The 55409-nt window shown below is 70.6% G+C and carries 55 protein-coding genes (2 of these 55 only partly in view); 25 read left to right on the forward strand and 30 right to left on the reverse strand.

Going from position 1 to position 55409, the window contains the following annotated elements:
• Both H4696_RS03185 and H4696_RS03190 read right to left on the reverse strand, forming a co-directional pair.
• Positions 1-719, reverse strand: partial view of a DmpA family aminopeptidase gene (locus H4696_RS03185; RefSeq protein WP_086863897.1) — the 5' portion only. It extends 349 nt beyond the left edge of the window; 719 of the gene's 1068 nt are visible here — the first part of the coding sequence; the start codon lies at positions 717-719; its stop codon lies off the left edge, out of view.
• On the reverse strand, positions 716-1318 hold the full coding sequence (locus tag H4696_RS03190; RefSeq protein WP_086863896.1) for a TetR/AcrR family transcriptional regulator: 603 nt from the start codon (positions 1316-1318) through the stop codon (positions 716-718). Before H4696_RS03190 ends, H4696_RS03185 begins: the two co-directional genes overlap by 4 nt.
• Positions 1319-1438: 120 nt before the next feature.
• On the opposite strand from H4696_RS03190, the gene H4696_RS03195 reads away from it, so the two are divergent.
• Both H4696_RS03195 and H4696_RS03200 read left to right on the forward strand, forming a co-directional pair.
• A complete protein-coding gene (locus H4696_RS03195; RefSeq protein WP_192782033.1) occupies positions 1439-2821 on the forward strand; it encodes an amino acid permease in 1383 nt (460 codons plus the stop codon).
• Between the two features lie 100 nt (positions 2822-2921).
• Positions 2922-4604, forward strand: coding sequence for an SIR2 family protein (locus H4696_RS03200; RefSeq protein ID WP_086865317.1), 1683 nt, complete (start codon positions 2922-2924; stop codon positions 4602-4604).
• Between the two features lie 6 nt (positions 4605-4610).
• Here the strand turns inward: H4696_RS03200 and H4696_RS03205 are convergent, their stop codons facing one another.
• Positions 4611-4769: a hypothetical protein gene (locus H4696_RS03205; protein ID WP_158104448.1), complete on the reverse strand. Its 159-nt coding sequence runs from the start codon at positions 4767-4769 to the stop codon at positions 4611-4613.
• Between the two features lie 286 nt (positions 4770-5055).
• Entirely contained in the window at positions 5056-5676 is a 621-nt protein-coding gene (mftR, locus tag H4696_RS03210) for a mycofactocin system transcriptional regulator (RefSeq protein ID WP_086865318.1), read from the reverse strand.
• 109 nt (positions 5677-5785) lie between these two features.
• Here mftR and mftA point away from each other — a divergent pair, with 109 nt between their 5' ends.
• From mftA to mftD, 7 genes are read left to right on the forward strand one after another with little or no spacing between them, the layout of a single operon-like run.
• Positions 5786-5887, forward strand: a complete 102-nt coding sequence (gene mftA / locus H4696_RS03215) for a mycofactocin precursor MftA (protein WP_125307730.1) — start codon at positions 5786-5788, stop codon at positions 5885-5887.
• Positions 5877-6158 carry a mycofactocin biosynthesis chaperone MftB gene (gene mftB / locus H4696_RS03220; protein ID WP_086865320.1) on the forward strand — a complete coding sequence of 94 codons (282 nt, stop codon included), beginning with the start codon at positions 5877-5879 and terminating at the stop codon, positions 6156-6158. The genes mftA and mftB overlap by 11 nt, the downstream gene beginning before the upstream one ends.
• The gene (gene mftC / locus H4696_RS03225) at positions 6158-7300 is read left to right on the forward strand and encodes a mycofactocin radical SAM maturase (protein WP_086865321.1); all 1143 of its coding nucleotides are present in this window, start codon (positions 6158-6160) and stop codon (positions 7298-7300) included. The genes mftB and mftC overlap by 1 nt, the downstream gene beginning before the upstream one ends.
• Positions 7300-7983: a mycofactocin biosynthesis peptidyl-dipeptidase MftE gene (gene mftE, locus H4696_RS03230; protein WP_225955578.1), complete on the forward strand. Its 684-nt coding sequence runs from the start codon at positions 7300-7302 to the stop codon at positions 7981-7983. Before mftC ends, mftE begins: the two co-directional genes overlap by 1 nt.
• Positions 7980-8762 carry a mycofactocin-coupled SDR family oxidoreductase gene (locus H4696_RS03235; RefSeq protein ID WP_192782034.1) on the forward strand — a complete coding sequence of 261 codons (783 nt, stop codon included), beginning with the start codon at positions 7980-7982 and terminating at the stop codon, positions 8760-8762. Before mftE ends, H4696_RS03235 begins: the two co-directional genes overlap by 4 nt.
• Positions 8759-10168, forward strand: a complete 1410-nt coding sequence (mftF, locus tag H4696_RS03240; protein ID WP_086865247.1) for a mycofactocin biosynthesis glycosyltransferase MftF — start codon at positions 8759-8761, stop codon at positions 10166-10168. Before H4696_RS03235 ends, mftF begins: the two co-directional genes overlap by 4 nt.
• Complete coding sequence (gene mftD / locus H4696_RS03245; RefSeq protein ID WP_086865246.1) at positions 10165-11358, forward strand: pre-mycofactocin synthase MftD; 1194 nt, start codon at positions 10165-10167, stop codon at positions 11356-11358. Before mftF ends, mftD begins: the two co-directional genes overlap by 4 nt.
• Before the next feature lie 22 nt (positions 11359-11380).
• Here the strand turns inward: mftD and H4696_RS03250 are convergent, their stop codons facing one another.
• From H4696_RS03250 to H4696_RS03265, 4 genes are all read right to left on the reverse strand, one after another.
• Positions 11381-11935 (reverse strand): snapalysin family zinc-dependent metalloprotease, encoded by a 555-nt coding sequence (locus H4696_RS03250; protein ID WP_086865245.1) that lies wholly within the window; start codon positions 11933-11935, stop codon positions 11381-11383.
• Between the two features lie 149 nt (positions 11936-12084).
• Positions 12085-12642: a TetR/AcrR family transcriptional regulator gene (locus H4696_RS03255; protein ID WP_086865244.1), complete on the reverse strand. Its 558-nt coding sequence runs from the start codon at positions 12640-12642 to the stop codon at positions 12085-12087.
• 2 nt (positions 12643-12644) lie between these two features.
• Entirely contained in the window at positions 12645-14132 is a 1488-nt protein-coding gene (locus H4696_RS03260) for an MFS transporter (protein ID WP_192782035.1), read from the reverse strand.
• 53 nt (positions 14133-14185) lie between these two features.
• Complete coding sequence (locus H4696_RS03265; RefSeq protein ID WP_086857234.1) at positions 14186-15010, reverse strand: class I SAM-dependent methyltransferase; 825 nt, start codon at positions 15008-15010, stop codon at positions 14186-14188.
• A gap of 147 nt (positions 15011-15157) precedes the next feature.
• Here H4696_RS03265 and H4696_RS03270 point away from each other — a divergent pair, with 147 nt between their 5' ends.
• Positions 15158-15388 (forward strand): hypothetical protein, encoded by a 231-nt coding sequence (locus H4696_RS03270; protein WP_086857233.1) that lies wholly within the window; start codon positions 15158-15160, stop codon positions 15386-15388.
• 161 nt (positions 15389-15549) lie between these two features.
• Here H4696_RS03270 and H4696_RS03275 read toward each other — a convergent pair whose 3' ends face one another.
• Positions 15550-16722, reverse strand: coding sequence for an ROK family transcriptional regulator (locus H4696_RS03275; RefSeq protein ID WP_169734857.1), 1173 nt, complete (start codon positions 16720-16722; stop codon positions 15550-15552).
• 138 nt (positions 16723-16860) lie between these two features.
• Between H4696_RS03275 and H4696_RS03280 the strand changes: the two genes are divergently transcribed.
• From H4696_RS03280 to H4696_RS03295, 4 genes are all read left to right on the forward strand, one after another.
• Positions 16861-18288, forward strand: a complete 1428-nt coding sequence (locus H4696_RS03280) for an APC family permease (RefSeq protein ID WP_086857231.1) — start codon at positions 16861-16863, stop codon at positions 18286-18288.
• Positions 18285-21089, forward strand: coding sequence for a glycosyl hydrolase 2 galactose-binding domain-containing protein (locus H4696_RS03285; protein ID WP_086857230.1), 2805 nt, complete (start codon positions 18285-18287; stop codon positions 21087-21089). The genes H4696_RS03280 and H4696_RS03285 overlap by 4 nt, the downstream gene beginning before the upstream one ends.
• Positions 21086-21976, forward strand: coding sequence for an ROK family protein (locus tag H4696_RS03290; RefSeq protein WP_086857229.1), 891 nt, complete (start codon positions 21086-21088; stop codon positions 21974-21976). Before H4696_RS03285 ends, H4696_RS03290 begins: the two co-directional genes overlap by 4 nt.
• A 107-nt stretch (positions 21977-22083) precedes the next feature.
• Positions 22084-22821, forward strand: coding sequence for a hypothetical protein (locus H4696_RS03295; RefSeq protein WP_086865005.1), 738 nt, complete (start codon positions 22084-22086; stop codon positions 22819-22821).
• Here H4696_RS03295 and H4696_RS03300 read toward each other — a convergent pair.
• The 4 genes from H4696_RS03300 to H4696_RS03315 all read right to left on the reverse strand — a co-directional run bounded on the left by H4696_RS03300 (position 22818) and on the right by H4696_RS03315 (position 27452).
• Complete coding sequence (locus H4696_RS03300) at positions 22818-24026, reverse strand: MFS transporter (RefSeq protein WP_086865009.1); 1209 nt, start codon at positions 24024-24026, stop codon at positions 22818-22820. The two genes, H4696_RS03295 and H4696_RS03300, sit on opposite strands and share 4 nt — an antisense overlap.
• Before the next feature lie 41 nt (positions 24027-24067).
• On the reverse strand, positions 24068-25327 hold the full coding sequence (locus H4696_RS03305) for a cation:proton antiporter domain-containing protein (RefSeq protein ID WP_086865004.1): 1260 nt from the start codon (positions 25325-25327) through the stop codon (positions 24068-24070).
• A gap of 71 nt (positions 25328-25398) precedes the next feature.
• Entirely contained in the window at positions 25399-25872 is a 474-nt protein-coding gene (locus H4696_RS03310) for a universal stress protein (RefSeq protein ID WP_086865003.1), read from the reverse strand.
• Positions 25873-25883: 11 nt separating this feature from the next.
• Positions 25884-27452, reverse strand: a complete 1569-nt coding sequence (locus H4696_RS03315; protein WP_192782036.1) for an MDR family MFS transporter — start codon at positions 27450-27452, stop codon at positions 25884-25886.
• A gap of 87 nt (positions 27453-27539) precedes the next feature.
• Here H4696_RS03315 and H4696_RS03320 point away from each other — a divergent pair, with 87 nt between their 5' ends.
• Positions 27540-28121, forward strand: a complete 582-nt coding sequence (locus H4696_RS03320) for a TetR/AcrR family transcriptional regulator (protein WP_086865002.1) — start codon at positions 27540-27542, stop codon at positions 28119-28121.
• A 904-nt stretch (positions 28122-29025) separates the two neighbouring features.
• Here H4696_RS03320 and H4696_RS03325 read toward each other — a convergent pair.
• The 6 genes from H4696_RS03325 to H4696_RS03350 all read right to left on the reverse strand — a co-directional run bounded on the left by H4696_RS03325 (position 29026) and on the right by H4696_RS03350 (position 36770).
• The gene (locus H4696_RS03325) at positions 29026-30507 is read right to left on the reverse strand and encodes an ATP-grasp domain-containing protein (protein ID WP_143265439.1); all 1482 of its coding nucleotides are present in this window, start codon (positions 30505-30507) and stop codon (positions 29026-29028) included.
• A gap of 62 nt (positions 30508-30569) precedes the next feature.
• Positions 30570-31319: an aspartate/glutamate racemase family protein gene (locus H4696_RS03330; protein WP_338078649.1), complete on the reverse strand. Its 750-nt coding sequence runs from the start codon at positions 31317-31319 to the stop codon at positions 30570-30572.
• The gene (locus H4696_RS03335; RefSeq protein ID WP_086865000.1) at positions 31282-32460 is read right to left on the reverse strand and encodes an aminotransferase class I/II-fold pyridoxal phosphate-dependent enzyme; all 1179 of its coding nucleotides are present in this window, start codon (positions 32458-32460) and stop codon (positions 31282-31284) included. The genes H4696_RS03330 and H4696_RS03335 overlap by 38 nt, the downstream gene beginning before the upstream one ends.
• Positions 32457-33176, reverse strand: a complete 720-nt coding sequence (locus tag H4696_RS03340) for a serine O-acetyltransferase (RefSeq protein ID WP_086864999.1) — start codon at positions 33174-33176, stop codon at positions 32457-32459. Before H4696_RS03340 ends, H4696_RS03335 begins: the two co-directional genes overlap by 4 nt.
• On the reverse strand, positions 33169-34083 hold the full coding sequence (locus H4696_RS03345) for a PLP-dependent cysteine synthase family protein (protein ID WP_086864998.1): 915 nt from the start codon (positions 34081-34083) through the stop codon (positions 33169-33171). The genes H4696_RS03340 and H4696_RS03345 overlap by 8 nt, the downstream gene beginning before the upstream one ends.
• Positions 34083-36770: a tetratricopeptide repeat protein gene (locus H4696_RS03350; RefSeq protein WP_158104435.1), complete on the reverse strand. Its 2688-nt coding sequence runs from the start codon at positions 36768-36770 to the stop codon at positions 34083-34085. The genes H4696_RS03345 and H4696_RS03350 overlap by 1 nt, the downstream gene beginning before the upstream one ends.
• Positions 36771-37301: 531 nt before the next feature.
• Here H4696_RS03350 and H4696_RS03355 point away from each other — a divergent pair.
• Both H4696_RS03355 and H4696_RS03360 read left to right on the forward strand, forming a co-directional pair.
• Positions 37302-38366: a serine hydrolase domain-containing protein gene (locus tag H4696_RS03355; protein ID WP_086864996.1), complete on the forward strand. Its 1065-nt coding sequence runs from the start codon at positions 37302-37304 to the stop codon at positions 38364-38366.
• Between the two features lie 206 nt (positions 38367-38572).
• Entirely contained in the window at positions 38573-38818 is a 246-nt protein-coding gene (locus H4696_RS03360; RefSeq protein WP_086864995.1) for an ATP synthase subunit c family protein, read from the forward strand.
• An 18-nt stretch (positions 38819-38836) separates the two neighbouring features.
• On the opposite strand, the gene H4696_RS03365 is transcribed toward H4696_RS03360, so the two are convergent.
• The 3 genes from H4696_RS03365 to H4696_RS03375 are packed head-to-tail and all read right to left on the reverse strand — an operon-like array spanning position 38837 to position 41188.
• Positions 38837-39256 (reverse strand): SRPBCC family protein, encoded by a 420-nt coding sequence (locus H4696_RS03365; protein WP_086864994.1) that lies wholly within the window; start codon positions 39254-39256, stop codon positions 38837-38839.
• A gap of 59 nt (positions 39257-39315) precedes the next feature.
• The gene (locus tag H4696_RS03370) at positions 39316-40182 is read right to left on the reverse strand and encodes an AraC family transcriptional regulator (protein WP_086864993.1); all 867 of its coding nucleotides are present in this window, start codon (positions 40180-40182) and stop codon (positions 39316-39318) included.
• 10 nt (positions 40183-40192) lie between these two features.
• Positions 40193-41188: a LacI family DNA-binding transcriptional regulator gene (locus tag H4696_RS03375; protein WP_086864992.1), complete on the reverse strand. Its 996-nt coding sequence runs from the start codon at positions 41186-41188 to the stop codon at positions 40193-40195.
• Positions 41189-41319: 131 nt separating this feature from the next.
• Here H4696_RS03375 and H4696_RS03380 point away from each other — a divergent pair, with 131 nt between their 5' ends.
• Both H4696_RS03380 and H4696_RS03385 read left to right on the forward strand, forming a co-directional pair.
• A complete protein-coding gene (locus H4696_RS03380) occupies positions 41320-42981 on the forward strand; it encodes a peptide-N4-asparagine amidase (RefSeq protein WP_086864991.1) in 1662 nt (553 codons plus the stop codon).
• A gap of 53 nt (positions 42982-43034) precedes the next feature.
• Positions 43035-44312 carry a cytochrome P450 gene (locus H4696_RS03385; protein ID WP_169735199.1) on the forward strand — a complete coding sequence of 426 codons (1278 nt, stop codon included), beginning with the start codon at positions 43035-43037 and terminating at the stop codon, positions 44310-44312.
• Between the two features lie 3 nt (positions 44313-44315).
• Here the strand turns inward: H4696_RS03385 and H4696_RS03390 are convergent, their stop codons facing one another.
• The 3 genes from H4696_RS03390 to H4696_RS03400 form a co-directional block, all read right to left on the reverse strand.
• Positions 44316-45272 carry a DUF1152 domain-containing protein gene (locus H4696_RS03390; protein ID WP_086865006.1) on the reverse strand — a complete coding sequence of 319 codons (957 nt, stop codon included), beginning with the start codon at positions 45270-45272 and terminating at the stop codon, positions 44316-44318.
• 55 nt (positions 45273-45327) lie between these two features.
• Positions 45328-45945 (reverse strand): alpha-ketoglutarate-dependent dioxygenase AlkB, encoded by a 618-nt coding sequence (locus tag H4696_RS03395; protein WP_086864990.1) that lies wholly within the window; start codon positions 45943-45945, stop codon positions 45328-45330.
• Between the two features lie 273 nt (positions 45946-46218).
• Entirely contained in the window at positions 46219-46794 is a 576-nt protein-coding gene (locus H4696_RS03400) for a dihydrofolate reductase family protein (protein ID WP_086864989.1), read from the reverse strand.
• A 158-nt stretch (positions 46795-46952) separates the two neighbouring features.
• Here H4696_RS03400 and H4696_RS03405 point away from each other — a divergent pair, with 158 nt between their 5' ends.
• Positions 46953-47546, forward strand: coding sequence for a hypothetical protein (locus tag H4696_RS03405; protein ID WP_192782990.1), 594 nt, complete (start codon positions 46953-46955; stop codon positions 47544-47546).
• A 21-nt stretch (positions 47547-47567) separates the two neighbouring features.
• On the opposite strand, the gene H4696_RS03410 is transcribed toward H4696_RS03405, so the two are convergent.
• A complete protein-coding gene (locus H4696_RS03410) occupies positions 47568-48506 on the reverse strand; it encodes an RluA family pseudouridine synthase (protein ID WP_086864987.1) in 939 nt (312 codons plus the stop codon).
• A 16-nt stretch (positions 48507-48522) separates the two neighbouring features.
• Positions 48523-48900 (reverse strand): DUF5313 domain-containing protein, encoded by a 378-nt coding sequence (locus tag H4696_RS03415; RefSeq protein ID WP_086864986.1) that lies wholly within the window; start codon positions 48898-48900, stop codon positions 48523-48525.
• Between the two features lie 86 nt (positions 48901-48986).
• Between H4696_RS03415 and H4696_RS03420 the strand changes: the two genes are divergently transcribed.
• The 4 genes from H4696_RS03420 to H4696_RS03435 are packed head-to-tail and all read left to right on the forward strand — an operon-like array spanning position 48987 to position 51282.
• The gene (locus H4696_RS03420; RefSeq protein ID WP_086864985.1) at positions 48987-49424 is read left to right on the forward strand and encodes a MarR family winged helix-turn-helix transcriptional regulator; all 438 of its coding nucleotides are present in this window, start codon (positions 48987-48989) and stop codon (positions 49422-49424) included.
• Between the two features lie 54 nt (positions 49425-49478).
• Complete coding sequence (locus tag H4696_RS03425) at positions 49479-50360, forward strand: TIGR03854 family LLM class F420-dependent oxidoreductase (protein WP_086864984.1); 882 nt, start codon at positions 49479-49481, stop codon at positions 50358-50360.
• 30 nt (positions 50361-50390) lie between these two features.
• On the forward strand, positions 50391-50930 hold the full coding sequence (locus H4696_RS03430) for a TetR/AcrR family transcriptional regulator (RefSeq protein ID WP_086864983.1): 540 nt from the start codon (positions 50391-50393) through the stop codon (positions 50928-50930).
• Between the two features lie 10 nt (positions 50931-50940).
• Positions 50941-51282 carry a cupin domain-containing protein gene (locus H4696_RS03435; protein WP_211299830.1) on the forward strand — a complete coding sequence of 114 codons (342 nt, stop codon included), beginning with the start codon at positions 50941-50943 and terminating at the stop codon, positions 51280-51282.
• Here H4696_RS03435 and H4696_RS03440 read toward each other — a convergent pair.
• Positions 51279-52793, reverse strand: coding sequence for an MDR family MFS transporter (locus tag H4696_RS03440; protein ID WP_086864982.1), 1515 nt, complete (start codon positions 52791-52793; stop codon positions 51279-51281). The genes H4696_RS03435 and H4696_RS03440 overlap by 4 nt on opposite strands.
• A 125-nt stretch (positions 52794-52918) precedes the next feature.
• On the opposite strand from H4696_RS03440, the gene H4696_RS03445 reads away from it, so the two are divergent.
• The gene (locus H4696_RS03445; protein WP_086864981.1) at positions 52919-54079 is read left to right on the forward strand and encodes a DUF1015 family protein; all 1161 of its coding nucleotides are present in this window, start codon (positions 52919-52921) and stop codon (positions 54077-54079) included.
• Positions 54080-54110: 31 nt separating this feature from the next.
• On the opposite strand, the gene H4696_RS03450 is transcribed toward H4696_RS03445, so the two are convergent.
• Positions 54111-54947 (reverse strand): squalene cyclase, encoded by an 837-nt coding sequence (locus H4696_RS03450; protein ID WP_249027254.1) that lies wholly within the window; start codon positions 54945-54947, stop codon positions 54111-54113.
• Positions 54947-55409, reverse strand: the 3' portion of a protein-coding gene (locus tag H4696_RS03455) for a DinB family protein (RefSeq protein WP_086864980.1). The gene runs 44 nt beyond the window's last position; only the last 463 of its 507 coding nucleotides appear in the window; the start codon falls outside the window, past its right edge; its stop codon occupies positions 54947-54949. The genes H4696_RS03450 and H4696_RS03455 overlap by 1 nt, the downstream gene beginning before the upstream one ends.

Raw genomic sequence — 55409 nt, forward strand, 5'->3', positions numbered from 1 at the left:
ACGACGACGATCACCGAGCCCGCGCCGGGCGGTGCCGGGGCCCAGTCCGCCATCGGGTCGTCCGCCGCCAGCAGCGGGCCCACGGCTTCCCCGGCGACGGTGAGCTCGCGGCGGCTGCCGAAGTTCGCTTGCACCAGCACGCCCACGGTGTACTCGTCGGAGCCGTACTCGACGAGCCGGGACGCCGTGCCAGTGCCGCCCTTGAAGCCATAGCAGGTCATCCCCGTGCCGCCGCCGACGGAACCCTCTTCCAGCGCGCCGCCGCGCGCCGCGTCGAGCGCCGCGCCCGCGTGTCCACTGTGGATCGTCGGGGCGTTGATGTCGTTGAGGTAGCCGTCCCAGGTCTCGGCGACCACCGGCAGGAGCCACTCGGCCGCGACGTCGGGCCGCTCGCGGACCACCCAGTCGATCACGCCCCGGTGGCACGGCCCGACGGCGTGGGTATTGGTGATCAGCACCGGCAAGGCCAGTGAACCGGTCTCGGCGAGCCAGGCGGTGCCGGTCATCTCGCCGTTGCCGTTCAAGGAGAACGTCCCGGCCGCGCACGGCACGGCGAAGTCCGCGCGGCCGCGGGGGAGGATCGCGGTGACGCCGGTGCGCACCGACTCGCCCTCGACCAGCGTCGTATAGCCGACTTCGACGCCCGGGACGTCGGTGAGCGCGTTGCGCGTGCCGGGCCGGCCGGGCAGCCTGATGCCGAGGTCGCGCGCCCGGGTCATGCCAGCTCCGCCAGGCCGCAGGCGGTGCGGGCGAAGGAAAGCAGCATCGCTTCGGCGGTGGCCCGGTCCACCGTGGGCACAGCCTGGGTGAGGTGCAGGCCGTAGCCGTCCTCGAGGGCGACGAGGTTCCGCGCGATCGCGACCGGCTCGGCGGTGAGCGAGAATTCGCCGGTCGCCGCCCCGGCTTCGAGGATGCCGGTGTAGATCCGCACCTGCCGCTCGAACAGCGCGACGTGCCGGGCGGCGTACGCGGGGTCGCGGCGGGCGATCGTGCCGAGTTCGTAGAGCAGCACGCACAGCTCGTCGGACGGCCCGGTGGGCAGGCCGCCGCGGATCGTGGCGAGCAGCCGGTCCCGCGGGGTTCCGCCGCGGGCGGCGTCCTCCCGCTGGGCGCAGAACCGCTCGACGGCTTCCTGCTGCACCTCCCGCAGCAGGTCGGTCAGGGTGGGGAAGTAGTAGAGCACCGAGCCCGAGGACAGGCCGGCGCCGTCGGCGATGTCCCGCAGCCGCAGGTTGAGGACCCCGCGCTCGACGACGGCGCGGCGCGCCACCGCGATCAGCTCGGCCCGCCGCTCGGGGGCCCTGCTCGGTCGTGCCATGCGCCCCATTGTTCGAACGAGCTTCGAAAAAAGCAAGTACTTGACTATCCGGCTTCGCAGGTTTTTGATGCGTGCTCACTCGGTTTTTCGAAGGAGCTTCAGAGAACTGGAGGCCCGCTCGTGACCACCCCCGCCCTGCGCCGCGGCCTGCGCACCCTCGGCACCCTGCTCATCACGCTCTCGGCGATCAGCCCCGCGTCCTCGGTGTTCATCATCGCGCCGGGCGTGCTCACCGGCGCCGGGACCGGCGCGTTCTTCAGCTTCGCGGCCGCGGCGGTGGTCGGCGTGTTCATGGCGTTCGTCTACGCCGAACTCGCGTCGGCGTTCCCGGTGGCCGGCGGCGAATACGCGATCGTGGCCCGCACGCTGGGCCGGCTGCCCGGGTTCGCCGTGCTGGGGCTGATGATCGTCACGCAGGTGCTGATCGTCGCGGTGATCGCGCTCGGCGTCGGGACCTACCTGGGCGTGCTGTTCCCCGGCCTGCCCGGGCCGGCGGTCGCGGCCGCGACGTGCCTGCTGGCGGCCGTCGTCGGGATCTTCGACATCAAGCTGAACGCGTGGGTGACCGGCGTCTTCCTGGCCATCGAGATCCTGGCGCTGGTCGTGGTCAGCGCACTCGGGCTGCTCCACCCGGCCCGCCCGCTCACCGACCTGCTCGCCCACCCGGTCGCGGCCGGCGGCGGCCCGGCGACGATCGGCGCCATCGCGATCGCGACGTCGGTGGCGATGTTCGCCTACAACGGCTACGGCTCGGCGGTGTACTTCGGCGAGGAGACCCAGGACGCGTCCCGCGGCATCGCCCGCGCGATCCTCCTGGCACTGGCGATCACCGTGGTCGCCGAGCTGGTCCCGGTCACGGCGGTCCTGCTGGGCGCGCCGGACCTGACCGCGCTGTTCGGCTCGGAGAACATGCTGTCGGCGTTCATCACCGCCCGCGGCGGCGGCACGCTCGACACGGCGCTCAGCCTGGCGGTCGCGCTCGCGATCGTGAACGCGGTGCTCGCGATCGTGCTGATCAGCTCCCGCCTGGTCTTCAGCAGCGGCCGCGACCGCGCCTGGCCGGGTGCGGTCAACTGCGCCCTCGCGGCGGTCCACCCCCGCTTCGGCACCCCGTGGGTGGCGACGGCCGGCACCGGGATCGTGGCCGCGGCGCTGTGTTTCGTGGACCCCCAGCTGCTGCTCGTCGTGACGAGCACGTCGATCGTGGTGGTGTACGCGGCTCTGTGCCTGGGCGCGATCATCGGCCGCCGCACCGGCTCGACAGCGCACGCGCAGTACCGCATGCCGTGGTTCCCGGTGGCCCCGGTGCTCGCGCTGGCGGTGCTGGTTTTCGTGGCGTACCAGAACATCCTGGACCCGGCGGTCGGCCGGCCGAGCCTGCTCGTGACGGCGGGGATCGTGGTGCTGGCGACGGGGTACTACGCGCTGGTGCTGCGCCGCCGTGGCGGGTGGGAGCTGGCCGATCCGGTGGCGGAAACTCCCCGTTCCCGGACAAATAGGTGACAAATCGCGGGTAACGGGATCCTGTAACAGGCCCAGTGCGTTGCACGACTAGCGGAGGCGATATCCGGGAAACGAAACGCACGACGCACCGAGGTTGCGCATGGACGAAGGTTCCCCGTCGAGAATGCTCGACCCCGACCTGTTCGACCGGGGCGACATCTTCTGCTTCGACACGCAACCGTACCTGGGAGAACTGTTCGAAACCGTCCGGGCGCGCAAGAAGCCGCTGACCGTCGTCGTCGGTGCCGGGGTGTCGATGAACTCCAGCCTGCCGTCCTGGCGGGAACTCATCGACCGGATGACGAACGAGATCGAGAACTCGAGCACGAAGATGATCGCGTTGCGCGACAGTTCCGATCTGATGCGGAAAGCCGAGATCGTCCTGCAGATCCTAAAAGACAGCGGTGACGATCTCGAAGACCACGAGTTCATCCGGCGGGCGCTCTATTCCGATTCGCACGTCACGCCGGGAGTGCTGGCGGAGTCGATCGCGCGGCTGGTCTGCGCGAACCGGAAGTACGCCCGCAAGCGGGCCCGGCTGCTGACGACGAACTTCGACGAGATCCTCGAAGCGGCGTTGAGCGCGTACTTCGCCGAAGACGAGGTGAAGTCGTTCTCGCTCGAACTGGGCGGCAGTTCCGCGTGGACGGACTGGGATCGATTCCTCCGCCGGATCGGCGTGATGCACTTGCACGGCCTGGTCCGCCAGCAGGGCGACCCCGGCGAGCCGATCGTCCTCACCGAGTCCCAGTTCCTGAAGTACGGTGCGCAGGTACGGGAAGTCATCTCGAACGCGCTCGAGGGTGCCTGCACGATCTTCATCGGGCTGGGCATGTCGGACCCGAACCTCGTCGGCCCGCTCTACGCGACCGCGGAGGCGAGGCCGCCGCGCTTCTCCCTGGTGGTGCCGCCCGGCGTCGACGGGGTCACCACGACCGAGGCCGCTCGCTACGCCATCAACTCGGCTCGCTACCTCGAGGACAAGCTGGGCCTCAGGCCGATCTTCCTGAAGTCCTACTCGCAGCTGAACCAGGTCATCTCGGATCTCGCGCTCGCCGTCGTGGAACCGCGGCGGTACCGGCTCGAGGTGAAGAGCGACGCCTCACTCGTCTACCGCCGGCGGCTCACCCGGGCGCTGGACGACTGCTACGCGGGGGTCGGCTGCGAGAAATCCGTCGAGATCCCCACCGGGCAAGCCGCCGAAGAACTCACGACCCGGTTGCACCGGGCGCTGGAAATCGAGGACGGCCCGCTTCCCGTCTTGCGGGAACTCGCGCTGCGGTACGACCATCCGCTCGGCGGCGCGGGCGAGAACTTCGGCCTGTTCCTGTGGCTGCGCAGCCGGGAGCTCGAAGACCGGCGGCACCGCTACATCCTCAACCTCGTGGGGACGTCGGTGTACGCGCACCGCGAAGACTGGTCGCTGCGCCACCACGTGAAAATCAGCCGGGAAACGGAGTTCGCGGCCGCGCAAGCGGTTTTCACCGGCATCGTGCAGGCGACGAACCTCACGCCGACCCCGATCGCCCAGATCTGGCGGGGGATTTTCGCGATGCCCATCCTCATGTCCGGGATCGGCAGCGACCGGATGATCGGGGCCGGCCCAGCCGACGTCCTGACGGTGGGTGCCATCACGCTCAACTCGACGTTCGTCATCACGACCAACGGCGAGCCGGTGCCGCCCGGGGATCTGTCGTTGATCAGCAAGCTGGACTCGGCGGACAAGAACCTGCTGCTCGAGAGCCTGGACAAGGCCGCGCAGTACGCGATCCACCCGAGCTGACGCGGGTCAGTCCTTTTTGGCGCGCTTGGCCTTGATGACCGGCACCCGGCCGGGCACGGACACGTAGACCGAGTTGCCGACTTTCCGCTTGGGGGATTGGCCGATGACCGGCTCGCCGCGTTCGGCGGGGGTTTCCCGCTCACGCGCCGCCGCGTCTGTGCTCATGGCGTCACCCCTTCGCATCGGACGACCTCTGCGCGGAGGATGCCACAGGGGTCTGGAGAAGTGGTCGAAAGACACTCTCCGCTACCAACATTACGCCGACCGGGGGTTGATGTCGCTGCTGTTCGTGTCGAAGCATTCATGCGATCACCTTCCGCATCCAGTCGTGGCAGATCGCGGTTAATATGTTACGGGCAGTAGTGTCGGTGGGCAATCAATCATTCCCGAAGTCGCCCGTGCCGGCCGAACCGTTACCGGTGGCGGAGGGCTGATTTTTCACCGGCCCCGGTCAGTCCCCGGGCTCGATGACCGCCGGCTCGGCGAACCCGCACGCCAGCGCCCGCAGCGCCGCGTCGAGGTACACCGTGAGATCCGCGTCCGCCCGGGCCGACCAGCGCTCGTACGCCGCGCGGCAGGTCGCCAGCACCGCGCGGCCCACCGCCAGCGGGTACAGCGCGTCCGGGGGCTGGCCGGTGCGGGCGCCGACGTACGCGCTGACCGCTCGCTCCCACGCGTCGTAGTGGCGGGTCGCGCTGGCCGCCAGTTCCGGGACCGAGCTGAGCAGGTGCATCCGCATCCGGAGCTCCGGGACGTCCGCGGCGCGGTAGTGGTTGGCGGCGATGACCGCCTCGCGGACCGCGTCCAGGACCGGCAGGCCGGCGTCGGCGGCGGCGAGGTGCTCGGTGATCGTGCCGACCTCCGCGTCGAACTCGTTCCACAGGACGTCGGACTTGGCGTCGTAGTAGCGGAAGAACGTGCGCCGGCTGACGCCCGCGGCCGCGGCGATCTCGTCGACCGTCGTCTCGTGGAAGCCGCGCTCGGTGAACAGGCGCAGCGCGATGACCTCCAGTTCGCGGGCGCTCGTGCCGGGTGGCCTGCCGCGGCGGGCCGCGGGGGTGCGTTGGGTCATCCGGGTGCCGTTCCCTTTCCGGGGGTTGTTTCCGACACTGCGTGACATTACTCTGCTCGATATTCGTCACTGCGTGTCGAAAATAAGTCCCCGTGCCGAAGGAGTCACGATGACCGAGAAGATCGCCGAAGAGCCCGTCGAGGAGACCCCGGTCGCCGAAGACCTGCTGGTCGAGGAGGTCTCGATCGACGGGATGTGCGGTGTCTACTGAACCGTTCGACCTGGACGCGGCCTGGCGGCTCGACAGCCGGGTCGCGATCCGGCCGGAACGGTTCGGGGCGCTGCTGTACCACTTCGGCACGCGTCGCCTGTCCTTCCTGAAGAGCCCGGCCCTGCTGGCCGTCGTCCGGTCCCTGGACGCGCAGCCGAGCGCCCGCGCCGCCTGCGCCGGTGCCGGGGTGGGGGCGCCCGAGCTGCCGCGCTACCGCGCCGCGCTGGCCGCACTGGCCGAGTCGCGGATGATCCAGCCGAGGAGTCTCTGATGTCCCTTGTGGACGAATTCCAGTACGGGCTCGACGCGCCCATCTGCCTCACCTGGGAACTGACCTACGCCTGCAACCTTTCCTGCGTGCACTGCCTTTCCTCCTCCGGACGGCGGGACCCGCGCGAACTGTCCACAGCGGAGTGCAAGGCGCTGATCGACGAGTTCGAGCGCATGCAGGTCTTCTACGTCAACATCGGCGGCGGCGAGCCGACGGTGCGCCCGGACTTCTGGGAGCTCGTCGACTACGCCACCGAGCACCACGTCGGCGTCAAGTTCTCCACCAACGGCGTCAAGATCACCCCGGAGGTGGCGCGCCGGCTGGCCGCGAGCGACTACGTCGACGTCCAGATCTCCCTGGACGGCGCCACCGCCGAGGTCAACGACCACGTCCGCGGCCCCGGCTCCTACGCCACCGCGATCCGCGCCATGCGGAACCTGGCGGACGCCGGTTTCGAGAACTTCAAGATCTCCGTGGTGATGACGCGCCACAACGTGAGCCAGCTCGACGCGTTCAAGGCGATCGCCGACCGCTACGGCGCCCAGCTGCGGATCACGCGGCTGCGCCCGTCCGGCCGCGGCGCCGACACCTGGGACGAGCTGCACCCGACCGCCGCCCAGCAGCGGGAACTCTACGACTGGCTGGTGGCGAAGGGCGAGAACGTCCTCACCGGCGACTCGTTCTTCCACCTGGCCGGCTACGGCGGGGGCGGGCTGCCGGGCCTGAACCTGTGCGGCGCCGGGCGGGTGGTGTGCCTGGTCGACCCGGTCGGCGACGTCTACGCGTGCCCGTTCGCCATCCACGACACCTTCCTGGCCGGCAACACCCGGTCCGAGGGCGGCTTCGCGCGCGTCTGGCGCGAGTCCGAGCTGTTCACTTCTCTGCGCAGCCCGCAAAGCGCGGGCGCGTGCACGTCGTGCTCGGCGTTCGACGCCTGCCGCGGCGGCTGCATGGCCGCCAAGTTCTTCACCGGGCTGCCGCTGGACGGCCCGGACCCGGAATGCGTCCGCGGCCACGGCGAACTCGCGCTGGCGGGCGTCACCAGCGTCCCGAAGCCGTCGCTGGACCACTCCCACCGGCGCCGCCCGGTCCCGGTCACCATCGGGATGCGCCGCCCCTGCGACGAAAACCCGCTGGCCTGATGGTGCGCCTCGCGGACCTGTCCTGGCCGGACGTCGCCGATCGCGCGGCCTCGGGAGCGATCCTGGCGGTCCCGGTCGGCGCGACCGAGCAGCACGGCCCGCACCTCCCGCTGACGACCGACACCGACATCGCCCTCGAGCTGTGCGACCGGCTGGCCGGGGCCCGCCCGCAAGTCGTGGTGGCCCCGGCGGTGCCGTACGGCTCGAGCGGCGAGCACGCGGGGTTCGCGGGGACGCTTTCGATCGGCCAGGAGGCGACGGAGTTCTTGCTGCTGGAACTGGGCCGCTCGGCGGCGGAGACGTTCGGGCGCGTGCTGTTCGTCTCCGCCCACGGCGGCAATACGGGCCCGGTGACCCGCGCGGCGGCCCGGCTGCGGGCGGAGTCGCGGGACGTTTCGGTGTTCTCGCCGAGCTGGCCGGGGGAGCCGCACGCGGGCCGGGCGGAAACGGCGCTGCAGCTGGCGATGCGGCCGGAAGGTGTCCGGATGGAGCGGGCGGTGGCGGGGGACCGGAGGCCGATCGGGGAACTGTTGCCGCTGTTGCGGGAGGGCGGGGTGCGCGCGGTCACGACGACCGGCGTGCTCGGCGACCCGAGATCGGCGACCGCCGCCGAGGGCGCGGAGTTGCTGGGCGAGCTGACGGCGGCGCTGGTGTCGCATGTGGACGGATGGGGACGGGGATGACACGGACAGCGCTCGTCACCGGTGCCGCGCGGGGGATCGGGGCCGCCACCGTCCTTCGCCTGGCGCAGCAAGGGTACGCCGTCCTCGCCGTCGACCTGGCCGCCGATGATCCCGCCCTGCCCTACCCCCTGGGCACCGAAGCCGAACTCGCCGCCGTTGTCGAAAAGGCGGGCGAGCAAACCGCCCCCTTCATCGCCGACGTCCGGGACCTCGCAGCAATGCAAGCCGCCGTCGCACAAGCCGAACAGCGCTGGGGCGGCCTCGACGTCGCCATCGCCGCGGCAGGGGTCGTCGCCGGGGGCGTGCCGCTCTGGGAGGTGCCGGAAGACCAAGAACGGGCGGTCCTGGAGGTCGACCTCCACGGCGTCGTCCACCTCGCCCGCGCCGCCATACCCGCGCTGCTGCGAAGGCCGCAACCCCGGTCAGGCCGGTTCCTCGCCGTCGCTTCGGCCGCCGCCACGCGGGGGTTGCCGATGCTCGCCGCCTACTGCGCCGCGAAAGCCGGGGTGGCCGGGCTCGTCCGGGCGCTCGGGGCCGAGCTGGGGGAGACCGGCGTGACCGCCAACGCCGTCAGCCCGGGCTCGACCGACACCCCCATCCTCGCCGAAAGCGCCCGGCTCTACGCCCTGCCCGACGCCGCCGCCTTCGCCGCGCAGCAGCCGGTCCACCGGCTGCTCGACCCCGATGAAGTCGCCGCCGTGCTGGCGTTCCTCGCCGGACCGGACAGCGGGGCCGTGACCGGCGCCGTCGTGCCCGTGGACGGAGGGCTGGCCCTGTGACGCCCCTGCCACCCGGGTTCCGCGTCGAACTCGACCGCGACACCAAGCAGCTGACCGCCGACCTCCTCTTCGGCGGCTCCCCGGCCCGCGTCCTGCGGCTGACCGCCGCCGGGCAGGCCGCGTTGCGGGACCTCGCCGACGCACCCGTCACGTCCGCGGCCACCGGCGCGCTCGCCCGGCACCTCACCGACGCCGGGCTCGCCCACCCCGTGCCGCCCGCACCGGACCGGCCCGCGGACCTCACCGTCGTCGTCCCGGTGCTCGGCCGGCCGGGGCCGCTGGCCCGCTGCCTCGCCGGGCTCGGCGACCGGCACCCGGTCCTCGTCGTCGACGACGGCTCCGCAGACCCCGCCGCCATCGCCGGGGTGGCCGCCGCGCACGGCGCGAAACTCGTGCGCCGGGACGTCAACGGCGGCCCCGGCGTGGCCCGAAACACCGCGCTGGAACACGTTTCCACCGGGCTGGTGGCCTTTGTGGACAGTGACTGCGTTCCCACGCCCGGCTGGGCGGACGCGCTGGCCGCCCACTTCGCCGACCCGCTCGTCGCCGCGGTCGCGCCCCGCGTGCGCGCGCTCGCCCCGGACACCGCCGCCGGCCGGTACACCCGGGCCGCCTCCAGCCTCGACCTCGGGGACCGGCCCGCGCGGGTCGCGCCCGGCACGCGGACGTCGTACGTGCCGACCGCCGCGCTCGTCGTCCGCCGGAGCGCACTCACCGAGGTCGGCGCCTTCGATCCCGCGCTGCGCGTCGGCGAGGACGTCGACCTGGTCTGGCGGCTGCACACGGCCGGGCACCGGATCCGGTACGCCCCGGACGTCACCGTCGCCCACCACGAACCGGAAAGCTGGCGCGCGCTGCTCGGCAGGCGCGCCCGCTACGGCACGTCCGCCGCGCCGCTGGCGAAGCGGCACCCGGGCGCGCTGGCGCCGCTGGCACTGCACCCGTGGCCCACCCTCACCGTCGGCGCGCTGCTGGCCGGCCGTCCGCTGCTCGCCGCGGGCGGGTTCGCCGGCGCGGTGGGCGGCATGGTCCGCACCCTGCGTGCCCACGACGTCCCGGCCGACGGCGTCGTGCGGGCGATGGCCACCGCCGTCCACCAGACGTGGCTCGGCTGCGGCCGCTACGGCACCCAGTTCGCCGCGCCGCTGCTCGCCGCCCTGCTGGTCCCGCGGGGGTGGCGCCGCCGCGCCGCCGTCGCGTCCCTGCTGCTCGGCCCGCCGCTGACCGCGTGGGCCAAGCACAGACCCGGACTCGATCCGGTCCGCTACACCGCGGCCGCGATCGCCGACGACGTCGCGTACGGCGGCGGCGTCTGGGCCGGCTGCCTGGCCCACCGCACCCTCGAGCCGGTCCGCCCGGCTCTCGTCCGCCGCCCCTTGCGCTTCACCACGAAGGGAACCCGATGAGCACCTGGTTCGAATCCATCGCCGAAGCCCAGCGCCGCGCCAAGAAACGGCTGCCCGCGTCGGTCTACTCCGCCCTGATCGCCGGTTCGGAGAAGGGCCTCACGCTGGCCGACAACCTCGGCGCGTTCGACGAGCTGCGGTTCGCGCCGCGCACGGCGGGCCACCACGCGCAGCGGGAGCTGGGCACGCACGTCCTCGGCCGCGACGTCGCCCTCCCGGTGCTGATCTCCCCGACCGGCGTGCAGGCCGTGCACCCCGACGGCGAAGTCGCGGTGGCCAGGGCGGCCGCCGCGCGCGGGACGTCGATCGGGCTGTCCTCCTTCGGCAGCAAGCCGATCGAGGACGTGGTCGCCGCGAACCCGAACACGTACTTCCAGGTCTACTGGACCGGTACGCGCGACGACATCCGCCGCCGTCTCGACCGCGCCCGCGCCGCCGGAGCCGTCGGCATCATCCTCACGCTCGACTGGTCGTTCTCGCACAGCCGCGACTGGGGCAGCCCGCACATCCCCGAGCGGCTGACCCCGCGCGAACTGCTGCGCTTCGCCCCGGAAGGGCTGACCCGCCCGCGCTGGCTCCTGGACTACGTCAAGACGCGGCGGCTGCCCGACTTGAGCGTGCCGAACATGGCGTCACCGGGCGAAGAAGCACCGACGTTCTTCGGCGCGTACGGCCAGTGGATGCAAACGCCGCCGCCGTCGTGGGAAGACGTGGCCTGGCTGCGCGCGCAGTGGGACGGGCCGTTCCTGCTCAAGGGCGTGATCCGGGTCGACGAGGCCCGCCGCGCGGTCGACGCCGGCGTCAGCGCGCTCTCGGTGTCCAACCACGGCGGCAACAACCTCGACGGCACTCCGGCCACGATCCGGGCCCTGCCCGCGATCGCGGACGCGGTCGGCTCGGAGGTCGAAGTCCTGCTGGACGGCGGCATCCGCCGCGGCAGCGACGTGGTGAAAGCACTGGCACTCGGGGCCAAGGCGGTCCTGATCGGCCGCGCGTACCTGTGGGGCCTGGCGGCCGGCGGGCAGGCCGGGGTGGAGAACGTCCTCGACGTGCTGCGCAACGGGATCGACTCGACGCTGCTGGCGCTGGGCAAGAAGAGCGTCCACGAACTCACCCGGGAGGACGTGCTGGCGCCGGACGGCTTCGCGGCCGAACTCGGCGCCGCGCACGAGCGTGGCCCGGGCTCGTGAGCCCGGGCCACGCTCGGCGGGATCAGTAGCCGTAAACGGTTTCGTAGACCCGCTCCTGCGCGTTCGTCGCGACCAGGCCGTTGGCCCACAGCTGGTTCACGCGGCTGCGCTCGGTCGAGTTCGGGAACGCGTTCGTGCAGGACGGGCCGGGGCCGCCACCCGACATCAGCTCCGAGCACGGGCCCGAGTAGTGGTCGGGCAGCCCGAGGGCGTGGCCGGTCTCGTGGGCCGCGATGCGGGTCGGGTTGTACTGGCGGGCCTGGGTGTAGTCGATGAAGATGGTGCCGCTGCCGTGCCCGTTGGTCGAGGCGTAGGACCCGCGGGGGTCGTTGCCCTCGGTGTAGCGCAGGCTCGCGCCGGAGTTGCGCTCGACCAGTCTGACGTTGGTGACGCTGTTGTTCCAGTTGGCGGCACCGGCGTTGATCACCGAGCGGAACGTCGGTGCGCTGGCGGTGCTGTAGTACACCGTGGTGACCGCGGCTTCCTGCTCGGTGGCGGCCGACGCGGTCCCCGCGGCGAGCGGGGTCAGGGTCAGGGCGAGTGCGGCTGCGCCGACCAGGGCGAACTTCCTCGACATCGGAGAACTCCTCGTGGGGACGGGGATTTGCCGGATTTGCGCGCGCTGTCGAGAATTTACCGGGAAGACACCTTGGTCCGGAGCCGACTAACGTAGGGGCCGGGAAGTGGTGATTTACCACCACCTTCGACGGGTTGACACCGCCGCGGTCAGCTCTCCCGGGTCAGGTCCAGCAACTGCTGCTCCAGCTGCCGTGCCGCGGCGACGTCGATGCCGACGCCCCACAGCGGCGCGGTGCTCGCCCCGTCGGCCGCGGCCACCACGAGGGTGACGACGGACGCGGGCAGCCCGTCGTCGTGGAGCTCGCGGTCCCAGCGCTCGGCGTCCGCGCGCGCCATCGCGCCGATCTCCGGGATCGAGATCAGCTGGGCGATCAGCGCGATGTTCTCCCGGACGGCGACCTCGTCCTGGGACGTGTCCAGCGACGCCCGGACGTAGGCGCGGGTGAGCCGCCCCGGCGCGGTGTCGGTGGGGTCGAGCGCCGCGTGCACCTCGGCGCGGAAGGTGTCGAGGATGTCCTGGGCGAGCGTGCGCACCAGCGCGTCCTTGGCCGGGAAGTGGTACAGCAGCCCGCCTTTCGACACGCCGGCTTCCCGCGCGATGTCGTCGAGCGACGCCGAGATCCCGCGCGTGCGGATGGCGGTCGCGGCCGCGTCGAGCAGCGCCCGGCGGGTTTCTCCCGGGCCGCGCCCGGCTTTGCGAGGCATGCTCAGTCCTTTCCGGACGGAATGGTACGCCAGGCGATCAGCGCGGCGACGGCGGTGACGGCGGCCGCCGCCAGCGACGTGACCTGCATGGCGCCGGTGAAGGCGTCCCGCGCCGCCTGCGCGAGGTCCGACGCCGGGTCGAGCGCGGCCGTGGCCGAAGCGAGGGACTCCCGGACCTCGCCGGGCGCGCCGGCGGGCAGGAAAGCGCGGTACACCACGGTGACCAGCGAGCCGAGGAGCGCGATGCCCAGTGCCGCACCGAGTTCGTAGGCCGTCTCGGAGATCGCCGACGCCGAGCCCGCCTTGTCCCGCGGGACGGCCGAGAGCACCGAGTCGACGGTGAGCGTCAGCGCCAGCCCGACGCCGAGGCCGACCGGCACCAGGGTCAGGCCCAGCCACCAGTACTGCGGCGCCTCTTCGGCGACGGCGACGAGCGCCAGCCCGAGCGCGGCGACGGCCAGGCCCGCGGCGACGGCCCGGCCCTGCCCGAGCCGCCGCACGACCACGCCGACCGCGGCCACGACGACGATCGAGGCCAGCGTCGCCGGCATCTCCGCGAGCCCCGCCCGCAGCGGCGAGAAACCACGCACCAGCTGCAGGTACTGCGAGAAGAAGAACAATAGTCCCATCAGCGCGAAGACCGCGATGAAGTTCGCGAGCACCGCGCCGCTGAACGCGCCGTTGCGGAACAGGTCGACGTCGATCAGCGGGCCGGCCGTCCGCCGCTGACGGCGGATGAACAGCACCCCGGCGGCGATACCGAGCGCGGCGGCCACGGCCACCCGCGCGTCGACGCCTTCGCTGACGGCGTGCTTGACCGCGTAGACGAGCGGGACGATCGCCACCATCGACAGCGCCGCCGAGAGCAGGTCGAACCGGCCCGGGTTCGGGTCGCGCGACTCGGGGAGCAGGACCGCGCCCGCGATCAGGAAGGCGATGACGACCGGCACGTTGATCAGGAACACCGAGCCCCACCAGTAGTGCTCCAGCAGGGTGCCGCCGAGGAGCGGGCCGAGCGCGATGCCGCCGCCGGACCCGGCCGACCAGATCGCGATGGCGCGGGTGCGCTCGCGCGGGTCGGCGAACAGGGTGCGGATGAGCGAGAGCGTCGACGGCATGATCGTCGCACCCGCGACGCCGAGCAGCAGCCGGGCGACGACGAGCACGCCGGCGGTCGGGGCGAAGGCGGCCAGGACGGAGGCGGCGCCGAACGCGGCCGTGCCGAGGAGCAGCACCTTCTTGCGGCCGAAGCGGTCGGCGAGGTTCCCCGCCGTGACGAGCAGACCGGCCAGCGCCAGGGAGTAGACGTCGCCGATCCACAGGATTTCGGTGGCGCTCGGCGCGAGTTCGCGGGTCAGCGACGGCACGGCGAGGTACAGCACGGTGCCGTCGATCGCGAGCAGGAGCACCGCGCCGACGAGCACGCCCAGCGCGGCCCACCGGCGACGGGGGCTGAGGGACGGGTGGAGCGGTGCCCGGGTCGTGGTCATACCCGTTACTATACCGTCTGGACGGTACAGTAACGGGTGACGTCAGCCACCGCTCAGGGCTTCGCCAGGAAGAAGTAGGCGTAGTTCTTGTCGAGGTCGTTGCGCGGCACCAGCTGGACGGCCGCGGGCGTCAGGCCGCACCGCGTGGCCAGCTCCCAGAAGTCCGCGATCGGGTAGGTCGTCATCTCCGCGAGCCCGGACCGGTAGCCGCGGCGGCGCGGCCGGGTCCACCAGCTGCCGGTGTCGTACTTGATCTGGATGAGGGCCAGGCCGCCGGGTGCCAGCAGCCGCGACGCGATGCGCAGCAGGCGTTCGCCGTACTCCGGCGTCGGGATCAGCTCGAAGACGTAGAAGCTGAGGAACACGTCGCAGGGCTCACCGATCTTCGCCAGTGCCGCTTCGGGCTCCTCGACGTCGATGGAGACCGGCGTGAACGGCGTGTCGCACACGGCGGCGACCTCGCGCCCGCACTCGGCCAGCGTGTCGGCGGAGATGTCGACGCCGAAGTACTCCAGGGCGCGCGGGGCGAAGCTGACCGCGTTGGCGCCCCCGCCGCAGCCCCAGTCGACGATCCGGTGCCACGGCCGCGTGAACCCGGCCATCCCGGCACCCCGCTCGAACAGCTCGAGGTGCTCGCGGCCGATGCGCGACCAGAGGTCGTTGTCCTGGAACACCGACGCGTCCCGCCAGTGCGAATTCGCCCGCCACCGGTCGCCGGCCGGGTCGCGCCAGTACGCCTGCGCGTCGGTCGAGATCCGGCCTTCGGACTGCCGGGCTCCCACGCCGGTCAGCGTCCGCTGGACCAGGTCTTCCGCCCGCCGGGCGATCCGTTTCGCGTGCCGGGTCGCGGTCGACGTGCTGGGCGCCAAGCTGAACATGTGTCACCATCCGCGGTAGGGGTTGTGCCACCGGGAATGTCGACGGAGCGACGGCGGTTGTTTGGGGGCGAAGGTCCTCGCCGGTCCCGTGCGGAAAAGGACCGGATCGGGCCGGACGGCCCTGGCGGGGCACCGGGAGGAGCGGGGATGACGGCCGAAGAGCTGATGATCGAGTTCGCGCTGACCCGGCTGGACCACCCGGACCTCGACCTGGAGGAGATCGCGGCGCTGGTCGTCCGCCGGGGCGGGCCGGAGCGCGAGCTGGAGTTCGCGTCCCGCAACCTGGCCGACCGCGGCGAGCTGCGCGGCACGGCCTTCCGGACGGCGGTGGAGCACGTGCTGCGGGTGGTGCTCACCCTGCGCGGCCCCTCGGACTAGCGCACCCGGTCCGGCGGTGTCTTGAATGAGTCATTCAGGACCTCCGAAGACCTGAATGAGTCATTCAAGACCGCTCGGGCGCCGGTGGCCGTCCGGTGCAGGCCGCGGCGGTCGAAGGTCAGTTGGCGGGCTGTGCCCAGTGCCGCGGCGTCCGTACCTCCTCAGGCGCCGGTGGCCGCCCGGTGCAGGCCGCGGCGGTCGAAGACCAGTTCGCGGGCCGTGCCCAGCGCCGTCGCGATCGCGCCCGCCAGGACCGCGTCCTCACCCAGCTGGCCCGCCACGATCTCCGGGACCACCGGGATCGTCGCCGCCAGCGCGCGGCGCATCGGCTCGGCCAGGAGGTCCGCGTTGCCGCCGATACCGCCGCCCAGCACGATCAGGCGCGGGTCCAGGACCGCCGTCACCGCCGAGACCACGTACGCCAGCTTCTCCGCTTCCTCCTCAACCACGGCGAGCGCCCGCGCGTCGCCCGCGCGGGCCAACCGGAACACGTCCTTCGCGGTGCGCGCCTTCGTCAGGCCCCGCGCCCGGGCCGCGTCGACGACGGCCTGGCCCGCGGCCGCCGTTTCGACCGGGCCGGGGCGGCGGGCGGCCGCTCCCGCCGGCAGCGGGCCGTAGGGCAGGTCCGCGATCTCGCCCGCCGCGCCGTGCGCGCCGCGGAACAGCTTGCCCTCGACCAGCAGGCCCATGCCGATGCCGGTGCCGATGGTCAGGCACACCAGCACGTCGACGCCGAGTGCCGCGCCGAGGGCGTGCTCGCCGACCGCGCACAGGTTCGCGTCGTTCTCCACCACCACGTCCGAGCCGGCGGCGGCCAGTGCCGCGACGAGTTCGTGCAGCAGCCCGCGCCGCTCCCAGCCCGGCAGGTTGGGCGCGCGGTGCACGGTGCCGGACGCCGGGTCGGGGACGCCGGGGGTGCCGACGACCGTCGACACGACTTCGTGCGGCCGCAGCCCGGCCGCGGCCACCGCGCGTTCGACTGATTCGCTCACCGTGCGCACCAGCGCGCTCGCCGAGCGGCACCGGTTGGGCTCGTCGAACCGGGTGACGATGCTGCCTTCGAGGTCGGCCACGGCGATCCGGATCGCGCGCCGCCCGATGTCGACGCCGACGACGTGCCCGGCGTCCGGCGCGGCCTGGTAGACGACGGCCGCGCGCCCCGGCCCGGACAGGCTGCGCCCAGTGGTCCGGACCAGTCCGTGCTGCTCGAGGTCGAGCAGCGCCTGTCCCACCGTGGGTTTCGAAAGTCCCGTGTCCGCCGCGATCTGCGGCCGCGTCGCCTCGCCGTGGCCGCGCAGCCGGTCCAGGACCAGGCGCTGGTTGAGCGCCCGCATGTTCGCCGGGGTTCCCACCTGCGGCCCGTTTTGCCCCACTCAGTCCTCCTGTGTTGCCGCAAGTTTATCCACGGAACTCTTCCGGCCCCGCTCGTTCTATGTTAAGAAACTTTACTAACTACTAGCCGGAGGCACGCCGTGAGTTCACCCACCCGTTCCGGGCCGCCGCAACCGGCCCTGGAACGCAAGATCGGCCCCCTGCAAGCCACCGCGATCAACATGACCCAGATGTGCGGCATCGGCCCGTTCGTCACGATCCCCGCCATGGTCGCCACCATGGGCGGACCGCAGGCGATGTTCGGCTGGATCATCGGGGCGATCGTCGCGCTGGCCGACGGGCTCATCTGGGCCGAACTCGGCGCCGCCATGCCCGGCGCCGGCGGCACCTACCTGTACCTGCGCGAAGCGTTCCAGTACCGCACCGGCCGGCTGATGCCGTTCCTGTTCGTGTGGAGCGCGGTGCTGTTCATCCCGCTGATCATGTCGACCGGCATCATCGGCCTCGTCCAGTACCTCGGCTACCTGATCCCCGGCGTCACCGGCGACGCGGGCACGACCCCGCTCGGCAAGATCATCGGCGTCGGCATCACGCTCGTCATCGTCGCCGCGCTGTTCCGCAAGATCGGCCAGATCGGCAAACTCACGACGGTGCTGTTCGTGGTCATGCTGGTCGCGGTGCTCACCACCGTCGTCGCCGCGTTCACGCACTTCAGCGGCGCGCAGGCGTTCGCCTTCACCCCGGGCGCGTTCAGCTCGGCCGGCGAGGGCACCTTCTGGGGCGGCCTCGGCGCCGGCCTGATCATCGCCATCTACGACTACCTCGGCTACAACACCACCGCCTACCTCGGCGGCGAGGTCCGCGCCCCGGGCCGGACGCTCCCGCGGTCGATCCTCTTCTCCATCGTCGGCATCATGAGCCTGTACTTCCTGCTGCAGGTGGGCGTCCTCGGCTCGGTGCCGCTCGAGGAGCTGAAGACCGCCACCTCGGTCGCCTCCACCGTGCTCGAACAGGCGTGGGGCACCGTGACGGCCAAGATCGTCACCGTCCTCATCGTCGTCGCGGCCATCGGCTCGGTGTTCGCCGGCCTGCTCGGCGGCTCGCGCGTGCCGTTCGAAGCCGCGCGCGACAAGGTGTTCCTGCCGATGTTCGGCAAGCTGCACCCGAAGCTGAACCTGCCGACCGCGGGCGTGCTCACCATGGGCGCCATCACGATCATCGGCTCGCTGTTCACGCTGACCGACGTCATCAACGCCGCCGTCGCCACCCTGGTCATCATCCAGTCCCTGGCGCAGGTCGCGGCCATCTGGACGCTGCGCCGCCGCCAGCCGGACCTCAAGCGGCCCTACCGGCAGTGGCTGTACCCGGTGCCGACGCTGCTCGCGCTGGTCGGCTGGGTCTACATCTACGTCTCCGCGACGCCGCTGTCCATCGGGCTGTCGCTGGGCTGGATCGCCCTTGGCGCGCTCGCGTACCTCGCCTACGCCAAGGCCGAGAACACGTGGCCGTTCGGCCCCAAGGAAATCAAGGAAGCGTTCGCCACCGAACCGGAAGGGGCTCAGGCATGACCCGGAAGCTCGCGGCCCTCGCCGCGCTGCTCCTCGTGCCCGGCGTGCTGAGCGTGGCCGCGCCGGCGTCCGCGCAGCCGGACTTCGCGAAGCCGCACGGGCAGACCACCATCGGCACGCGGGGCTGGCAGGTCCTCACGACCGCGAAGGTCAAGGACGGCGGCGAAAAGGTCTCCACCCCGGGGTACGCCACCCGCGGCTGGCTGCCGGTGAAGCCGGACGACGCCGGCGCGCCCGGCACCGAGATCGCCGCGCTCGTCCAGAACGGCCAGTGCCCGGACGTCTTCTTCTCCGACAACCTGCGCAAGTGCTTCGGGTACGTCGACAAGCTCGGCCCCGTCGTCACGAAGCCGTTCTCGGACCCGTGGTGGTACCGCACCGACTTCACCCCGGACATCCGGCCCGGCCAGCACGCGAAGCTGACCATCCCGGGCATCGTCGGCGAGGGCGACGTCTGGGTGAACGGGAAGCTGGTCGCCACCAAGGACGTCGTGAGCGGCGCGTTCGCCGGTCACACCTTCGACGTCTCGAAGCTGGTGAAGCCGGGCAAGAACACCCTGGCGATCAAGGTCTACCCGAACGACCCGCTGAAGATGTACACCCTCGACCAGGTCGACTGGGGCCAGATCCCGCCGGACAACAACACCGGCATCCAGTTCCCGCCGACACTGCAGGTGTCCGACGCGCTCACCGGCGACAACGCCCACGTGGTGCAGGACAACGCGCCCGACCTGTCCAGCTCTTCGCTGACGGTGAAGGTGGACGTCACCAACGACACGGCCGCGCCGCAGACCGGTGACGTCGCCGCGACGATCACCCCGCCGTCGGGCGAGCCGATCGTCGTCGGGCAGCGCGTGACGATCCCGGCGAACACCAAGCGGACGGTCGCGTTCGCGCCGGTGAAGATCGCGCACCCGCGGGTCTGGTGGCCGTACTCGATGGGTGACCAGCCGCTGTACACGCTGACCACCGCGGTCTCGCAGGACGGCGTGCTCTCGACGTCGTCGAAGAGCACCTTCGGCATCCGCACGGTGACTTCGCGGCTGGTCGGGAAGTCCGCGGCGCTGCCCGAGGGCGCACGGCAGTTCACGATCAACGGCAAGGACTTCGTGTTCCGCGGCGGCGGGTTCGCGCCGGACCTGTTCCTGCGCTACGACTCCGCCGACACCGCGCACCAGATCGCGCTGATCAAGAACCTGGGCCTGTCCGGCGTCCGGCTCGAAGGCCACGACATGCCGCAGGACTTCTACGACCAGGCCGACCGCGCCGGGCTGTTGGTCATCGGCGGGTTCCTCTGCTGCGACGCGTGGCAGCCCGAGGACGCCTCGAAGCTGACCGAGCGCGACTACCGGATCATGCACGACTCCGCGTACACCATCGCGCAAATGGAACGGAACCACCCGAGCGTCTTCAACTACGGCTGGAGCGACAACGAGCCGGTGCCGCGCCAGGAGTCCGAGACGCTGAAGGCGTTCAAGGAAGCCGACTTCCAGGTCCCGGTGATCGCTTCGGCGGAGTACAAGAGCACGCCGACGCTGGGCCAGTCCGGGGAGAAGGAGGGACCGTACGACTGGGTCCCGCCGTCCTACTGGTACGACAGCTCGCACTTCGACGCCGAGGATTCCTCCCGCACGAACGCCGGTGGCGCGTGGGGCTTCGCGAGCGAGCAGAGCGCCGGGCACACCGTGCCGACGCTCGACTCGATCAAGCGGTTCCTCTCGCCCGCCGAGCAGGCGAAGCTCTGGCAGGACCCGGCGTACAACCAGTACCACGCGAACTTCGAGCCGGGACACGGTGGTTACGCGTTCGGCACGTTGTACACGCTCGACCAGTCGATCCAGCGGCGGTACGGCAAGTGGAACTCGCTGGAGTCCTATGTGGACCTGGCGAACATCGCGAACTACGAAAACACCCGTTCGCAGTTCGAGGCGTTCCTGCACCACTCGAAGGACAAGGACAGCCCGTCGACCGGCGTCGTCTACTGGCAGCTGAACAAGGGCTGGCCGACGCTGCTGTGGTCGCTCTACAACGACGACGGCGACCAGGCGGGCGCGTTCTTCGGCGCCAAGAAGGCGAACAAGCCGCTGCACGCGCTCTACGGCTACGACAACGGGTCCGTGACGCTCGACAACCTCGGCGCGGCCACGCAGTCCGGGCTTTCGGTGCAAGCCCGCGTGCTCGACACCGCGGGCAAGGTCCTCGACGACCAGACCGCTTCCGGGATTTCGCTCGCCTCACAGGGAGTGCGCACCGGGGTGCTGAAGCCGAAGGTGCCCGCCGAGACGAAGGCGCCGGCGAAGGCGCAGGTCTACTTCGTCGAGCTGCAGGTCAAGCAGGGCGGGAAGGTCGTGGACCGGAACGTCTACTGGCTCTCGACGCAGAAGGACGTCGTCGACTGGGGCAAGACGCTGGGCAACCCGCAGGCGACGCTGTCGCAGTACGGCAACCTGCAGGCGCTGCAGAACCTGCCGAAGTCGCAGGTCGGCGCGGTGGCGTCGACGCGGCGGAGCGGCGGCGACCTCGTCACCACGGTGACGGTGACCAACACGGCGAAGACGCCGGGCGCGGCGTTCTTCCTGCGGGCCGACGTCCGCCGCGGGACGCCGGACGGCCGTGAGGCTGCGGGGGACAACCAGCTCGCGAACGCGACCTGGGACGACAACGACATCACGCTGTGGCCGGGCCAGTCGCAGACGCTGACGGTGACGTACCGGGCGTCCGACCTGCGGGGCGCGGCGCCGGTGATCAGCGTCGACGGGCTGAACACGGGCCGGATCGTGGTGCGGGGGAGCGGCGCGTGAGCGAGGACCGGATTCTCGGCATCGACTTCGGCGGCACGAAGGTGGCGCTGGGGCTCGCCGGCCGCGACGGCACCCTGCTGGCCACGCGCCGGCTGGACACCGACGCGCAGGCGGGGGCCGAGCAGGTGGTGGTGCGTGCGCTCGCCGCGGCCCGGTCGCTCCTGGCCGAGTCGGGGGCCGCGCCGGCCGCCATCGGCGTCGTCAGCCCGGGGATCGTGCTGCCGGACCGGATCCTGCTCGCGCCGAACGTGCCGGGCTGGGAGCAGCTGCGCCTGGCGGAGCTGGTGGCCGCGGAGTTCCCGGACGTGCCGATCTCGGTGGGCACGGACGCGAAGGCGGCGGCACTGGCGGAATGGCGCTGGGGCGCGCTGGCCGGCGCCGACCCGGCGGTGTTCCTGTCCCTGGGCACGGGCATCGCGGCAGCGGTGCTGGTCGGCGGCCGGGTGCTGACCGGCGCCAACGGAGCTGCGGGCGAGATCGGGTACAACCTGCTCTCGCCGCAGGACACCGAGGGCTTCGCGAGCGGAGCGGCGCCGCTCGAGGAAGCCGTCGGTGGACGTGGGCTGGGCGGCCGGGCAAGCGACTTGCTCGGCCGCCCGGTCACCGCCGGCGAACTGTTCGCACTGGCCAAGGAGAACGTCGAGGCCAAGGAACTGGTGACGGCGGCGCTCGACGAGCTGTCGATGCACGTGGCCAACCTGGCGATCTTCCTGGACCCCCAGCGCATCGCGGTCGGCGGAGGGTTGGTCCGCTCGGCGGACGTCCTGCTGCCGGCACTGGCGGACCGGCTGGCGCACGCGGTCCCGTTCCCGCCGGAGCTGGTATCGGCCCGGTTCGACCAGGACGCGTCGTTGCTGGGCGCGGTGGCACTGGCACTGGGCGAGTAGCCGTCCGGGTGACGCGCCGGTGCCCCGACCCGGCGCGCCACCCGGCATCACGTAACGGCGGCTCGCGTCTCCGCGACCTTCCCGGGCAGGAAAGCCCGAGGGGAACCATGGACGCGATCAACGACTTCATCGAGCAGTACCTCAAGGGGCCGGACGACCTGATCGAGATGGTGCTCGGCTGGTCGCTCTTCCCCGGCATCGTGCTGACCCTGTTCCTCTTGCACGGTTTCGTCACGTCGTGGCTGGACGTCGGCAAGAAGACGATCAAGGCGGCCCGTGCGGCGAAGGAGATCGGCGGCCGGATCACCGGCACACCGCGCGGACGGCTGGGCGCCGCGCTCGGGGTGACCGCGCTGGTGCTCGTCCTGGAAGCGGCGTGGGCGTTCGCCGCCGTCGTGATGGGCAACATCCTCTACTACGCCTACTACAAGGCTCCCGCCGAATTCCCGGACCCGCAGCACAACTTCCTCAGCCTGCCGCCGCACGGGCTCTTCTACCGGATCGACTGGCTGGGCTACAGCTTCTTCAGCTCGATCTACGTGCCGCTGCTGCTGGTCCTGCTCGCCCTCACGGTGGCGCGGCCGGCGTGGATCGGCAACCTCGGCGTGTGGGTCGCGAACCTGCCCATGATCGTGCTGGTGGTGACCACCGTGTTCGTGGTCTTCATCGAGCTGGTCCTCGACGTCTGGTTCGGCGGCGCGCCGATCGCGAAGTACCCCGAACTGGCGTGGCAGGGAAGTTTCCTCGGGGTCGCGGCCGTCTTCGCGCTCGCCTCGCTCGCCGCGTTCTCGGCGGCGGCCCGGCTGCGCGGCCACTGGGCGGTACTGCTCGCCCGCCCGGCCTAGGCTCCGGCCGCCGCCAGTTCCTCGGTCCGCCGGAACGCCGCCGGCGAAAGCTGGAACCACACCAGGACCGCGCTCAGCGCCTGCACCGCGGCCACCACCACCCAGACGCCCCGCAGACTCCAGTGCGCCGCGACCAGCCCGCCGGTCAGCGCGCCCAGCGGCGTCAGCCCCCAGGCCAGCGCCCGGTGGCTGGTCAGCACCCGGCCCAGCAGCGGGGCCGGAGTGAAGCGCTGGCGGCTGGACTGCGAACAGACGTTCCAGACCAGCACCGTCGAGGTCAGGAACACCAGCACCACGCCGATCAGCGGCGGCCACGGTGGCAGCACGGCCAGCAGCAGCGGGGCCACCGCGCCCAGGCTCTGCGCCAGCCGCATCGACCACGAGTAGCCGAGGCGGTCGACGATCCGCTGGACCACGAACGACGACACCACCCAGCCGACGGCGAGGCAGGCCAGCAGCAGGCCGTAGCCGACCGAGCCGACGTGCAGGATCTGCGTCGCGTACAGCACGAACATCGAGTTGCCGGCGCTGGCGGCGAACGACCCCAGCGCGACGTTCAGCGTGATCGACCGCAGCAGCGGCGTCCGCACCAGGTGGGTGAGCCCGGCCGAGAGGTCCCGCAGCGGGTGGGTGCGCGCGGCGACCACGGACGTCGACGGGATGCGCCGGGTCAGCAGCAGCGCCAGCAGCGCGAACGCGGCCGCCAGCCAGGCGGGCGCTCCGGTGGACACGGCGACGAGGAAGCCGGTCAGCGGCGGCACGACGAACTGCACCACGCCCCGGTCGATCACCGTCAGCCGCGCGTTGGCGTGGGCCAGGCGGTCCGGTTCGACGAGTTCGGGCACCAGCGCCCCGCTCGCGCCGTCCCCGAGCACCTGCGCCGAGGTGACGACGAAGGCGACGACCAGCAGCACGGGCAGGCTCAGCACCCCCGCCGACGCGACGGCCCCGAGCACGAGCGCGGCCCCGACCTGCACGGCGTAGGCCCAGGCGAGCACGGCGGTCCGCCGCACGCGGTCGATGAGCACCCCGGCGAACAGCGACAGCAGCAGCCACGGCGCCTGCCCGGCGACGTTGACCAGCGAGATCTCCCGCGGGTCGGTCGTGACGGACACGGCGAGCAGCGGCAGCGCGGCCAGCATCAGCCCTTCGGCGGACGAACCGGACACCGCTACGGCCTGCAACCGGGCCCATCTGCTCGCCATGATCACCACCCTGCCGAAGACGGGCCCGCGACCCAAGCGAATTACGGTTGACGCCGGCGCCCGAGGCGGTTCGCCAGCGGCGCCGACCCGATCCCGTGCAGCACCACGCTGCCCAGGACGCAGACCACGGTGATCGTCAGCACGATGTCCTCCTCACCCGTGGCGAGACCGTTGAGCGCGAGCAGCCCGAAGACGATCGACGTCGTCCCGCGGGGGCCGAGCGCGCCGATCAGGAACCGGTCGCGGCCCGACAGGTCCGTGCGGAGCAGAGACAGCACGACCGGGCCGATGCGCAGGACGGTGAGCGCGGCGAGGCAGAACACGACGACCTGCCAGCTCAGCCCGAACCGGACGACCAGCACGCTGATCGCGCCGACCACGAACCACATGCCCATGGTCAGCAGGCCGGTGACCTCCTCCAGCAGCTGCAGCTCCGCCGTGGGGTCGGTCAGGATGTCGCGGGCCCGCCCCGGGACCTTGCGGATGTAGGAGGCGGCGCTGCCGCGGAAGACGTACCGGAACGCGATGCCGCAGACGAACGACGCCACGAAGCCGTTGCCGTCGATGGCGACGGTCGCCGCGTAGGCCAGCAGCGGGGTCGTCAGCACCGCGACCCGGCGGCCGTGCGCGGACGTCCAGCCCGCATGGGCGGCCAGGAACAGCAGGAGCCCGATCAACGCGCCGGTGGCGGCGCCCATGACGACCGCCTTGATCGCGAACGGCAGCGCCGTGGCCAGCGCGTCCTCCGCGGTGTTCTGCTGGTTGTCCGTCCGCGCCAGGATCAGCGCGAACAGGAACACCGGCGAGACCAGCCCGTCGTTGTAGCCGCTTTCGATGTTGAGCACGCCGCGCACCGGGGCCGGCAGGTTGCGGTCGCGGACCACGCGCTCGGCCGCGGCGAAGTCGCTCGGGATCACGATGCACGCGATCAGCAGGAGCAGCGGCCACGACAGGTCCGGCAGAAGCACGGCCCCGAGCAGCACCGCCAGCGCGATGCTCAGCGGCATGGCGATGAGCAGGACGCGCGCGACGAGGCCGGGGGAGCGGCCCCACAGCCGTCCGCCGCGGACCTCGGTGGCGTCGACGAACAGCAGCATCGCGAGGATGAGCTCGGCGACGTGCTGGGCGATCTCGGTGTTGAACACCTCGAGGACCGTGTCCGGCGCCACGGTCAGCGCGGCCGCGGCCCCGCACACCACCATGAGCACCGGGGCGGCGATGTTCCACCGGTCCAGCCGCGCCGCGAGCAGCGAGCGGAGTAGGAAGGCGGCCGAAAGCACCAGGAGTGCGGGGATGAACATCGGGCTCCACGGCTCGGTCTCGGCTTCGGGTCGCCGCCGAGCCTACCGTCCGATGTGGAGGGAGACGTGGCTCACGGGACCACGAGGACCGGCCAGTGACCCGCCCGGATGAGCTTCGTCGCGACCGAACCCGCGAACCGGTGCCCGGCCTTCTGGGACGCGCCGACCACCACCGTGTCGGCGTGGCAGCGATCCGCCGTGTCCCGGAGCGTCGCGTACGGGTCGCCGAACGACGTCACGAACGTGACCGGCACCCCCAGCTCCTCGGCCGCTTCGCGCATCTGGCCGCGCAGCTCCGCCGAGAGGTGGGTGGCCGTGTCGTGGTCGATCAGCGTCGCGACGGCCGGCCGCAGCGGCAGCAGGGGAGCGTGGGCGGCGACGAAGGCGACGACCAGCCGGCTGCCTTGGCGCCGCGCCATGCCGAACGCGAACGCCGCCGCCCGCATGGCGGTGTCGGTGCCGTCCACCCCGGCCAGGATGGCCCGCGCCGCCGGGTCGCGGCGCGGGCCGAAGTGCTCCACAGTGGACTGGAACGCCCCCTCCATCGGGTCCGCCCCTACCGCGCGGCCGGTTCCGGCGCGGCGGGCTCGGCGGTCTTGTCCAGGTCGATCGTCGTGCGCAGGGTGATCGGCTTCAGCAGCAGCGCCGCGATGACGCCGACGACCGCGACGGCCGCCGAAATCAGGAAGATGTGCGCGGTCGCGTCGCCGTACACCGTGTGCACGACCGTCTGGACCTGCGGCGGCAGCGCCTTGAGGTTCAGCGCGCTGACCCCGCCCGTCGCCGCCTGGCCCGCCGGCACGTGCAGCGCGGCGGCCAGGTCGGCGGAGACGCGGTTGGCGAGGACGGCGCCGAGCACCGAGACGCCGATGGTGCCGCCGAGGGACCGGAAGAACGTCACCGACGCGCTCGCCGCGCCGAGGTCGCGCAGCGGGACGTCGTTCTGCACGGCCAGCACGAGGTTCTGCATGGTCATGCCCACGCCGACGCCGACCACGGCCATCGCGATCCCGATGAGCCACAGCGGCGTGGCGTGGTCGACCGTGCCCAGCCCGAGGAAGCCGAGGACCAGGACGATCGTGCCGGCCACGATGTACGGCTTGATCCGGCCGGTGCGGCTGATCAGCCTGCCGGAGACGGTCGAGGACACCAGCACGCCGGCCATCAGCGGCATGGTCAGCAGGCCGGCTTCGGTGGGCGTGTAGCCGCGGCCGATCTGGAAGTACTGGCCGAGGAACACCGCGCCGCCGAACATCGCCATGCCGACCGCGAGGCTCGCCAGGATCGCCAGCGCGGGCGTGCGCTGGACGACGATCTTCAGCGGCACGACGGGTTCGCGCACCTTCGTCTCCACCAGCACGGCGAGCGCCAGGAGCACGAGCCCGCCCGCGACCATGACGGCGGTCGGCCAGGAGAGCCAGTCGAACGAGTTGCCGACGAACGAGACCCAGATCAGCAGCACGCTCACGCCGGCCGCGATCAGCCCGGCGCCGAGGTAGTCGACCTTCACGTCGTCGCGGCGCACGGTCTCCAGCTTGAGCGTCCGCTGCAGCACGATGAAGGCGAGCACGGCGATCGGGACGCCGACGAAGAAGCACCAGCGCCAGCCCAGCCACGGCACGTCCACGATCAGGCCGCCCAGCAGCGGCCCGCCGACCGTGGCGACCGCCATCACGGCGCCGAGGTAGCCGTTGTACCGGCCGCGCTCGCGCGGCGGGATGATCGCCGCGATCACCACCTGGACCAGCGCCTGCAGGCCGCCGACGCCGATGCCCTGGAACGCGCGCGCGGCGATCAGCTGCCCGGTGTCCTGGCTGAAGCCGCTGATCATCGAGCCGGCCACGAAGATCACGATGGCGACCTGGACCAGCGTCTTCTTGTTGAACAGGTCGGCGAGCTTGCCCCAGATCGGGGTGGTGGCCGTCGCCGCGAGCAGCGTGGCCGTGACGACCCAGGTGTACTGCGTCTGGGTGCCGTTCAGCGAGCCGATGATCAGCGGCAGCGACGTCGAGACGACGGTCGAGCTGATCATGGCCACGAACAGGGCCAGCAGCAGGCCGGACAGCGATTCGAGCACTTCGCGGTGCCGCATCGTCCCGGACGGGTCGGTTGTTTCGGACTTCATGGCATCCCTTCACACGATCCGGGCAAGTATTGCTCATTGAGCAAACTTGCACAATGAGCAACTCATTCCCGTCGCTAGGCTGCCCGCATGGACATCCCCGGCTCGCTGCGCGACCGCAAGAAGGCGGCGACGCGGCAGTCGCTGCACGAGGCGGCGCTGCGCCTGGCGATGGAGCACGGGCTCGACGGCGTGACGGTCGAGGACATCGCGGACGCCGTGGGCGTGTCGCGCCGGACGTTCTCGAACTACTTCGCGAACAAGGAGGACGCGGTCCTGCACGCCGACCGCGAGCGCACGCGAGAGCTGGTTGCGCTGGTCGAGGCCCGGCCGGCCGGGGAGAAGCCGTGGCCGGCGCTGCGCGCGGCGAGCCGCGCCCTGAACCGCGCGGGGGCCGCGCCCGACCGCGAGTGGGTGGCGCAGCTGCGCCTGCTGCGGCGGCACCCGTCCCTGCTCGCCCGGCAGGCGGGGGACCAGATCGCCTTGGAACGGGATCTGGCGGCCGTGCTGGTGGCGCGGGGACCCGGTCTGGACGAGGGGACGGCCCGCCTGATGGCGGCGACGTTCCTCGCCGCGCTGCGGACGGGAGCCGTGCTGTGGCTGGAAAGCGCGGACGAACGCCCGTTGGCCGAACTGGTGGACGATCTCCTGGGCCGCGTCCAGTTCGGCTGAACCGGACCCGGCCTCCGGCGATCGGTCGGGGCACGAGCCCCGGAGGTTGACCTCGATGGCGGTGCCGGGATCGGCTTCGAGGGGGCGGCCGCCTTGTCCTCTCAGGCCTGTCCCGGCGTGGTGTACGGTCGGCGGAGCGGCATGCCGCTCCGCCGACCACGTGCAGGGCCGGCCCGCCGCGCTTCCACGGGTCGCCGCCATCGGCCTGGGGCTTGAGGACGTTGAGTCGAGGCAGAATGTCGCGTTCGCATTCGATTTCGAACAACCGCTCCCGGCGGAACGCTGCTTCCGTGTAGCCCTTTCCGCAGGGCTCGCTGAGGCTTCCGACCGAGAACCGGGTCGACACCGCCGTTCATGCCGAAGCCGACTGCAAGCCACAGCACCGAACCCGGCCCGATCGGCCAGTGCTTGAGCCGTGGCTCGTCGCGTGATCGGCCGACCGGAGGTAGAACTCCGGCGCCACGAACACTTCCAGCGTGTCGGCGTTGTCCAGTCGGTGCTTTCGGGCGTCTTCGGCACGGCGATGTCGGGCACCGGGTCGCACAGCTTCCCGAGCGGCAATCCCGCGAGCGGCTACACCGCCTGGTCGAGGAGGCGGGTGGCGGTCGGTACTTCGTGGGCGACGTAGCGGAAAACGGATGCACGGCACGGTTCGACCTTCCCCGCAGCGGGGAACGGCGGCCGACGCTGCCCCCTCCCGTAGCCAGGCTTTCGGCCGCGCAGGTCTTTTCGCCGGTCGCGGTCTCCGCTTTCGGGTTCCGATGATCTTTCGCCTGGGTGGTGCGCGGGGTCGCAGCCCGGCACGTCGGCACAGGCCACACCGACCAGCGGCTTCACAGGTACTCGGTGGCGATCGTCCTGGGGAGCGTGTCGGGGGAGCCCCGCACTTCGAGGTCGCGACCGGTCAATGGGGTCTGCCAAACCTTGACGGTCTCCGCCGCACTGTGTCGGCAAGGTGATCGAGCAGCGTGACGAAGTCCGATTCGATCGAGTCGCAGTCGGCTGCGGACGTGCCGATGAAAGTTCCGCCGATTTTGCCGTACGGCTCGAGTGACGACCAAAGGTGCGGAATGGTCCCACGACCGGTCCGCTGTTGGAAGCCCACTTTCGGTGCGCTGCGCAACGCGCCGAGAAGAGCAGTGCTGGAAACTCCGGCCCACCTGGACGAGTGCAGGCTGTCGGTTCCTTTGTAGAAGACTTGCTGCCCCAGTGGATCGACGAAGGTTCCTTCGGCTGTCCAGCTACCTCGGCGCACCGCACTGACCATCCGCCGAGGATGGGTGCTGCCGGTTTGGCGGAGGTTGATCTCGACTGCGTCGACTCGTGGAGTTCGCTTCCCGGGGTAGGCGACGAAGTCGACACCGACATGGCCGGTCACGCCGAGGCCTGCTAAGTGGTCGAACACCGCGCGCGCATGTTTCCCGACTCTGACGCGGTAAGCGGCGTCCGCCGGGAAACGGCAACCCATGAAGTCGCCGGCTGCACCGGTAATCTGGTCGTGGGTCGCCAAGAAGTCGACCAGTGCGCCGCCGCCTCGGTGGAGGTACCCGAGCGCGCTCGGGGATCGCGATCGACCGGTCGAATCGCCGGGTATAACCTGTTCCGCGACAGCGCCTGTCGTGACGACGTGGCGGAGAAAGTCATCGGTTGCCATCAATGGACTGCACGGCCTCAAGGCGTTCGCGATGCATGCCGCCGAAGCCGGTGAAGGCAACAGCGAGGTGTCGACGACCGCGTTTCCGTGGCCGCTGCCGAAGCCGGCATCCAGCTTGACCATCCAACGCCCCCGGCCGAAGCGGACGCCGAGGTCGTCCAAGGTCGATGCCAGGTCCTGCACAGTTCGATCGAGGTGGTATGACCCAGCTGGATGGGGCACGCCGGCGGCTCGGAAGACCTGGCGGCTACCGGACTTGGTCCCCCACTTCAGCAGGTGGGGATCGGTGTCCACCAGATCGACTCCAAGCCGCTCCGCGAGTTTGGCCATTTGCCGGCTGGATGCGTAACAGGAAAGGCCTTCCACGCGGTGACCCTGGCGCCGGGCCGAATCGAGGGTGGCTCGTAGTCGATCAATGACCGCTGGCTGGCCGAGCACCTTCGTGCTGAGATGCGATTCGGACCCGTCCTCCAACTCGACCAAAGCCTGCCTATCAGGGCGTTGATGCTGCTCTGGCAGAAGGCTGAACAGGTGTGTGACAACGTCCTGACCGATCGGCGGAGCTTGAAGCATGATGATCGCCAGATCATCCTCGGCACCGACGGTGAGACATTCCCACAATCCGCGGGATCCGGAGAGCCATCGGCCACGGCCGAAAGCCATTTCTTCGGGGGCGAACTCCTGGGAGGGGCAGGCCACGCGTACACGCAGGTCGTCGCACCCGGCCAACATCCTGTCGAAGCGTCTTAGCGTCGTAGCCCAATCGGCCCGTCTCATGCGTTCGCCCCCGGTGGTCAGTCGTCTCCGAGCGCCCAGTCCAGAGCCGCCTCCACGTGGAGCAGCGTCGTGTCGAAGACCGGCAACGGGGAGTTTTCCGTGTCCAGCAGCAATCCGATCTCGGTGCACCCGAGGATCACGGCTTCCGCGCCCCTCTTTGCGAGTGAGCTGACGATCTCTTGGTAGGCGACTCTGGAATGATCCAACACTTTCCCGAGGCACAACTCGTTGTAGATGACGTCGTGCACGATCCCGCGTTCACGTTCGTCGGGAACCACGACCGTCAAGCCGCGGTTGACTAGCCTGGAACGGTAGAACTCGTGTTCCATCGTGTACCGGGTGCCCAGGAGCCCGACGCAGCTGACGCCCGCCTTCTCGAGCGCTTGGGCCGTGCCGTCGGCGATGTGGAGAACGGGTATGGAGACCGCGTCACGAAGGTTGTCGAACACGCGATGCATCGTGTTGGTGCACAGCACGACGCAGTCCGCGCCGCCTCGTTCCAGGTCGCGGGCGTGGGCGGCCAGATGGGCTCCGGCCTTGACCCATTCACCCTGTTCTTGCATCTTTTCGATCTCGGCGAAGTCGACCGAAGCCATCAGGCACCGCGCGGAGTGGAGGCCGCCGAGTCTGCGTCGGATGCCGCGGTTGAGTTCCTGGTAGTAGATCACGGTTGATTCCCAACTCATTCCACCCAGTAATCCGATATTCTTCATCATCGATAGCCGCCTGTCATTTGAGTTGAATAGTCGTGGTCTGCTGAAGATCATCGAAAAAACATCTACTGAGCGTGGACAGTACGTCACTCAATCGAGTGGTGGGCAGCGCGAAATTCAAACGCGCGAACCTTGAATGACCTTCGCCGAAGAGGGTACCACGCTGAAGGATGACCTTCGCTTCCGCTTCAAAAGTGGCCAGTGGATCGACGGCGACGTCCGCTATCTCATTGAGATCGAGCCAGGCGAAGTATGTCGCGTCGGGTGGAACATGTCCCACGGTCGTGGGCCTGAAGGCGGATGTGACGAGTGCTCGGTTTTGTCGGAGTTGCCGTCGAAATCCGGTCAGCCACGGCTCGCATTCCGTCCATGCAGCAACAGTGGCCTCGATGCCGAGAATCCCGGCGCCGCTTCGCAGGTGCCACGGAATCTGCAAGTAGCGCCGATGCAGTGTCGAACTTCCGAAATGCCCGACCGCGCATCGCAAGCCGGGGATGTTGAAACTCTTCGCTGCCGAGGTGAACACGATCGTGCGCCCGGCGCTGTTGCCCACGGTGGCGATCGACCGATGCGGCATCTCGTAGGTGAGGTCGTGATGGATCTCGTCGGCGAAGATCACGGCGTCGTCGACGGCAGCGCGTTCGGCGATGGCTTCCAGCTGTCCGGTCGTGAAAATTCGCCCGGTCGGGTTATGTGGTTGACACAGGATGATGACAGCGACCCGTTCGGATGAGAGAGGTGGCGACGCCGGTGCGGGTTCTACCGGAACCAGCACGGGCTTCCTGCCCAGGCGTTCGATGGCTGCCACGATCGGGGGGTAAGAGGGAGTGTGAGTCAAAATGCGCTCTCCCGGCTTGCTGAACTCCAGGATCACGCAACACAGCGCTTGCATCACCTGAGCGCAGATCTCCACGCGTCCTGGATCGATTGGGACCCCGAACTTCACGTCCATCCGGTCGGCGAACGTTTCCGCAAGCAGGTGCGGGCCACCGCGGGGTGAGTCGAAATCCGGGTACCCGAGGTCCGACGCCGCGACCGCGTTAGCCAGTGCCTCGCGAATCGGCTCGGCGACCGCGAAGTCCGCCTCCGCGATGTCCAGCGGCACGAGCCCGGACCGAGTCCGGCTCCACTTGAGGCTTTTTCTGGTTCGGAGCTGATGCGCATCGAGCGGGACCAGTCCCATGTCGGTGCTCACAGCGGAACCGTCGTCTGCGACGCCGCACCCTGCTCGACTGTCTGGAGCTTCGTGACCACGCGCACCCTGGATCCGGCCGGGATGCTGGACGTGATGTGCGCGCCTGGATCGATTCGGCAGTCATCGCCAATGGTGACCGGCCCGAAGATGTAGACGTCCCCCGCGATGACCACACGGTTGCCGATTCTGGGGTGCCGCGGTCGCGAAGGGCTGGTGGGAACACCGATCTTGCGACCGCCGAGCACGACATTCTGCAGGAAGTAGCAGTCTTCCCCGACCCGGGCGTGTTCGCCGATCACTGTGCCCCATCCGTGGTCGATCACCATCCGGCGCCCGATCACGGCGGCCGGGTGAATCTCCACCCCGGTGCGGACCTTGGCTTCCTCTGATATCCGCCGGGCTGCGCCGGCGACCCGGCGGTCGACCGGAAAGTGCTGCTTGCCCGGTAGGGCCAACGAGTGGACCGAGTGGGCGACCCGGTACGCCAAAAGCGCGTGAAAGCTCAGATAGCTGCCGTACACGTAGTTTGGATCGGTGTGGCCCGCCGCGTCACGCATCGTCAGCGACTGGAGGTCTTCCATGACGGTTGGCACGACCCGCAAGACGGCCTCGCGCACGAGACGCGCCGGTATTCCCGCGTCGTCCAGAAGGGGAAGGACAGGACCAGTGAGGGCGACGGCGTCAGCTGAGACCCGCATGAGCAGGTGATCACCCATAGTCTTCTCCTCGGTCGAACAGGAAGGTGAGCAGGACGTGGTCGTGGACGTCGCGGTAGACCTCGTCGACCCGGACCAGCGCCGCGTAGTTGGCGAGACTGCTCGGACCGACGTCGAAACGGTGGTTACTCATCAGGCGCTGCTTGGCGATGGCCAGGTCGCGTTCCGAGACGGGAATGACTTCGTCGAGTTCGGCGACCGGGAAGAAGGGTGCTGCTTGGCCTACGGCGATCCCTTGGATCGAGTGCTCCCCGTAGCGACCGGCGCGCAGGTCGCAATGGGGTGGTTCGACGCCAACGGTGCGGACCGCACGGAATGTTCTCCTCAGCGCCGTGCTGACACCTCGCATCGTTGCGCCGGTTCCCAGGCCGCTGACCAGGACGACGGTGGCCTCTTCCGGCACGTCGGCCAGCTGCAGCTGATGCGCGACCTCGGGCCCGGTGAAGGATTCGTGGGTCGCGGGATTCGCCGGATTGCCGAACTGGTTCAGGTAGTGGTAGCGGTCGCGGTCGGTCGCGAGCAGTTCGGCGACAGCCTCGCCGTTGTCCTGAGCGCCGGGGAAGTCGGTGTCCCGGTCCAATACCGTGGCACCAAGGCGTCGCGCCAGGGATTTCTTGGCTGCCGAGTAGCCCGAGTCGGTCACCAGGGTCAACGCGTACCCGCGGACCGAGGCTTCCACGGCCAAGCCGACACCGAGGTTGCCGCCGGTGCGCTCGAGCAGAACCCGGCCGCCGGGGCCACCGACGAACCCGGCCGCCTCGGCGTCATCCACGAGGCAGCGGGCGACTCTGGCCTTGTGGCTGCGGCCGGGGTGCAGGAACTCGCACTTGAGAAAACGGCCTGGGCTGTCCGGTACCAGGGGGGTGGCGATGGTCGCCTGCTGATTCCCGTTGCGCGAGGTCCGCATCAGCCACCACCGCGCACCGAGTTGAGAATGGCCCTTGCCCGGACGGTGCGAGGATGCCCCTTGCCCAGCAGGCGAACAAAGCCCTCGAGTACGGATTGGCTTTCCCGCACGGCCTCGTCGACCAGCCCGAGTGCCCGCAGCACGACCGCAAGATTCGATCGGCTGGTCAATGTCGACGGGTGGTCGGGGCCGCGGAGACGGGTGAATCCGGTGACGACCGCCTCTTGCTCGACCTTGGCCTTGGTGAGGTGGTTGAGGGAGTAGAGGCTTACGGCCAGGTTCCCGCGGCTCGTCAGCGTTGACGGGTGATCGGAACCCAGTATCCGGCTGAATCCGTCCACGACCAACTCCTGCTCGATCCTGGCTTCGTCGATCCTGCCGAGTTCGAATAGCAGCGATGCGAGGTAGTTCCGGCTCGTCAGTGTCGACGGGTGGTCGCCGTCGAAGGTGCGGGTAAAGCCGGCCACGACCTGCCTGTGTTCTTCTTCGGCTTGCTCGTCCAAGCCGAGTGCGTGAAGCGCGACCGCGTGGTTCGACCGGCAGGTCAGCGTCGTCGGGTGGTCTTTGCCGAGCACCTTCGCGAAGCCTTCGACTGTTTCGCGATGAGCTTTTTCGGCTTCCTTGAAGTGACCCAGTGCGTTCTGGACGACCGCCAGGTTGGACAGAGCGGTCAGCGTCGTCGGGTTGTCGGGGCCGAGGACGCAACTGAAGCCTTCGAACACGGCGGTGTGTAGCTCTTCGGCTTCGGCGAGCCGGTCCGGGGCGTGCAGGACGAGAGTCGGGCTTCCTTTGCTGGTCAGGGCATCGGGGTGGTCCGGGCCGAAGATCCTGGTACTGGTGTCCAGTACGGTCCGGTGCTCGGCCTCGGCGTCCTCGACCCTGCCGAGGGCGACCAGCACCGCTGCGGTATTGGTCACCCCGCGACTTGCCTCTGCGGTGGCCATTCGCAATCGCCGTTCGTAGGCCCTCAACACCCAGCAGTGCTCGGACTCGGCCTCCTCGTAGAGCCCGAGGTCGTGCAGGACCATCGCGAGGTTGTTCCGGTTTGTCAACGTCGCGGGGTGGTCCGAGCCCAGGGTTCGTGCGCGGACCTCGTGCACGATCCGGTGCTGTGCCGCCGCATCGTCCAACCGGCCCAGATCGTGCAAGACGAGCGCCAGGTTGTTGCGGCTGGCAAGCGTGCCTGGATTGTCTGGGCCGAGCGCGTCCAACCGAGCCGCGAGAACCGCGCGGTGCTCTTGTTCGGCTTCGTTCAGTCTCCCCATTATCCGCAACATCGCGGCATAGTGGCCCCAGGCGGCGAGTGCGGACTCGCTGGAGCTTCCGTGTGTGCCGGCTCGAGTCCCGCGTGCCTTGTCGAAGGCGTCGAGGGCTATTTGGTAACGCGCATGCAGACGTGCGGTGATCCCGACCCGCATGATCTCGGCGGTGTCGGCGTTGTCCAGGCAGGCTCGCAGCACGGAGTCGGAGACAGGGCGGGTGGCCGCACGAGTGGTCTCGTCTACCAGGTAGTCGAATACCTCGACCATGTCGTCTCCCGGGGCGCCGTCGGGAATGAGCAACGCCGTGGTCTGCCCTTCGGCGACCGCCCAGAGCCAGGCCTCGTTGACCGGTTCGCCGGCGACGCGCTTGCCGCCGCGAACCGGCAAATACTCTTCGGCGAGCCGGGTGATGAGGGCTCGGGGCAATGGCCCTGTGAGGCCGGCGCGCCTGCAGTCCACGGCGGCCGCCACCAAGGCGGCGCCGCGCATGTTCTCGCCTCCGTCACGAGCGGCTTTCCACCGTTTCATCAGTTCGGGACCCGCAGCCAGGTATTCGCCGATGCCGAACGTCTCTGCGTGCTTGAGGGCGTCGGCGATCCGTTCGTCACGCTGGACCCTCGTCCGGGCCCGGTCCTGTTCGGCGTCGGAAAACATCCTCGGGAGATCGATGCGGTCGGCGAGCGCGAGGGTGTCCAAGATCTCGTGCGTCACCGTTCTCGAGCCGTGGTCGGTGCTGTCGTACTTGGTGAGTTCGGACGAGCGGATGGTTCCGACGATGAAGCGCCCGCACGTGGCGTCACCGGTCAGCCGGTAGACCGCGTTAGAGGTGAAGCCGTCGTCGCCGAGAAAGCGTTCCAGATTGTCCAGGAATAGCACCGCGTTACGCATGGTCTCCATTTTTGAGACCGCAGATTCCAGTGCTTTCTTGTCCTGGACAGCTACTAGGGTGTGATTGCGCAGTTCGGCAGATATGCTTTCGTATGCGGTCCGTGTCTTCCCGGCTGTCGAGTCTCCGGAAATCAACACGAACCCGGGCGTGGCGAGCAGTTCTCGTAGTTCCGAGTCGATGTCGCGTGGGACGTAGACCGGCTGGGCGTTGGCGGGATTTGTGCCGCCGCGAAGCTTTCGGGACGGGTGTACTCCGAGTACCGTCGGATCGGTCACCTGGCGGACGGTGGGGAGCTTGCGTCCGCTGATCCGCAGGCAGCCGTTGCGCATGGCCAGATCCTGGGTGTGCCCCCTCTTCAGCACTTCGAGGAGCGAGCTTCGCCAGTGATCGGCAAAGATTGCGAGGATTGCCGCTGCCGCCGACGAGACTGCCAAGATCACCGGCGTATCGACCTTGGCCACAGCGAGGGTGGCGGGAAGGGCGACGGCGACCGCGGCCCCCACGGCCAGGATTGCCGGACGTGCGTACTTGGCCATCAAGTCACCTTCGACTCGCATTTGGGATGTCGATCTCGCGTAACCGGCCGGGTGTCTCTGGCTAATTTGTAGGTGGACACTGAGTTCTGGACCGTCTACACTACCAAGATTTTTTATGTGGTCGAAGTGCGTGGTCGACGATGACCAGCTTTTGTCCATATTTTGTCGATCTGGTGCGAGATGCGCTTCGGCCATCTGCGGACCGCGCCGGTCTAGATGACTTCGCCGCGCCGCAAGTTTCCGGTGTTGCGTGGGCGGTCCGTCGGGGAACGTTTCGGTTGTGCGGGCGAAGTTCGTCGATTCAGCGGTAGTTCCTGGCCTGGTTCGGCGGGTACGCGACCTGTGAGGAGCTCGTATCGACTGCAGTTCCTCTCCATCGTTTTCGGCAAGGCGCTCACTTCGACCGGAGTCAGGAGAAGGAGTGTCCCGTGGGGGTAATCGATGTCATCGTGCCGAGCCATGGTCGGCGACCCGTGGACAACCTCGGAAAATGAGTGGTGCGTGCGCGGAGCTTGGGGCTAGCTTGCTGCCGTGGCTGAGATCTTCGGGAGCTGTGACGATCGGTTCAGTGTTGTCGCGCAGACGCTGGCGGCTTCGCTGGACGGCGACGACGTGGGTGCTTCGGTCGCTGTCGTCGTGGCCGGCGAACCCGTGGTCGACCTGTGGGGCGGCCACCTCGACGCGGCGCGCACCACGCCCTGGGAACGCGACACCATCACCAATGTCTGGTCCACCACCAAGACGATGACCGCGCTGTGCGCGCTCATCCTGGCCGACCGCGGCGAGCTGGACCTGGACGCGCCGGTCGCGGCGTACTGGCCCGAATTCGCCGCCGCGGGCAAGGAAACCGTGCTGGTGCGGCACTTGCTCGGGCACACCGCGGGCCTGCCGGACTTCGAGGGGCCGATCGCCGTCGAAGACCTCTACGACTGGCCGGCCGTGACGGCGAGGCTGGCCGCGCAGGCCCCGCGGTGGGCGCCGGGCAGCGCGGGCGGGTACCACTCCGTGACGTTCGGGTTCCTGATCGGCGAAGTGGTCCGCCGCGTCACCGGGCGCAGCCTCGGCACCTTCTTCGCCGAAGAGGTCGCCGGTCCGGTGGGCGCCGACTTCCACATCGGACTGAGCGCCGAGCACGACCACCGGGTCGCGCCGCTGCTCGCCGATCCGCTGGGCGACAAGCCGCCGGGTTTCCTCATCGGCGTCTCGGATTCCCACCCGCTCGCCTGGCGGCGCGCGGAACTGCCCGCGGTCAACGGTTACGGCAACGCGCGCTCGGTGGCCCTCCTGCAGTCGGCGCTGTCGTGCGGGGGAGTGGCCGGCGGCGTCCGGCTGCTGTCGGCGGCCGGCAGCGAGCGCGTGTTCGAGGAGCAGTTCCACGGCGTGGACCGCGTGCTCGGCACCTCGATGCGTTACGGCTTGGGCTACCGCCTCGAAGGCCGCACGTGCTCGTGGGGCGGCTGGGGCGGTTCGGTGGTGCTCTCCGACGCCGACCTCGGCATGACGGTGGCGTACGTGATGAACCAGGTCCTCTGGGAGGACGGGTACGCCCGCGGGCTCAGCGTCGTGATGGCCGCCTACGACGCCATCATGGCTTAAAGCGCGCGAACCGGAACGGTGATATCCTCGTGGTGTCCGGACCACTCGGTTCCTGAATTTTCGCTCCGACGATTCTTCTGCCCGGCGAGATCCACCGACCTCACCGACGGCCGTCGATTTCCGGCGCCTTCGCCCAGCTTTGCAGCGTGACACCAGAGGCCGCTCCACGCGAGCGTGCGCGTGGACCGATGTGAAGGGGAATGTCCATGAGCGACATCGTTCTGGCCCAGACGGCCAACATCAACCCCGGCCTGGCGGCCATCGGGTACGGACTCGGCGCGATCGGCCCGGGAATCGGCGTCGGCCTGATTTTCGCGGCCGTCATCAATGGTACCGCACGGCAGCCGGAAGCGCGCGGGAAACTGCAGACGATGGGTTACTCGACGTTCGTGCTTTCCGAAGTGCTCGCGTTGATCGGCGTCGTCATCTATTTCATCACGTACTCCAAGTGAGGGCGAGGGGCCGGCCGTTCACCGCCGCACGCGGGCGGCGTGCTCGGCCAGCCCGGTCGCCATGTCCTGCATGAAGCGCCGCAGGTACCGACGGAGGAACCAGCGCATGCCCCAGCGCGCGGAGTACGTGCCGTGCCACCGGATCCGCGTCCCGCCGCCGGAGAGTTCGTGCAGCTCGACCGCGGCGCGGTAGTCGGTCAGCTGCGGGTTTTCCGCGCCCTCGTAGGCGAAGCGGCGTTCGGGTTCCAGTGCGGTGATGCGCTCCTTGGTCACGACCTTCCCGGTGCGGAACGCGCGGACCGCGCCGACGCCTTCGGACTGCTCGCTTTCCAGCGCGTCGATCCGCGACCAAGCCGGCCAGGTCCGGGCATCGAGCAGCAGGGCCCATACGGCCGAGGGCGGCGCGGGGGACTCGGCCGTGACGTCATAGGAGGTCATGCGGCCACGGTAGGGCGGTGGCCGGTCCCGGCTCCAGGTCCGGGATTGCGGTGCACCGCTCAGGAATTGCGGTAGGCCGACGGGCGGATGCCGGTGTGCCGCAGGAAGGCGGCGGAGAGGGGACCGGGGCCGGCGAAGCCGCACCGCGCCGCGATCCGGTCGAGCGCGAGGTCCGTGCCGCGCAGCAGCCGCTTCGCCTCCTCGACCCGCAGCCGGGTGAGGAACCGGTGCGGCGTCTCGCCGGTCGCCGCCTTGAAGACCCGGACGAGGTGGTAGACGGACAGGTGCACCTCGGCGGCCACGTCGGCCAGGGTGACCGGTTCGGCGAGCCGTTCGCGCATGATCGCCACGGCGGCGCGCACCCGCGCGTCTTCCCGGGCGGGGGCGGGCTCGGCGCGCTTCCGCCCGTGCCGGGTGAGGAGGTGCGTGGTCAGGAAGGCGGCGGCGGACTCGGCGTAGAGCTCACCGGCCTCGCCGGGGAACCCGATCGTGCGAACGGCTTCCTCGAGCAGGGCATCCCCGGCGGCCAGGGACGCGGCCACGGCGTCGAAGTCCACGGTGCCGCCTAGCTGCGCCGCCACCGCATCGACGGTGTCGCGCGGGATGTGGATCTGGACGCTCCGCATCGACGCGTCCCCGCGGTAACGGCGCGACGCGGGCCGGTGCGGGATCCCCAGCTGGAGCCGCCCGGGCACCCAGGGCGCGCCGGCCGCCATCTCCGCCCGCCCGGACACCGGGAGCACCAGGTGCAGGTCGGCGGTGCCGGGCAGGTGCAGGTCCTCGGCGACGGGCACGTGCTCGAACCGCTGGACGAGCAGCGACCGCCAGCCCGAGTGTTCCCAGCTGCAGAACGTCCGCCGGACGTAGCGCTCCCACGCCACTCCGGCGTAGGGCTGGAGGTCGAACCGGGCGGAGTCGAACACCATGATCTCGAGGTTAGCGGCGCACCCGGGTCGACTCGCGGACGACCAGTTCCGGGGTGAACACCACCGCCTGGCGCTCCACCGTCGTGTCCGCCGTCTCCGCCAGCAGCAGTTCCGCCGCCGTGCGGCCGAGGCGGCGGGCCGGCTGGCGGACCGAGGTCAGCGGGACCGCCGCGGCGCCGGCGAACTCGATGTCGTCGTAGCCGACGATCGCCATCTCCTCGGGGACGCGGACGCCCGCGCCCACCATGGCCTGCAGCACGCCGAGGGCGAGCAGGTCGTTCGCGCAGAAGACCGCCGTGGGCCGGGGGCTCGTGCCGAGCAGGCGCGCGCCCGCGTCTCGGCCCGAGCTGACGTCCAGGCCGATCGCCTCCAGCACGGTCAGCTCCGCCGCCGAACCGGCGAGGGCCGTGCGGACGCCCTGCTCGCGGTCGCGGCACTGGGTGAGGATCGCCGGGCCGTTGACGAACGCGATCCGGTGGTGCCCGGTCTCCAGCAGGTGCCGGGCCGCGAGCGCGCCGCCCGCGATGTCGTCGACCGCCACCGAACTCGCCTCCGACGCCGGTGCCTTGCGGTCGACGAAGACGTACGGCGTGCCGCTGCGCCGGAACGCGCGCAGGGCTTCACCCGAGGTGGCGACCGGGCTCAGCAGCACCCCGCGAACCCGCTGTTCGGCGAACATCGCCAGGTACGACGCCTCGAGGTCGGAGCGCTGGCCGCTGTTGCAGGTGATGATGTTGAGGCCCTCGGCGTGCGCGGCCTGCTCGGCCCCGCGGGCGACGTCTACGAAGAACGGGTTCCCGAGGTCGAGCACGAGCAGCCCCATGATGCGGCTGCGCCCGGCCCGCAGCTGCCGCGCCGACTCGTCCCGGACGTAGCCGAGCTCTTCGATCACCGACAGCACCCGGTTGCGCGTGGCCGTGGCGACCACGTGCGGCCGGTTGACCACATTGGACACCGTGCCGATCGAGACGCCCGCGCGCTTGGCGACGTCCTTGATGCCGACCACCGCACCCCCTCGCTGAGAAGGCGTGAGCCTACCACGTTCTGAAACGTTTCAGGCGCCGATTCCCGCCGATAGTCGGATGATCGCGCGGCTAGGCTCCGAGCCGGGAGTGCCTGCCGCTGGGAGGAGTCCGGGTGCGGATCTTCACGATCGTCCTGTCACTGGTGCTGACGTGGGTGCTCTCCGGGGCCGTCGCCTCGGCCTCGCCCGTCGTGGAAGGGGACACCGACGATCCGGTGACCGCCGCGCCCGCGGTGACGCGGCCCGACACCGCGCACTGCAGTGTCACCCTCGCCGATGCCTTCCGCTCCAACGCCGCCGACGGCACGCCGCAGTTCTACGAGGGCACGCTCGCGCCGCCCAAGGCCTGTCCGGGGCCGTGGGCGAAGGTCGTCATGGATCAGACCGTCACCGTGAGCGGGCGGCAGTACGACCGGATCGGCGATCTGCGGATCGGGGGGACCGAGGTCTGGTGGGGGACGACCGAGGAGCCCAGTGGTGAGGGCAAGCGCGCGATCACCTACCACTTCGACAAGGACCTCACGCCCTACGCCGCGCTGCTGCGCACGCCGCAGCCGTTCCACGGCGGCATCGAGAACTACAACTCGCCGGTCTACACCGGGGTCTACGCCCAGACCGTGACGCTCACCTACTACCAGGCCGACCGGAAGCACCCCGCGCCCGGGACCGCCGATCACGTCGCCGGGTTCGGGCACGCCGACGCGACCCCCGCGGCGCCGACCGTGCACTTCAGCGCGAAAGACCTGCCGCGCAACATCACCCGCGCCTACCTCGAGGTCACCCTCGAAGGCCACGCCTGCGACGAGCAGTGGTTCGACGACGTCCCCGACGAGGTGTCGGCGAAGTACCCGGCCGCCGGGCTCTGCGGCAAGGGGCCCTACCGCGAAGCGAACTTCGCGATCGACGGGACCGCCGCCGGCAGCGCTTTCACCTTCCCGCACATCTACTCCGGCGGGATCGTGCCGCAGCTGTGGCGGCCGATCGTGGCGATCGACACCTTCAGCCTGCATGCCGAAACCTACGACGTGACACCGTTCGCGGGCCGGCTCGTGGACGGCGGGACGCATGACTTCTCCTTCTCCTTCCCGGACATCGGCGGCGAGTTCACCGTCGTCCCGACGCTACTGCTCTACACCGACAAAAACGCGGCGCGCACGTCCGGCGCCCTGGTCCAGGACGACGTCGCCGCCGCACCCGAGCGGAAAACGGCGGTGCGGGACATCGACGGCGGCGTGAACGTCACCGTCACCGCGAAGCGCCACGACGTGACCGCCGGCTACGTCGACACCTCCGCCGGCCGCGTGTACACCCGCGTCGAACGCACCCGCGACTACCGCAACAGCGACGACGTCACCGGCGGCGGCTTCACCCAGCACGTCGTGCAGGCCGACTCGGGGCAGCAGACCTCGGTGTCCACAGTGGACGGCCGGGTGCGGTCCGCCGCCCGGCACACGTGGTCCTACCCGCTGACCACCGACGCCACCGCGAACATCACCGACGACCAGAACCTGCGGATCTCCGGTTCGGCCGAGATGACGAAGGAGCTCGGCGACCTCACCGGTGACGGCCGGAGCTGGCGGCCGGTGCGCGCGTCGCGGGAATGGCTGAGCTCCTCAGGCGTGCTGGCCCGCACCAACGGCGTCAACACCGAGGCCGACGGACGCTCGCGGACGTCGTTCGCCGGCTCGGACGACCTCGGCCGCCCGTACTTCCACTACGCCGCCAGCGAGCACGGGCTGATCACGGTGAACCGGGAGGTCCCGCCGCGGAGGTGAGCCCGGTCTCGCCGTCGCTCACCCGATCGGGCTAGTGCGGTACTGTCGGGTACATGGGGAGTCTCCGTGCACGGGTCCTGGGCTGGGTCGGCCGCCGGTACCTCGCCCGGCAGTCGAAAAAGGGCTTCGACCTCGAAAAGATGTCGTCGATCCTGCCCGATTCGGCACTGCTGCCGCTGAAGCGCGACGGGCTCGACCCGGTCGCCGCGATGGCCGAGCGCCGCGCCGAGGCGCCGATCGGCAAGCTCGACCTGCCGTTCGGGATGAACGCCTGGCTGGTCACGGGTTACGACGAGGCTAAGGCCGTCCTCGGCAAGGCCACCGGGTTCTCCAGCGACTTCGGCAACCTCGTCGGCAACGCCGGGGTGACCGCGGACCAGAACCCCGGCGGCCTCGGCTTCGCGGACCCGCCGGTGCACACGCGGCTGCGCAAGCTGCTCACGCCCGAGTTCACGATGCGCCGGCTCGGCAGGCTGGCCCCGCGGATCGACGAGATCGTCGCCGAGCAGCTCGACGCGATGGCCAAGACCGAGGGCCCGGTCGACCTGTGGCAGGCGTTCGCGCTGCCGATCCCGTCGCTGACCATCTGCGAACTGCTCGGGGTGTCCTATGAGGACCGTGCGGAGTTCCAGCGGCTGAGCACCGCCCGCTTCGACCTCTTCGGCGGCGCGGGCGCGTCGCTCGGTGCGATGTCGGAGTCGCTGACCTACCTGCTCGACATCGTCAAGAAGCAGCGCGAGGAGCCCGGCGACGGCCTGCTCGGCATGCTGATCAAGGAACACGGCGACGAGATCGACGACCGCGAACTGGCCGGCCTCGCCGACGGCGTCCTCACCGGCGGCCTCGAGACGACGGCGAGCATGCTGGCGCTCGGCGCGCTGGTGCTGCTGCGCGACGAGAAGGCCCTCGAAGCCGTCCGCGGGGACGACGAGTCCGTGCACCGCTTCGTCGAGGAACTGCTGCGCTACCTGACCGTGGTGCAGATGGCGTTCCCACGCTTCGCCAAGCAGGACATGGACATCGCCGGCGTCCACATCGCGCAAGGCGACATCGTGCTGGTGTCGCTGTCGGCCGCGGACCGCGACCCGAAGCTGGGCGCGGGCATGGACGAGTTCGACGCCACCCGCGAGCCGACGTCCCACCTGGCGTTCAGCTACGGCATCCACCGGTGCATCGGCGCGGAGCTGGCCCGCATGGAGCTGCGCACGGCGTACCCGGCCCTGATCAAGCGGTTCCCGAACCTGCGGCTCGCCGTTCCGGAGCAAGACCTTTCGTTCCGCAAGGTGTCCATTGTGTACGGACTGGACGAGCTGCCGGTCCTGGTCGACTGAGCCTCAGTGCGGGATGGCCCGCCGCGGCCGTCGCCCGACGCGGTCGCGGTGCGCTTCGATGACCATGGCGACCTCGGTGGCGGTGTCCGTGCCGGCGAGCTCCGGCAGGTAGCCGACCTCGGCGGCCAGGATCGCCAGGTCCGCCGCGAAGTAGACGCCCATCAGCGGGTTCACGAACAGCTCGCTGCCCGCGGTGCGGGTGGTGGAGTGCACGTCCCCGAACTCGCCCCGCAGCGCGGCGGCGATCTGCCCCTGGACGATGCTCGGCCGGTCCGGGGTCGCGCGGTTCGCGTCCGCGACGGCGTCCAGGTAAGCAGCCGCTTCCGGGGAGGCCGACGGGATCGACAGCGCGCCCAGGTACCCGCCGGCCCGGTCGAGGGCGGCGAGGTTCTCCAGCACGTGGGCGTGGCAGACGCCGTGGAAGGCGTCGATGCCGAAGCCGAGGCTGACGACGACGCGGTCGATGCCTTCGAGCGCGGCCACCGCGGCGAGGCTCGCCATGTCCTCTTCGGGCGTGCCGAGCCCCGACTCGTCCCCGCGCAGCAGGATGTCCGTGCCGCCGTCGACGAGCACCACCGCGTCCGCGCCGAGCCGGCCGGCCAGGTCCTCGTACGCCGCTCGCAGCGGCCGGGCGCCGACCCGGGGGAAGGCGTGGACGACGCCGGGCCAGCCCTGGGTTTCGAGCCAGCGGGCGAGCGTCCGCTCGGGGAAGTACGCGTCGTCGCCCGCGCTGCCGGGGTGCACCCGCGCGACGTCCGGGGCGATCCAGTCGTCGAGATCGAGGCGGTTCAGGTCGCTGAACGCCAGGTTCGCGAAGTGCACTTCCTTGCCCTGCGCGCGCAGGGCGACGGCCAGCGGGATCCCGGCGTAGACGTCGAACCCGCCACCGGCGCCCGCGACGAGCACGCGGCGCGCGGACTTCAGGCGGGTGAACAGCGGTGGTTCGGCGAGGGTGTGCACCACGCCATGCTACGGGGATTCCGCCACCGGGCGGGCCCGATCGTCCACTGTGGACTCAGCGCACCCCGCGCGGACGGAACTGGATGCTGATCCGCGGCCCGACCGCCCGGCTCGTCTTCGGGATCGCGTGTTCCCACGTGCGCTGGCACGAGCCGCCCATGACGATCAGGTCGCCGTGGCCGAGGGCGTAGCGGTGGGACTCGCCGCCCCCGCGGGGGCGCAGGGCCAGCTGGCGGGCCGTGCCGACCGAGAGGATCGCGACCATCGTGTCTTCCGTGCTGCCGCGGTCGCCGTGCCAGGCGACGCTGTCGCGGCCGTCGCGGTAGTAGCACAGGCCCGCCGTGCGGAACGGCTCGCCGAGCTCGCCCGCGTAGTGCTCGCTCAGCGCGGCGCGCGCCTCGGCCAGCACGGGGTGGGGGAGCGGAGCCGCTTCGCGGTAGAAGCACAGCAGGCGCGGGACGTCGACGAGCCGGTCGTACATCCGGCGCCGCTCGGCCTGCCACGGGACGCCGGTGACGAGGTCGGTGAACACCTCGCCGGCGCCCTCGAGCCAGCCGGGCTGCACGTCGATCCACGCGCCCGCCCCGAGTTCGGTCCGGCGCGGGGCCAGCTCGTGCAGCGTGACGGGGCCGGATTCGCCGAACAGCGATGCCTGCAGTGCCGGGGTCGTCATGGGTTCGACCGTACACCACGTTCGAACAGATGTTCTACGTGAAACATCGGCCGGACCCGCGACAAGGGTTCCGGCAAAGTCGCGCCGGGTGGGTCCGCGGTGTCTTGAATGAGTCATTCAGGACCTCCGAAGACCTGAATGACTCATTCAAGACGTCAGCGAAGCTGTCGCCGAGCGAGCCTCGGGAGCCGGGGCAAGGCGGGCTGAAGGGGACTTTCCTGCGATGGGATGAGAGCAACGTCCCCTTCAGCCCGCGACCGCACCCGCGACCGGTCAGCGGACGAACTCGTAGACCAGCTTCTGGATCCCGTTGCCGTAGGACGCGCTGTCGATCAGCTTCAGGCTCTGCTTGTCCTTGTCGGTCTCGCTGAACAGCCGCTTCCCGGCGCCGAGCAGCACCGGGAACACCAGGAGGTGGAGCCGGTCGATCAGGCCCGCGTCGGCCAGCGACCGGTTCAGGGTGGCGCTGCCGTTGACGATGATCGGGCCGCCCTCGGTCTCCTTGAGCGCGGCGACGTCGTCCAGTGACCGCAGGATCGTCGTCTCGCCCCAGTTGTCCACCAGGTCCGTCTCTTTGAGTGTGGTCGACACGACGTACTTCGGCATCGCGTTGTAGCCGGCGAACTCGACGGTCATGCCCGGCCAGACCGGCGCGAAGGCCTGGTAGCTGACGCGGCCCAGCAGGAGCGCGGTGGCCTCTTCCTGCTCGGTGCCCTTGATCTCGTACGCGGCCGGCTCGAACTCCACGTCCTTGAAGGTCCAGCCCGCGTTGCGGTAGCCGGGCTCGCCGCCGGGGGCTTCGACGACGCCGTCGAGCGAGACGAACGAGGTGGAGATCAGGGTGCGCATGTTTGCTCCTCGGAGGATCGGTGGTGCCTTCACGAGTCTGTCGAACGAGCACGGCCGGATTCGACACGGCCCGGAAAACTCTTGTCCGTGACGGCTCGGGCTCGTACAGTCACCATCACCGCCGCCTCGAGTGATCCAGGAGGTCGACGGTGCGCAGAATGCACGGTGCGGGTGTGGTCGTGGCGGTCGCGGCAGGGCTCGCGATCCTCGCCCCCGCGGCGAACGCCCAGGTCGGGACGGGTCCGTGGACCCCGGAGTCGCCGAGCTATTCGGAGCAGGAGCGGGGGTGCGGCCAGCTTTCCGGGCTCACCTTCCAGCTCACCTGCTCGACTTCGAGCGGTGATCAGCGCGCGGAACGCCGCTACGCCACCTACACCGGCGGCACTCACCAGTTCGAGGGCTCGTTCAAGATCACCAGCATGACCGGCTCCCGGATCAGTCTCAAGCAGACGTTCCGGGACGGCTCGAACGCCGGGCCGTACTTCATGCTGGCCGTCGAGAAGGGCGGCCGGCTGTACGCGGTGGAGGGCGGGGCGACGCTGGGCAGCGGCGCGACCGTCGGCACGTCGGTGCGGGTCAACACGATCAACCAGGTCGGCAGCTCGCACAAGGTGTACCTCAACGGCTCGCTGAAGCAGACGATCTCCAGCGCGAGCGGCAGCTACTACGACAAGTTCGGCAGCTACCGCACGTCCAGTGGCGCGGGGCCGATCACCGTGCAGTGGAGCGGCGTGAAGTTCTGGCGCAAGTGACGCACCGGCGGCGCTCCCGGATCAGGCCGGGGGCGCCGCCCACGCGTCGGGGTCGTCCCAGGCGGACAGCCGCAGGCCACTGGTGAACCGCCGGGGCGTCCCGGTGACCGGGTCGTCGAAGGCGAGCACCTTCGCCAGCAGCTGCAACGGTTTCGTGAAGTCACCGAGCGGTTTTTCGCGCAGCTGCGGGTAGAAGTCGTCGCCGAGGATGGGGACGCCGAGCCCGCTGAGGTGGACGCGCAGCTGGTGCGTCCGGCCGGTCGACGGCTTCAGCCGGTAGCGCCCCAGCCCGTCGCGGTGCTCGAGCAGTTCGACGTGCGTCTCGGCGTTCGGCTCGCCCGGCTCTTCGCGTGCCGCGAGCACGCCGCGCTCCTTGACGATCCGGCTCCGGACGGTCCGCGGCAGCTCCAGGCCCGGGTCGTAGGGCGCGATCGCCTCGTACTCCTTGTGCACCCGGCGGTCGCGGAACAGCGTCTGGTACTTCCCGCGCAGCTCCGGCGTGATCACGAACATCACCACGCCGGCGGTGACCCGGTCGAGCCGGTGCGCGGGGGACAGGTGCGGCAGGCCGAGGTCGCGTCGCAGCCGCACGAGCGCCGTCTCGAGGATGTGCTGCCCGCGCGGGATGGTCGCCAGGAAGTGCGGCTTGTCGACGACCAGCAGGTGCTCGTCGCGGTGCACGACGCGGATTTCGAACGGGACCGGCACCTCGTCGGGCAGGTCGCGGTGGAACCAGATGAACGAGCCGGGCTCGAACGGCGTGTCGACGCCGAGCGGGCCGTCGACGCCGTGGATGCGCTCCTCGCGCAGCATTTCCTCGATGCGGGCCGGTGCCACGCGGGGCAGCCGGTCGACGAGGTGCGCCAGAAGGGTCGGCCACTCGCCGTCGGCGGGGAGCTTGAGCCGGGCGGGGTCCAGCCCGTGGCGCGGCGGGATCGGCGGCCTGAGCTTGCGTCTCATCGTCCTCTGACTCTACTTAACCCTCCGAAGGGGTCCGGTAGCGCGCGAGGTAGCGGGCGGTCGCTTCGGCGTTCTTCGCCTCGGCGGCTTCGGCGCGGATGCGGCGGCCGGTGTTGTGCGGGAACCCCTGCCTGCCGAGCCGGTGCTCGACGCTCTCCTCCATGTACGCGCAGGAGTAGAAGTACGCGACGAGCCCGGCCATGAGGACCAGGGAGAGCCGCAGCCAGATCGAGCCGGGCAGCAGCAGCCACACCGCGCACAGCGGCAGGATGCCGACCGACCGCTGCAGCACGTACCGCGCGCGCCAGTGCTTGGACGTCGCATCGTGCAGGGCCCAGTCGTTGAGCCGCTCGGGGAGCCGCACGCCGACGGCGTAACCGAACCAGCGGAGCACACTCGGTCGTTCCATGAGTTGGATAGTACACTAATGCTTAGTGCACTAATCATTAGCGCGATCGACGACACAGTAGGATCGGCGGCATGATCGACCTGGGTGAGGACCCCCTGAAGCTGGACCGGCAGGTGTGCTTCGCGCTGTCGGTGGCTTCGCGCAGCGTGATCGCGATCTACCGGCCGCTGCTCGAGCCGTACGGCCTGACCCATCCGCAGTACCTGGTGATGCTCGCGCTGTGGGAGCGCTCGCCGCGCTCGGTGAAGGACCTCGGCGCGTCGCTGCGCCACGAGCCCGCGACGCTTTCGCCGCTGCTGAAGCGGCTGGAGGCGCTGGGGTACGTGACGCGCGCCCGCAGCCGGGAGGACGAGCGGCAGCTGACCGTCGAGCTGACGGCGAAGGGCCGCGCGCTGCGGGCGGAAGCGGAGAAGATCCCGTACAAGGTCGTCGAGACCCTCGGGATGGAGCTGCCCGAGCTGGAGGCGCTGCACGCCGCGCTGAGCCGGGTCATCGCCGCGACCGCCTGAGGAATTCCCGGCCGCCCGGCGCGTTGCCCCTGGAAGAGCCTTCCGGGAGGAACCGTGCTGAAGATCAGGCTGGGCGTCGCGCCGGCGGCGGGAACGGGACCCGGCGAGTTCGCCGGGCTGGCGCGGCGGCTGGAGGCGGCCGGCGTCGACTCGCTGTGGTTGTCCGAACTCGTCTACTCGCCCGAAGTCGATCCCATGATCGGGATGACGCACGCGCTCGCGACGACGGAGAAGCTCAAGGTCGGCACCGGCGTGGCGATCCTGCCGGGCCGGCACCCGGTGCTCGTCGCGAAGCAGCTGCTCACCCTGGCCGGCCTCGCGCCCAAGCGGGTGCTCCCGGTGTTCGGGCTGCGCCCGGCCCGCACCGCCGAGCACGATCTCTTCCCGGTGCCCGCCGGGCGGCGCGCCGCGGTGTTCGACGAGTCGCTGACCCTGCTGCGGCGGCTGCTCGAAGAGGACGACGTCTCCTTCGACGGCGAGTTCTTCCGCGTCGACGGGGCCCGCCTCGGGCCGCGCCCGGCCAAGCGGCTGGACGTCTGGCTCGGGGGAGCGGCGCCGGCCGCGCTGCGCCGCGCCGGGCGGCTCGCCGACGGGTGGCTCGGCAGCTTCCACACACCGGCCCAGGCGCGCGACGCCCGCATCGCGATCCAGGAGGCCGCGGCGGACGCCGGGCGCGAGATCGAAGCCGACCACTTCGGGCTCAGCCTGCCCGTGGCCGACAAGGGAGTGCCGGACGAGCTGCTGGCCGCGGCGGCGAAGCGGCAGCCGGGCGTGCCGGTCGAGGACCTGGTGGCGACCAGCTGGCCCGAGGCGCGCCGGCTGGTCGAGCAGCACATCGAGGCCGGTCTGACGAAGTTCGTCATCCGGCCCGGGCACGGCGACTTCGAGGAGTTCCTGGCGAACTTCCAGGCGGAACTGATGCCACTGCAGAACTGACTGTACCTACTGGTATGTACACTCAGGTCCGTGGACACGAGGGAACGCCTCATCGAGAGCACCCGCACGTTGTTGTGGGAGCGCGGGTACGTCGGGACCAGCCCGAAGACCATCCAGCGGCTCGCCGGCGCCGGCCAGGGCAGCATGTACCACCACTTCTCCGGCAAGGAGGAGCTGGCGCGCGCGGCGATCGACCGCACCGCCGAGGAGCTGCGGGCCGCCGCCGAAGCGCAGCTGTCCGGGCCCGGCACCGCGCTCGAGCGCATCACGGCCTACCTCCGCCGTGAGCGCGACGTCCTGCGGGGCTGCCCGGTCGGGCGGCTGACGCAGGACCCGGACGTCATGGCCGCGCCGGTGCTCCGCGAGCCGGTCGAAGAGACGTTCTCCTGGCTGCGCACGCGCCTCGCCGAAGTCGTCGCGGAGGACGGCGGCGGGCTCGACCCGGCGGCGACTGCGGCCGCCATCGTCGCGACGCTGCAGGGCGGCTACGTCCTCGCCAGGGCCGCGGACCGCACCGAGCCGTTCGAGCAGGCGATCGAGGGCATCCTCGCGCTGCTGAAGACCCGCTGAAGGGGAAGCCGTGCCGACCGAACCGCTGAGCCGGGTGATCGTCCTCGACCAGGAACTCCCGGCCCCGCTGGCGACCTCGAGGGTCGAAATCCGGCGGATCACCATCGCCCCCGGGTACGCCGCCGGGCTGCACGTCCACAACGGACCCGTCTTCGGCAGCATCGAAACGGGCTCGGCCGTCTACCAGATCGAGGGCGGCCCGGAGACCGTGCTCGAGCCGGGAGACGTCTTCTACGAGCCCGAAGGCGTCCGGATCGCCCGGTTCGACGCGCGGGACGAGGGCGTGACGTTCCTCGGCTACTTCCTGCTCGGCGACGGGATGACCGCCGAACTCGTCTTCCCCGACGCCTAGAACTCCAGCTGCTCGGTCTTGCGTGGCATCAGCAGCAGCGCCAGCACCGAGAGCGCCGCCACCGCCAGCAGGCCGACGAACACGTAGTGCGTCGCGTCGTTCAGCGCGCCCCGGACGAACGTCGCCACCGGGGAATCGGAGTGGCCGCCCAGCACCAGGCTCGTCGCGTCCACCGACGGCGGCAGCTTGCCCGCCACCTCCGCCGGCGGGTTCGCGAACCGCGAAGCCAGCGTCGCGTTCGCGATCGCGCCGAACACCGCCGCGCCGACCGCGCTGCCCAGTGACCGGCTGAACAGGTTCGTCGCGGTGACCACGCCGCGGCGGTCCCAGCCCACCACCGACTGGATCGCCACCAGGGTCGGGCTCGCCGCCAGGCCGAGGCCGATGCCGAGGACGAACGCCGCGAGCGCGGCCGACCAGATCGACGACGTCGCGCCCAGCGTGGCCACCAGCACGCCGCCCCCGATGATGAACACGCTGCCGATCAGCGCCGTGTCGCGGAAGCCGATGCGCAGGTAGATCTTGCCCGCCAGGGACGCCGAAATCGGCCAGCCGACCGTCAGCGCCGCGACCGCGAACCCGGCCACCAGCGCGCCCGCACCGAGCACGCCCTGCGCGTACGTCGGCAGGTACGACGTCAGGCCCATCAGGACCGCGCCGACCACGACCGCGACCAGGTTGCCGCCCACCAGGATCCGCCGGGTGAACACCCACAGCGGCAGCACCGGCTCGGCCGCGCGCTTCTCCACCAGCACGAACGCCACCAGCATCGCCGCGCCCACGACGAAGATCGCCACGCTGGGCAGCGAGCCCCACGCCCACGCGACGCCGCCTTCGAGCAGGCCCAGGATCACCAGCGAGCAGCCGACGGTGAGCAGCGCGGCGCCGGTGTAGTCGACCTTGTGCGGCTTGCGCTCCACGCGCTCGGCGAAGTTGCGGAACAGCATCAGCGCGGCGATCGCGCCGAGCGGCAGGTTGACGAAGAAGATCCACCGCCAGTCCAGGTACTCGGCGAACACGCCGCCGAGGGTCGGGCCGACCACCGACGCGACGCCCCAGACACTGGCGACGTAGCCCTGCACCCGGGCGCGTTCCTCCACCGTGTAGAGGTCGCCGATGATCGTCATCGACATCGGCTGGATCGCGCCGGCCCCGATGCCCTGCACCGCGCGGGCGGCGATCAGCACCGGCATGCTCCACGCGGCCCCGCACAGCACCGAGCCGATGAGGAACGCCGCGATCCCGAAGAACATCACCGGGCGGCGGCCGAGGACGTCGGCGAACTTGCCGTAGAGCGGCACGGTGACGGCCTGGGTGAGCAGGTAGATCGAGAACAGCCACGGGAACTGCGAAAACCCGCCGAGGTCGCGCACCACCGAGGGGACCGCGGTCGCGATGATCGTGCTGTCCAGCGCGACCAGCGCGGTGCTGAGCATGACGGCGACCAGCACCGGGCCGCGTTCCGAACGGAAGCCGACCCCCTTGACGCTGGTGGCGGCGGGTGTCGTCATCGGCGGGCTGCTCCTCGGGGCGGTCATGTCCGGGGTCAACTACTTTGCAGTCCTAAGCATTCCACCGCGAGGCACCGCATCCCAGCGAATTTCCGTCTCCGCGTCGATCGCGCAAGATGGGAGGGGTGAACGACTGGATCCGGCCGATCGGGCGGGGCTGGGTGGTCCGCGACGCGGTCCCCGGTCCCGACGTCGACGAGTTCGCCGAGCCCGACCGGGTGGCCGACGCGCTGGCCGCGCCGGGGGCCGGCGACACGCTGCTGGCCGTGCAGCACCCCGCGCGCACGCCCGCGGCGCTGGCGCGAGGCCTCGACCTGGCCGCCGCCGTCCCGGTCGCCCGCGCGGTGCTCGAACGGCTCCGCAAGCGGTCCTACCGGCCGGTGCGCGAGGTCGTCGCGCCGTACCGGATCGAAGGGCCGGACGGCGTCGCGCTGGGCCTGCTCTGCCTGGTCGACCCGGCCGCGGTGACCGACGACGGCACCGCGCGGGTCCGGCACACCGAGGACGTCTACCCCGACGTCGTGGCCGAGCGGGCCGCCGTGCTCGCCGGGCTCGGCTGCGCGACCAGTGCGGCGCTGCTCGTCCCGGCCACCGGCGGGGACCTTTTGACCGACGAGGTCGCCCGCGCGTGCGGCGCGCTCGGCCTGCCCGATCTGTCCACTTCGGACGCGGCCGGGCGGCGGCACGACCTGTGGGTGGTGCCCGCCGGACCGCTGCAGCACCGCCTGCTGGCCGCGGCCGGCGCCGCGGAACTCCTGGTCGCCGACGGCAACCACCGCGTGGCCGCGGCCGCGGCGGCCGGGCACGGCAGCCTGCTCGCCCTGGTCACCGCGGGCCCGGAGCTGCGGATCGGCGCGATCCACCGGGTGCTCACCGGCACCGGCCTCGGCCCGGAGGACCTGGTCTCCCGCTGGTCGGCGGCGGGCCTGGACGTGCGCTACGACGAGCACGCGGCGCCGGTCACCGGCGAGGCGGTGGTGCGCGCGGGCACGGCGGTGCTGCGGGTCGTGCTCCCGAAGCCCGAGGTGCCAGGACCGGTCATCGACCACGAGATCGTCGAGCGCGTCCTCTTCGCGGAGGCGCTGGGCATCGACCCCGACGGGCCGTGCTCGCACCCGCTCCCCGACGGCCGCCCGGTGCCGCCGGACGCCGACGCGGTGGTCCTGCTGGCCCCGGTGAGCCGCGCGGACGTCCTCGCCGTGCACGCGGCGGGGCGGCGGATGCCGCGGAAGGCCACGTACTTCACGCCGAAGCCGCGCAGTGGACTGGTGCTGGCGGAGCTCTAGAAGCTGGGCGAAGTGGTCTCCGGTAGCGGGGTCACCCGCGTTCGGGCCGAGCGCCCCAATGTGGCCTTCGGTGCGTCTGACGCACCCAAGGCGGCCTTCGGTGCGCAAGACGCAACCAAGGCCACCTTGGGGCGCGTTCGCCGGCGGCATACGAAGCCGCGTTGAGGACGTCGTAGCGCCAGCGCATCGGGTAGCCGAACTCGTGGACCCACGGCCCGAGCGGCTCACCCGTCGACCGCCGCCGGAACAACCCGCGTTCCAGGAGGTACTCCTCGCCACCGCGGCGGGCTTCGTGTGTTTCCGGCGTGCCGCCAGTCGCGTTCTCGTACGCCAGCAACCCTTTGAGGGAGTTGAGTGTCGAGTGGACGGACGAACGCGTCGAGCCTTCGACCCACTCGCAGTTCCAGCCGCCGTCCGGCAGCCGGTGGGTGGTGAACCACGCGGCGATGCCGGCGACGTCCGCGCCGAGCCACAGCCCGTTGGCCAGGGTCCAGGCGTTGATGCAGCAGTCGACTTCGCCGTCCCAGTAGGGCAGGTCGTCGTACTCCCACCGGCAGTTCGCGGCCAGCAGCCCGGCCGTGCCGCCCAGGACGGCGGCGTCGAGGCCCCATTCGCGCAGGGCGTTCAGTGACCACGTCGTCGCCGTCCAGGGCTGGGGCTCGTCGCCACGGAAGCCGGCCGGGAAGAACGCGCCGCCCGCCCAGCGGCCGTCGGGGTCCTGCGCCGCCAGCAGCCGCGCGCCGAACCCCTCCGACGCGACCCGGGCGCGCGTCGCTTCCCAGACCTCCGGTGGGGCGCCCGCGAGGTCCCGCTCGACTTGCCAGCGCAGGGCCGGGTCCGAGTCGAGCAGCCACGCGAGCACGTCCACTAGGCCCCCGTGACGCCGTCGATCGCTTCCCGGATGAAGTCCGCGTGGCCGTTGTGCCGGGCGTATTCGTGGATCATGTGCAGCATCACCAGCCGCAGCGACACGTCCTCGCCCCAGCGCGCCTGGTGGCCGGTGACGTCGAGGGACTCGGCCGCCTCTTCGATCTTGCGGGAGTGCTCCACTTCTTCCTGCCACGCGGCGAAGGCTTCCGCGCGCGTGGAGGAACTCGCGTCGTAGGCGGCCTGGAAGTCGCCTTCGGCCGACCACCGCAGCGGGATGTCTTCGGCGTTGATCACCCGCCGGAACCAGGTGCGCTCCACTTCGGCCATGTGCCGGACGAGCCCGAGCAGCGACAGCGTCGACGGCGGGCTGGCGGCGCGGCGGAGGTCCTCGTCGGACAGTCCGTCGCACTTCATCGCGAGGGTGGCGCGGTGGAAGTCGAGGAACGTGCGCAGCATTTCG

It is taken from the genome of Amycolatopsis lexingtonensis (assembly GCF_014873755.1).
Taxonomy (GTDB): Bacteria; Actinomycetota; Actinomycetes; order Mycobacteriales; family Pseudonocardiaceae; genus Amycolatopsis; species Amycolatopsis lexingtonensis.

What these genes read in the sequence shown, in the direction of transcription:
- H4696_RS03190 (WP_086863896.1), bottom strand. Translation starts at nt 1,318, where the DNA reads ATGGCACGACCGAGCAGGGCCCCCGAGCGGCGGGCCGAGCTGATCGCG.
- H4696_RS03200 (WP_086865317.1), top strand. Translation starts at nt 2,922, where the DNA reads ATGGACGAAGGTTCCCCGTCGAGAATGCTCGACCCCGACCTGTTCGAC.
- H4696_RS03205 (WP_158104448.1), bottom strand. Translation starts at nt 4,769, where the DNA reads ATGAGCACAGACGCGGCGGCGCGTGAGCGGGAAACCCCCGCCGAACGC.
- mftR (WP_086865318.1), bottom strand. Translation starts at nt 5,676, where the DNA reads ATGACCCAACGCACCCCCGCGGCCCGCCGCGGCAGGCCACCCGGCACG.
- mftA (WP_125307730.1), top strand. Translation starts at nt 5,786, where the DNA reads ATGACCGAGAAGATCGCCGAAGAGCCCGTCGAGGAGACCCCGGTCGCC.
- mftC (WP_086865321.1), top strand. Translation starts at nt 6,158, where the DNA reads ATGTCCCTTGTGGACGAATTCCAGTACGGGCTCGACGCGCCCATCTGC.
- mftE (WP_225955578.1), top strand. Translation starts at nt 7,300, where the DNA reads ATGGTGCGCCTCGCGGACCTGTCCTGGCCGGACGTCGCCGATCGCGCG.
- H4696_RS03235 (WP_192782034.1), top strand. Translation starts at nt 7,980, where the DNA reads ATGACACGGACAGCGCTCGTCACCGGTGCCGCGCGGGGGATCGGGGCC.
- mftD (WP_086865246.1), top strand. Translation starts at nt 10,165, where the DNA reads ATGAGCACCTGGTTCGAATCCATCGCCGAAGCCCAGCGCCGCGCCAAG.
- H4696_RS03250 (WP_086865245.1), bottom strand. Translation starts at nt 11,935, where the DNA reads ATGTCGAGGAAGTTCGCCCTGGTCGGCGCAGCCGCACTCGCCCTGACC.
- H4696_RS03255 (WP_086865244.1), bottom strand. Translation starts at nt 12,642, where the DNA reads ATGCCTCGCAAAGCCGGGCGCGGCCCGGGAGAAACCCGCCGGGCGCTG.
- H4696_RS03260 (WP_192782035.1), bottom strand. Translation starts at nt 14,132, where the DNA reads ATGACCACGACCCGGGCACCGCTCCACCCGTCCCTCAGCCCCCGTCGC.
- H4696_RS03265 (WP_086857234.1), bottom strand. Translation starts at nt 15,010, where the DNA reads ATGTTCAGCTTGGCGCCCAGCACGTCGACCGCGACCCGGCACGCGAAA.
- H4696_RS03270 (WP_086857233.1), top strand. Translation starts at nt 15,158, where the DNA reads ATGACGGCCGAAGAGCTGATGATCGAGTTCGCGCTGACCCGGCTGGAC.
- H4696_RS03275 (WP_169734857.1), bottom strand. Translation starts at nt 16,722, where the DNA reads ATGCGGGCGCTCAACCAGCGCCTGGTCCTGGACCGGCTGCGCGGCCAC.
- H4696_RS03285 (WP_086857230.1), top strand. Translation starts at nt 18,285, where the DNA reads ATGACCCGGAAGCTCGCGGCCCTCGCCGCGCTGCTCCTCGTGCCCGGC.
- H4696_RS03295 (WP_086865005.1), top strand. Translation starts at nt 22,084, where the DNA reads ATGGACGCGATCAACGACTTCATCGAGCAGTACCTCAAGGGGCCGGAC.
- H4696_RS03300 (WP_086865009.1), bottom strand. Translation starts at nt 24,026, where the DNA reads ATGGCGAGCAGATGGGCCCGGTTGCAGGCCGTAGCGGTGTCCGGTTCG.
- H4696_RS03305 (WP_086865004.1), bottom strand. Translation starts at nt 25,327, where the DNA reads ATGTTCATCCCCGCACTCCTGGTGCTTTCGGCCGCCTTCCTACTCCGC.
- H4696_RS03310 (WP_086865003.1), bottom strand. Translation starts at nt 25,872, where the DNA reads ATGGAGGGGGCGTTCCAGTCCACTGTGGAGCACTTCGGCCCGCGCCGC.
- H4696_RS03315 (WP_192782036.1), bottom strand. Translation starts at nt 27,452, where the DNA reads ATGAAGTCCGAAACAACCGACCCGTCCGGGACGATGCGGCACCGCGAA.
- H4696_RS03320 (WP_086865002.1), top strand. Translation starts at nt 27,540, where the DNA reads ATGGACATCCCCGGCTCGCTGCGCGACCGCAAGAAGGCGGCGACGCGG.
- H4696_RS03325 (WP_143265439.1), bottom strand. Translation starts at nt 30,507, where the DNA reads ATGTTGGCCGGGTGCGACGACCTGCGTGTACGCGTGGCCTGCCCCTCC.
- H4696_RS03330 (WP_338078649.1), bottom strand. Translation starts at nt 31,319, where the DNA reads ATGATCTTCAGCAGACCACGACTATTCAACTCAAATGACAGGCGGCTA.
- H4696_RS03340 (WP_086864999.1), bottom strand. Translation starts at nt 33,176, where the DNA reads ATGGGTGATCACCTGCTCATGCGGGTCTCAGCTGACGCCGTCGCCCTC.
- H4696_RS03345 (WP_086864998.1), bottom strand. Translation starts at nt 34,083, where the DNA reads ATGCGGACCTCGCGCAACGGGAATCAGCAGGCGACCATCGCCACCCCC.
- H4696_RS03350 (WP_158104435.1), bottom strand. Translation starts at nt 36,770, where the DNA reads ATGGCCAAGTACGCACGTCCGGCAATCCTGGCCGTGGGGGCCGCGGTC.
- H4696_RS03360 (WP_086864995.1), top strand. Translation starts at nt 38,573, where the DNA reads ATGAGCGACATCGTTCTGGCCCAGACGGCCAACATCAACCCCGGCCTG.
- H4696_RS03365 (WP_086864994.1), bottom strand. Translation starts at nt 39,256, where the DNA reads ATGACCTCCTATGACGTCACGGCCGAGTCCCCCGCGCCGCCCTCGGCC.
- H4696_RS03370 (WP_086864993.1), bottom strand. Translation starts at nt 40,182, where the DNA reads ATGGTGTTCGACTCCGCCCGGTTCGACCTCCAGCCCTACGCCGGAGTG.
- H4696_RS03385 (WP_169735199.1), top strand. Translation starts at nt 43,035, where the DNA reads ATGGGGAGTCTCCGTGCACGGGTCCTGGGCTGGGTCGGCCGCCGGTAC.
- H4696_RS03395 (WP_086864990.1), bottom strand. Translation starts at nt 45,945, where the DNA reads ATGACGACCCCGGCACTGCAGGCATCGCTGTTCGGCGAATCCGGCCCC.
- H4696_RS03400 (WP_086864989.1), bottom strand. Translation starts at nt 46,794, where the DNA reads ATGCGCACCCTGATCTCCACCTCGTTCGTCTCGCTCGACGGCGTCGTC.
- H4696_RS03405 (WP_192782990.1), top strand. Translation starts at nt 46,953, where the DNA reads ATGCACGGTGCGGGTGTGGTCGTGGCGGTCGCGGCAGGGCTCGCGATC.
- H4696_RS03410 (WP_086864987.1), bottom strand. Translation starts at nt 48,506, where the DNA reads ATGAGACGCAAGCTCAGGCCGCCGATCCCGCCGCGCCACGGGCTGGAC.
- H4696_RS03420 (WP_086864985.1), top strand. Translation starts at nt 48,987, where the DNA reads ATGATCGACCTGGGTGAGGACCCCCTGAAGCTGGACCGGCAGGTGTGC.
- H4696_RS03440 (WP_086864982.1), bottom strand. Translation starts at nt 52,793, where the DNA reads ATGACGACACCCGCCGCCACCAGCGTCAAGGGGGTCGGCTTCCGTTCG.